The sequence below is a fragment of the Zoogloea dura genome (genome assembly GCF_012927165.1).
GTDB classification, from domain to species: Bacteria; Pseudomonadota; Gammaproteobacteria; order Burkholderiales; family Rhodocyclaceae; genus Zoogloea; species Zoogloea dura.
Map to the genome: position 1 here is coordinate 115,343 of NZ_JABBGA010000004.1, position 57,671 is coordinate 173,013.

The 57,671-nt window shown below is 64.5% G+C and carries 47 protein-coding genes and 1 tRNA gene (2 of these 48 running past the window's edge); 11 read left to right on the forward strand and 37 right to left on the reverse strand.

The genetic code is table 11. From position 1 onward, the window contains the following. Positions 1 to 2,349 carry the 3' portion of an EAL domain-containing protein gene (locus HHL15_RS06725; protein ID WP_169145068.1) on the forward strand. It extends 972 nt beyond the left edge of the window, so only the last 2,349 of its 3,321 coding nucleotides appear in the window; the start codon falls outside the window, past its left edge; it ends in the stop codon at positions 2,347 to 2,349. A gap of 15 nt (positions 2,350 to 2,364) precedes the next feature. On the opposite strand, the gene HHL15_RS06730 is transcribed toward HHL15_RS06725, so the two are convergent. From HHL15_RS06730 to HHL15_RS06755, 6 genes are read right to left on the reverse strand one after another with little or no spacing between them, the layout of a single operon-like run. Further along, positions 2,365 to 3,309 (reverse strand): response regulator transcription factor, encoded by a 945-nt coding sequence (locus HHL15_RS06730; RefSeq protein WP_169145069.1) that lies wholly within the window; start codon positions 3,307 to 3,309, stop codon positions 2,365 to 2,367. After that, positions 3,302 to 6,709 carry an ATP-binding protein gene (locus HHL15_RS26890; RefSeq protein WP_169145070.1) on the reverse strand — a complete coding sequence of 1,136 codons (3,408 nt, stop codon included), beginning with the start codon at positions 6,707 to 6,709 and terminating at the stop codon, positions 3,302 to 3,304. Before HHL15_RS26890 ends, HHL15_RS06730 begins: the two co-directional genes overlap by 8 nt. Continuing rightward, positions 6,706 to 8,079, reverse strand: a complete 1,374-nt coding sequence (locus HHL15_RS06740) for a sigma-54-dependent transcriptional regulator (protein ID WP_169145071.1) — start codon at positions 8,077 to 8,079, stop codon at positions 6,706 to 6,708. Before HHL15_RS06740 ends, HHL15_RS26890 begins: the two co-directional genes overlap by 4 nt. Beyond that, entirely contained in the window at positions 8,076 to 9,650 is a 1,575-nt protein-coding gene (locus HHL15_RS06745; protein ID WP_235943270.1) for a sensor histidine kinase, read from the reverse strand. Before HHL15_RS06745 ends, HHL15_RS06740 begins: the two co-directional genes overlap by 4 nt. Further along, entirely contained in the window at positions 9,647 to 9,916 is a 270-nt protein-coding gene (locus HHL15_RS06750; protein WP_169145072.1) for a PP0621 family protein, read from the reverse strand. The genes HHL15_RS06745 and HHL15_RS06750 overlap by 4 nt, the downstream gene beginning before the upstream one ends. Positions 9,917 to 9,945: 29 nt before the next feature. Next, complete coding sequence (locus tag HHL15_RS06755) at positions 9,946 to 11,106, reverse strand: pyridoxal phosphate-dependent aminotransferase (RefSeq protein WP_169145073.1); 1,161 nt, start codon at positions 11,104 to 11,106, stop codon at positions 9,946 to 9,948. Between the two features lie 126 nt (positions 11,107 to 11,232). On the opposite strand from HHL15_RS06755, the gene mtnA reads away from it, so the two are divergent. The 5 genes from mtnA to HHL15_RS06780 all read left to right on the forward strand — a co-directional run bounded on the left by mtnA (position 11,233) and on the right by HHL15_RS06780 (position 21,763). Next, positions 11,233 to 12,288, forward strand: a complete 1,056-nt coding sequence (gene mtnA, locus HHL15_RS06760) for an S-methyl-5-thioribose-1-phosphate isomerase (RefSeq protein WP_169145074.1) — start codon at positions 11,233 to 11,235, stop codon at positions 12,286 to 12,288. A 21-nt stretch (positions 12,289 to 12,309) separates the two neighbouring features. Continuing rightward, positions 12,310 to 12,999 carry a class II aldolase/adducin family protein gene (locus HHL15_RS06765; RefSeq protein WP_169145075.1) on the forward strand — a complete coding sequence of 230 codons (690 nt, stop codon included), beginning with the start codon at positions 12,310 to 12,312 and terminating at the stop codon, positions 12,997 to 12,999. 9 nt (positions 13,000 to 13,008) lie between these two features. After that, positions 13,009 to 17,649: a response regulator gene (locus tag HHL15_RS06770; RefSeq protein ID WP_169145076.1), complete on the forward strand. Its 4,641-nt coding sequence runs from the start codon at positions 13,009 to 13,011 to the stop codon at positions 17,647 to 17,649. Positions 17,650 to 17,703: 54 nt separating this feature from the next. After that, positions 17,704 to 18,834, forward strand: a complete 1,131-nt coding sequence (locus HHL15_RS06775; protein ID WP_169145077.1) for an HD-GYP domain-containing protein — start codon at positions 17,704 to 17,706, stop codon at positions 18,832 to 18,834. A gap of 118 nt (positions 18,835 to 18,952) precedes the next feature. Beyond that, a complete protein-coding gene (locus tag HHL15_RS06780) occupies positions 18,953 to 21,763 on the forward strand; it encodes a putative bifunctional diguanylate cyclase/phosphodiesterase (RefSeq protein ID WP_169145078.1) in 2,811 nt (936 codons plus the stop codon). A gap of 1 nt (position 21,764) precedes the next feature. Here the strand turns inward: HHL15_RS06780 and HHL15_RS06785 are convergent, their stop codons facing one another. The 4 genes from HHL15_RS06785 to HHL15_RS06800 form a co-directional block, all read right to left on the reverse strand. Continuing rightward, complete coding sequence (locus tag HHL15_RS06785) at positions 21,765 to 22,316, reverse strand: LEA type 2 family protein (RefSeq protein WP_169145079.1); 552 nt, start codon at positions 22,314 to 22,316, stop codon at positions 21,765 to 21,767. Between the two features lie 4 nt (positions 22,317 to 22,320). After that, positions 22,321 to 23,196, reverse strand: coding sequence for an NAD(P)-dependent oxidoreductase (locus HHL15_RS06790; RefSeq protein ID WP_169145080.1), 876 nt, complete (start codon positions 23,194 to 23,196; stop codon positions 22,321 to 22,323). A gap of 1 nt (position 23,197) precedes the next feature. After that, on the reverse strand, positions 23,198 to 24,070 hold the full coding sequence (locus HHL15_RS06795) for an NAD(P)-dependent oxidoreductase (RefSeq protein ID WP_169145081.1): 873 nt from the start codon (positions 24,068 to 24,070) through the stop codon (positions 23,198 to 23,200). An 88-nt stretch (positions 24,071 to 24,158) separates the two neighbouring features. Next, positions 24,159 to 25,313, reverse strand: a complete 1,155-nt coding sequence (locus tag HHL15_RS06800; protein WP_206198639.1) for a PQQ-dependent sugar dehydrogenase — start codon at positions 25,311 to 25,313, stop codon at positions 24,159 to 24,161. A gap of 135 nt (positions 25,314 to 25,448) precedes the next feature. Between HHL15_RS06800 and ybiB the strand changes: the two genes are divergently transcribed. Together ybiB and HHL15_RS06810 are read left to right on the forward strand one after the other, a co-directional pair. Continuing rightward, positions 25,449 to 26,390 carry a DNA-binding protein YbiB gene (ybiB, locus tag HHL15_RS06805; RefSeq protein ID WP_169145082.1) on the forward strand — a complete coding sequence of 314 codons (942 nt, stop codon included), beginning with the start codon at positions 25,449 to 25,451 and terminating at the stop codon, positions 26,388 to 26,390. 190 nt (positions 26,391 to 26,580) lie between these two features. Continuing rightward, positions 26,581 to 29,313 (forward strand): nitrate reductase, encoded by a 2,733-nt coding sequence (locus tag HHL15_RS06810; protein ID WP_169145083.1) that lies wholly within the window; start codon positions 26,581 to 26,583, stop codon positions 29,311 to 29,313. 198 nt (positions 29,314 to 29,511) lie between these two features. On the opposite strand, the gene HHL15_RS06815 is transcribed toward HHL15_RS06810, so the two are convergent. Next, positions 29,512 to 29,760 (reverse strand): acyl carrier protein, encoded by a 249-nt coding sequence (locus HHL15_RS06815; RefSeq protein ID WP_169145084.1) that lies wholly within the window; start codon positions 29,758 to 29,760, stop codon positions 29,512 to 29,514. A gap of 370 nt (positions 29,761 to 30,130) precedes the next feature. On the opposite strand from HHL15_RS06815, the gene HHL15_RS06820 reads away from it, so the two are divergent. Together HHL15_RS06820 and HHL15_RS06825 are read left to right on the forward strand one after the other, a co-directional pair. Continuing rightward, the gene (locus HHL15_RS06820) at positions 30,131 to 31,735 is read left to right on the forward strand and encodes an acyl-CoA ligase (AMP-forming), exosortase A system-associated (RefSeq protein ID WP_169145085.1); all 1,605 of its coding nucleotides are present in this window, start codon (positions 30,131 to 30,133) and stop codon (positions 31,733 to 31,735) included. Continuing rightward, entirely contained in the window at positions 31,732 to 32,976 is a 1,245-nt protein-coding gene (locus HHL15_RS06825; protein ID WP_206198640.1) for a pyridoxal-dependent decarboxylase, exosortase A system-associated, read from the forward strand. The genes HHL15_RS06820 and HHL15_RS06825 overlap by 4 nt, the downstream gene beginning before the upstream one ends. 103 nt (positions 32,977 to 33,079) lie before the next feature. Here HHL15_RS06825 and HHL15_RS06830 read toward each other — a convergent pair whose 3' ends face one another. The 23 genes from HHL15_RS06830 to rlmE all read right to left on the reverse strand — a co-directional run bounded on the left by HHL15_RS06830 (position 33,080) and on the right by rlmE (position 54,841). After that, positions 33,080 to 33,373: a DUF3579 domain-containing protein gene (locus HHL15_RS06830; RefSeq protein ID WP_169145086.1), complete on the reverse strand. Its 294-nt coding sequence runs from the start codon at positions 33,371 to 33,373 to the stop codon at positions 33,080 to 33,082. A 91-nt stretch (positions 33,374 to 33,464) separates the two neighbouring features. Beyond that, positions 33,465 to 33,773, reverse strand: coding sequence for a DUF2818 family protein (locus HHL15_RS06835; RefSeq protein ID WP_169145087.1), 309 nt, complete (start codon positions 33,771 to 33,773; stop codon positions 33,465 to 33,467). Between the two features lie 17 nt (positions 33,774 to 33,790). Beyond that, positions 33,791 to 35,257, reverse strand: a complete 1,467-nt coding sequence (gene nuoN / locus HHL15_RS06840) for an NADH-quinone oxidoreductase subunit NuoN (protein ID WP_169145088.1) — start codon at positions 35,255 to 35,257, stop codon at positions 33,791 to 33,793. Between the two features lie 42 nt (positions 35,258 to 35,299). Continuing rightward, entirely contained in the window at positions 35,300 to 36,781 is a 1,482-nt protein-coding gene (locus HHL15_RS06845) for an NADH-quinone oxidoreductase subunit M (RefSeq protein WP_169145089.1), read from the reverse strand. Between the two features lie 76 nt (positions 36,782 to 36,857). Continuing rightward, on the reverse strand, positions 36,858 to 38,912 hold the full coding sequence (gene nuoL / locus HHL15_RS06850) for an NADH-quinone oxidoreductase subunit L (RefSeq protein ID WP_169145090.1): 2,055 nt from the start codon (positions 38,910 to 38,912) through the stop codon (positions 36,858 to 36,860). A gap of 11 nt (positions 38,913 to 38,923) precedes the next feature. Then, on the reverse strand, positions 38,924 to 39,229 hold the full coding sequence (gene nuoK / locus HHL15_RS06855) for an NADH-quinone oxidoreductase subunit NuoK (protein ID WP_169145091.1): 306 nt from the start codon (positions 39,227 to 39,229) through the stop codon (positions 38,924 to 38,926). Between the two features lie 33 nt (positions 39,230 to 39,262). Then, positions 39,263 to 39,865 carry an NADH-quinone oxidoreductase subunit J gene (locus tag HHL15_RS06860; protein WP_169145092.1) on the reverse strand — a complete coding sequence of 201 codons (603 nt, stop codon included), beginning with the start codon at positions 39,863 to 39,865 and terminating at the stop codon, positions 39,263 to 39,265. 42 nt (positions 39,866 to 39,907) lie between these two features. Beyond that, the gene (gene nuoI / locus HHL15_RS06865; protein WP_169145093.1) at positions 39,908 to 40,396 is read right to left on the reverse strand and encodes an NADH-quinone oxidoreductase subunit NuoI; all 489 of its coding nucleotides are present in this window, start codon (positions 40,394 to 40,396) and stop codon (positions 39,908 to 39,910) included. 10 nt (positions 40,397 to 40,406) lie between these two features. Next, the gene (gene nuoH, locus HHL15_RS06870; protein ID WP_169145094.1) at positions 40,407 to 41,456 is read right to left on the reverse strand and encodes an NADH-quinone oxidoreductase subunit NuoH; all 1,050 of its coding nucleotides are present in this window, start codon (positions 41,454 to 41,456) and stop codon (positions 40,407 to 40,409) included. Further along, on the reverse strand, positions 41,456 to 43,807 hold the full coding sequence (nuoG, locus tag HHL15_RS06875; protein ID WP_169145095.1) for an NADH-quinone oxidoreductase subunit NuoG: 2,352 nt from the start codon (positions 43,805 to 43,807) through the stop codon (positions 41,456 to 41,458). Before nuoG ends, nuoH begins: the two co-directional genes overlap by 1 nt. A gap of 7 nt (positions 43,808 to 43,814) precedes the next feature. After that, entirely contained in the window at positions 43,815 to 45,125 is a 1,311-nt protein-coding gene (gene nuoF, locus HHL15_RS06880) for an NADH-quinone oxidoreductase subunit NuoF (RefSeq protein WP_206198642.1), read from the reverse strand. Then, entirely contained in the window at positions 45,122 to 45,598 is a 477-nt protein-coding gene (gene nuoE / locus HHL15_RS06885; RefSeq protein ID WP_169145096.1) for an NADH-quinone oxidoreductase subunit NuoE, read from the reverse strand. The genes nuoF and nuoE overlap by 4 nt, the downstream gene beginning before the upstream one ends. A 55-nt stretch (positions 45,599 to 45,653) precedes the next feature. Next, on the reverse strand, positions 45,654 to 46,907 hold the full coding sequence (locus tag HHL15_RS06890; protein ID WP_169145097.1) for an NADH-quinone oxidoreductase subunit D: 1,254 nt from the start codon (positions 46,905 to 46,907) through the stop codon (positions 45,654 to 45,656). Further along, a complete protein-coding gene (locus HHL15_RS06895; RefSeq protein WP_169145098.1) occupies positions 46,900 to 47,502 on the reverse strand; it encodes an NADH-quinone oxidoreductase subunit C in 603 nt (200 codons plus the stop codon). The genes HHL15_RS06890 and HHL15_RS06895 overlap by 8 nt, the downstream gene beginning before the upstream one ends. A 19-nt stretch (positions 47,503 to 47,521) precedes the next feature. After that, positions 47,522 to 47,998, reverse strand: coding sequence for a NuoB/complex I 20 kDa subunit family protein (locus HHL15_RS06900; RefSeq protein ID WP_169145099.1), 477 nt, complete (start codon positions 47,996 to 47,998; stop codon positions 47,522 to 47,524). A gap of 46 nt (positions 47,999 to 48,044) precedes the next feature. After that, complete coding sequence (gene ndhC, locus HHL15_RS06905; RefSeq protein ID WP_169145100.1) at positions 48,045 to 48,419, reverse strand: NADH-quinone oxidoreductase subunit A; 375 nt, start codon at positions 48,417 to 48,419, stop codon at positions 48,045 to 48,047. Between the two features lie 88 nt (positions 48,420 to 48,507). Beyond that, a tRNA-Leu gene (locus HHL15_RS06910) sits at positions 48,508 to 48,592 on the reverse strand. A 62-nt stretch (positions 48,593 to 48,654) separates the two neighbouring features. Further along, positions 48,655 to 49,020: a preprotein translocase subunit SecG gene (gene secG / locus HHL15_RS06915; protein WP_169145101.1), complete on the reverse strand. Its 366-nt coding sequence runs from the start codon at positions 49,018 to 49,020 to the stop codon at positions 48,655 to 48,657. Positions 49,021 to 49,031: 11 nt separating this feature from the next. Next, positions 49,032 to 49,796 (reverse strand): triose-phosphate isomerase, encoded by a 765-nt coding sequence (tpiA, locus tag HHL15_RS06920; protein WP_169145274.1) that lies wholly within the window; start codon positions 49,794 to 49,796, stop codon positions 49,032 to 49,034. A gap of 94 nt (positions 49,797 to 49,890) precedes the next feature. Further along, positions 49,891 to 51,246 carry a phosphoglucosamine mutase gene (glmM, locus tag HHL15_RS06925; RefSeq protein ID WP_169145275.1) on the reverse strand — a complete coding sequence of 452 codons (1,356 nt, stop codon included), beginning with the start codon at positions 51,244 to 51,246 and terminating at the stop codon, positions 49,891 to 49,893. A gap of 57 nt (positions 51,247 to 51,303) precedes the next feature. Then, positions 51,304 to 52,134 carry a dihydropteroate synthase gene (gene folP / locus HHL15_RS06930; protein WP_169145102.1) on the reverse strand — a complete coding sequence of 277 codons (831 nt, stop codon included), beginning with the start codon at positions 52,132 to 52,134 and terminating at the stop codon, positions 51,304 to 51,306. A gap of 62 nt (positions 52,135 to 52,196) precedes the next feature. After that, on the reverse strand, positions 52,197 to 54,089 hold the full coding sequence (gene ftsH, locus HHL15_RS06935) for an ATP-dependent zinc metalloprotease FtsH (RefSeq protein ID WP_169145103.1): 1,893 nt from the start codon (positions 54,087 to 54,089) through the stop codon (positions 52,197 to 52,199). A gap of 134 nt (positions 54,090 to 54,223) precedes the next feature. Continuing rightward, on the reverse strand, positions 54,224 to 54,841 hold the full coding sequence (rlmE, locus tag HHL15_RS06940) for a 23S rRNA (uridine(2552)-2'-O)-methyltransferase RlmE (protein WP_169145104.1): 618 nt from the start codon (positions 54,839 to 54,841) through the stop codon (positions 54,224 to 54,226). A gap of 38 nt (positions 54,842 to 54,879) precedes the next feature. Between rlmE and yhbY the strand changes: the two genes are divergently transcribed. Beyond that, positions 54,880 to 55,341 carry a ribosome assembly RNA-binding protein YhbY gene (yhbY, locus tag HHL15_RS06945; protein WP_169145105.1) on the forward strand — a complete coding sequence of 154 codons (462 nt, stop codon included), beginning with the start codon at positions 54,880 to 54,882 and terminating at the stop codon, positions 55,339 to 55,341. 65 nt (positions 55,342 to 55,406) lie between these two features. On the opposite strand, the gene HHL15_RS06950 is transcribed toward yhbY, so the two are convergent. The 3 genes in view from HHL15_RS06950 to carB are tightly spaced (at most 16 nt apart) and all read right to left on the reverse strand, a layout consistent with a single transcriptional unit that may run on beyond the window. Continuing rightward, positions 55,407 to 55,871, reverse strand: a complete 465-nt coding sequence (locus tag HHL15_RS06950; protein WP_235943271.1) for a DUF4149 domain-containing protein — start codon at positions 55,869 to 55,871, stop codon at positions 55,407 to 55,409. 16 nt (positions 55,872 to 55,887) lie between these two features. Beyond that, positions 55,888 to 56,364 carry a transcription elongation factor GreA gene (greA, locus tag HHL15_RS06955; protein ID WP_169145106.1) on the reverse strand — a complete coding sequence of 159 codons (477 nt, stop codon included), beginning with the start codon at positions 56,362 to 56,364 and terminating at the stop codon, positions 55,888 to 55,890. After that, positions 56,361 to 57,671, reverse strand: partial view of a carbamoyl-phosphate synthase large subunit gene (carB, locus tag HHL15_RS06960; protein WP_169145107.1) — the final stretch only. Its footprint extends 1,914 nt past the window's final position; the window shows 1,311 of its 3,225 coding nt (coding positions 1,915-3,225); its start codon lies off the right edge, out of view — the gene reads right to left on this strand; its stop codon occupies positions 56,361 to 56,363. The genes greA and carB overlap by 4 nt, the downstream gene beginning before the upstream one ends.

A 57,671-nucleotide genomic window follows, 5' to 3' on the forward strand; every position in this document is an offset into this window, starting at 1 on the left:
TACTATCCGATCCGTTTCATCGCGCCACTGGAGAGCAACCGGCGGGCCCTGGGCGTCAACGTCCTGTCGGTCCCGAATGCCGTGGAGGCGGTCCATCGCAGCCTGGGAAGCGGCAAGGCTGCCAGCACCCGGGCCTTTGAGCTGACCCAGGAAACCGAGGGGAAGCTGGGCGTGGTGGTCTATCAGCGCACCACAGGCCCCATCACGGGCTCCACCTCCCAGACCGGCCCGTCAGGCCCACCTCAGGGCATCGCCTTCGTGGCACTGCGCATCGAGGATGCGGTGCAAAGCGTATTGCGACACTACCCCATGCCCGGCATGGTCTATTGCCTGACCGAGCGCGCCCCCGATGCCCCCCTGGGACACCGGCTGGCCGGCCACGAAAACTGCCCTGCAACAGACGAGACAGCCCCGGGCGGCATCGAACCCTGGGTGGACAGCTTTGACTTCGCCGGACGCCGCTGGAGCATCAGCTTCTCGGTCACCCCCGGCTACAGCACCTTGTACCGCGGCTGGGAGGCCTGGATCCTGCTGGCCATCGGCCTGCTCAGCACCGGCATGCTCGGGGCCTTCCTGCTCTCCTCCACCGGGCGCGCCCGACGCATCGAGGAGATGGTTCAGCAACGCACCCAGGAGCTGGCCGATGCCACCCGCCGGCTGCGCACCCAGCAGGCCATGCTGACTCACGCCGAGCGCATCGCCCGCCTGGGAAGCTGGGAAGTGGACCCAGTCAGCGAACGGGGCCACGGCTCCGCCGAATTGTTCACCATCCTCGGCCTGCCCTACCGCGAGAGCCTCTCCCTCACCGATCTCAAGAACGCCGCCCACCCCGACGACAGGATCACGCTTGAAGAGGCCTTCGAGCAGATGAAGCACGGCCAGGCCGCCGCCAGCCTCGACATCCGCGTGCCCCTGGGCGACGGGGCACTCCCGGAACGGATGGTTCACTTCACGATAGAAGCCGGCGACCGCAGCGACGGCGACAAGCCCCTGCGCGGCACCGCCCAGGACGTCACCGCCAGCCGGGCAGCAGAGGCTCATATCCACTACCTGGCCCACTACGACATGCTCACCGGGCTGCCCAACCGCAGCCTGTGGGCCAGCCGGGCCGAGCAGGCCCTGGCCATCGCCCGGCGCAATCACCTGCGCATGGGCGTGCTCTTCCTTGATCTGGACAACTTCAAGAAGATCAACGACACCCTCGGCCACCCGGTCGGCGACCGCCTTCTCGCCGCCGCGGCCCAGCGCCTCGCCCTGTGCCTGCGCGAGGAAGATGTGCTGGCGCGACTTGGCGGTGACGAGTTCGTGGTGCTGCTGCCGCAGATCCATACGGGCGATGACGCGGCCATCGTCGCCCGCAAACTCATCGGTAGCCTGACCCGCCCCTTCGACATCGACGGGCAGGAGCTGAGCACCTCCACCAGCATCGGCATCGCCCTGTATCCGGCCAACGGCGCCGACGTGGATATTCTGCTCAAGCACGCCGACACCGCCATGTACGACGCCAAGAGCGCCGGGCGCAACGACTTCCGCTTCTTCACGCCGGACATGAACAACCGGGCCTACGCTCGCCTGATGCTCGAGAACGCCCTCCGCCACGCCCTCGAACGCGAGGAGCTGGAGCTCGACTACCAACCCCAGTGGGCCATGCCGGGGCAGCGCCTGATCGGCGTCGAGGCCCTGGTGCGCTGGAACCACCCGGAACGCGGGCGCATCTCGCCGGCCGAGTTCATTCCCCTGGCCGAAGAGACCGGCCTCATCCAGAGCATCGGTGACTGGGTCCTCCACGAAGCCTGTCGCCAGCAGGCCGCCTGGCAGGCCGCCGGGCTTCCACCCCTGACCATTGCCGTGAACATCTCGGCGCTGCAGTTCCGCCGTGCGGACTTTGCCGGGCACGTCCGCCAGGTCTTTGCCGATTCCGGCGTGTCGCCCAGCCACTTCGAGCTGGAGATCACCGAAAGCGCGCTGATGCAGCCGAGTGTCGAGACCGAGGCTCAGTTCGCGAGCCTGCGCAAGCTGGGACTCGGGCTGGCGCTCGACGACTTCGGCACCGGCTACTCCAGCCTGTCCTATCTCAAGCGCCTGCCCCTCACCCGGCTGAAGATCGACCGCTCCTTCGTCCGCGACCTGCCGGGCGACCCGGAAGATGCAGCGATCGCCACGGCGACCCTGTCGATCGCCCGGGACCTGGGCCTCGAAGTGGTTGCCGAGGGTGTCGAGACCGAGGCCCAGCGGGATTTCCTGCTCGAACGCCAGTGCGCGGTGATGCAGGGCTACCTGTTCTCCCGCCCCCTGCCGGCCACCGCCATCACCGAACTGCTGGCCAGCCAGGCGCACGCACCGGCCTGAGCGCCGGACGCGGGTTCAGGCCGGTGCCTCGCCCCCGCCCACCCGCAGGCGCGCCAGCGCCACCGCGGCGGCGGCGGTGCGGTTCTCAACCCCCAACTTGGCGAACACATGCTCGAGGTGCTTGTTAACAGTGCGCGGGCTGGACCCGAGGATCTCGCCGATGTCGGGGCTGGTCTTGCCCTTGATCACCCAGTAGAGCACCTCGGCCTCCCGGGCCGTCAGGCGGAAGGCCGCCATCAGCCCATCCACCATGGCGGCGTCCGACTCCTCGCGCAGCAACAGCAGCCACTCGTCGTCGCCGGTACGCTCATGCAGGTTGAAGATGAGCCGCCGGGCGGCCTGGTTGAGATGCAGGGGCGGAAACTCCCGCCCCTCGCGGCGGGCCCGCGCCGACTCATGCGCCCACGCCATCACCGCCGCCGGCGCGCTGTCCTCATGGCCGGGGAAGAAATCCTGCATCAGCTTGCGGGCCAGGGGCGTCTGCCACACCACCCGCCCGCTGTCGGGCCGCATCGCCAGGGTCGCCTGGCCCACCGCGTCGAGGGCCGTGCGCGCCTGCTTCATCAGGCGGGCGCTCTGCATGTGGGCGGCAATGCGGGCCAGGACCTCCTGAGGCCGGATCGGCTTGGTCACGTAGTCGGCACCGCCGGCATCGAAGGCGGCCACCACGTGCTCGGTCTCGGTCAAGCCGGTCATGAAGACGATCGGGATGTGCCGGGTGGCGAAGTCGGCCTTCATCCGCCGCGCCACCTCGAAGCCGTCCATGCCCGGCATCATCGCGTCGAGCAGGATCACGTCCGGCAGGCTGTGGCGGGCGCGCTGCAGCGCGCTCTCGCCGTTGGTCGCCACCAGCACCGTATAGCCCGCCTCGTCCAGCGCGTCGTGGAGCACCGAGAGGTTCTCGGGAATGTCGTCCACGATCAGCACCAGATCGGAGTTGAGCCGGTCGAATTCAGGCATGGGCCGCTTTCTCCAGCAAAGGGGGGATCGCCTCAAGGCGGAAATTGCGGGTCAGGCCGCGCACCTCGGCCACGAAGCGTGCATGGGCCGGATCTGCCGCCTCAATCTCGTCAAGGCAGGCCAGAATGCCCTTCACGTAGCCCAGATCGACCTGCCGGCCAAGCGCCGCAAGGTGTTCGGCCGGTGGGTAGACCAGCCCCTCCGGCAGCACCGCGGGCGGCGGCGGCTGATCGGCCTCCAGCCAGTCGAGGGCCAGGCGGCGGCCGGTCCAGTCGAGCAGTTCGGCCACCTGCACCGGCTTGAGGAAGAAGTCCCCGGCGCCGATGCCGAGCTCGTTGTCATCGGAATGGATGCCCCGCTCGTAGGCATTGGCCGAGATGATGGCCACCGGCAGGTCCGGGCGCCCTCCCACGCGGATCCGCCGCACCGTCTCCCAGCCATCCATGCCCGGCATGGCCAGATCCATGAAGACCAGATCCGGATCGAAATCCGGCAGCAGCGCCAGGCACTCGGGCCCCGAGGCCGCCTGGGCCAGCACGAAGCCGAGCGGCTCGAGCAGGGTGATCAGGAGCTCCCGGTCCACCCGCTCGTTGTCCACGATCAGGATGCGCCGCCGCTCGCCGCGGTAGCCCGCCGGATGGCGCCGCGGCAGCTCCCGCGCGGCCGCCGCCCCCTGCACCTGAGGCAGGAACAGGCGCACCCGGAAGGTGCTGCCGGCTCCCGGCTCGCTGCGCAGGGTCAACTCGCCGCCCATCACGTCGGCGAACATGCGGCTGATGGTCAGGCCGAGGCCCGCCCCGCCCGCCCCCTGGGCCGAGCTGCCGCGGGAGAAGGGCTCGAAGATGCGCTCGACTTCCTCCCTGGAAATCCCCGGCCCGCTGTCCTCGACCTCGAAGGTGGCCATCTCCATGCGGTAGGCGACCCGCAGGGCGATATGGCCGCGGGCGGTGAACTTGACCGCATTGCCCAGCAGATTGATCAGGATCTGGCGCATGCGCTTTTCGTCGGCCCGCACGAAGGCCGGCAGCTCGCCGCAGGGTTCGTAGCGGAAGGCCAGCCCCTTGTTGCGGGCCTGCAGTTCGAACATGCCGACGATCTGCTGCAGGAAATCGCGGAAATCCAGCGCCTTCACGTCGAGCGCCAGCTTGCCTCCCTCGATGCGGGCGATATCCAGGGTGCCCTCGATCACCGACAGCAGATGATCGCCGCTGCGCCGGATCACGTTGATGGCCTGGCGCCGGTGGGGCGGAATCGAGTCGTCGCCATCCAGGATCTGGGCATAGCCGAGGATGCTGTTGAGGGGCGTGCGCAGCTCGTGGCTGATCGCCGTGATGTAGCGGCTCTTGGCCTGGTTGGCCAGCTCCGCCGCCTGCTTGGCCCGCTGCAGTTGCTCGTCGGTGCGCCGGTGGGACTCGATCTCGCGCATCAGCAGATGAGTCTGGCGATTGGACTCCTCCTGGGCCACCAGGCGGCTCTTGTGGGTCAGCACCAGCCACCACACCACCAGTCCGGCCAGCAACAGCAAGGCCGCATAGCCCTTCAGGAAGGCCAGTTGCAGGGCCTGGGCGAAAGCCTCGGCGCTGTCGCCCAGCAGGTTGAGGCCGAGGTGGTAGAGCAGCCACACCAGCAGGGCCAGCCCAGGCGCGATGAAGCCCATCAACAACAGATAGTGGCCCAGCCCGCTCTCCAGGAAGGGCGTCGCCGACGCCGGCAGGACCCGGCGCAGGGCCGCCGACCACTGGGCCGACAGGCGGGCCTGGGGCTTGCATACATCGTTGCAGCGGGCGTCCAGCGAACAGCACAGGGAGCAGATGTCTCCCTGGTAGGCCGGGCAGCGGGCCAGGTCGTCGGATTCATAGTCGCGCTCGCAGATCACGCAGCGGCGCGTTCCCGCCACCGCCGGCCCGGGCTGGCGGGCCAGGTAGTAGCGCCCGCCGGTGGCCCAGGCGATCAGCGGTGAGGCGACGAAGGCGGTGACCAGGGCAATCAGCGCCGAGAAGGCCTGTGCCTCCGCCCCGAACAGGCCCAGCCAGGCCAGCACCGACAGCACCGAGGCAATCCCCATCGCCCCCACCCCCACCGGATTCACATCGTAGAGGTGGGCGCGCTTGAACTCGATGCCCGGCGGCGACAGTCCCAGGGGCTTGTTGATCACCAGGTCGGCCACCACCGCCATCATCCAGGCGATGGCCACGTTGGCATACAGGCCGAGCACCTGGCCGAGGGCCTGGAACACGTCCAGCTCCATCAGGACCAGGGCGATCACGGTGTTGAAGACCACCCACACCACCCGCCCAGGGTGGCTATGGGTCAGCCGGGCAAAGAAGTTCGACCACGCCAGGGATCCGGCATAGGCGTTGGTGACGTTGATCTTGAGCTGGGACACCACCACGAACAGGGCCGTTGCCGCCACCGCCCAGTGCAGGTCGGGAAAGACGTATTCGTAGGCGGCCAGGTACATCTGGTTGGGGTCCACCGCCCGCTCGGCCGGCACCGAATTGCTGATCGCCAGATAGGCCAGCAGCGCGCCGCCAAGCATCTTGACCACCCCCAGCACCACCCAGCCCGGCCCCCCCAGGAGCACCCCGGCCCACCAGCGGCGGGCGTTGGCCGGGGTCTTCTCGGGCATGAAGCGCAGGTAGTCGGCCTGCTCCCCCATCTGGGTGATCAGGGCGATGCCCACGGTCAGCGCGGCCCCGAAGGCCGGCAGATGGAAGCCGCCGCCCCCTCCGCTCTCGCCCGGATAGCCGGTGATGCCGGTGAGCACATCGGGCCGCTCCATGTACACGAACACATAGGGCACCACCAGCATCATCAGCCAGAGAGGCTGGGTCAGGGTCTGCAGGCGGCTGATCGCGGTGACCCCGTGGGTGACCAGCGGAATCACCACCACCGCGCAGATCAGGTAGCCCCAGGCCGGCGGAATGTCGAAGGCGAGATCCAGCGCATAAGCCATGATCGCCGCCTCGAGGGCAAAAAAGATGAAGGTGAAGGACGCGTAGATCAGCGAGGTCAGGGTGGAGCCGATGTAGCCGAAGCCCGCGCCGCGGGTCAGCAAGTCCATGTCCACCCCGTAGCGGGCGGCATAGATGCTCACCGGCAGGCCGGCCAGGAAGATGATCAGACCCGTGGCGAGGATTGCCCAGAACGCGTTGGCGAAACCGTAGCCGACCAGCAGGGTCGCCCCCACCGCCTCCAGCACCAGGAAGGACGCCACCCCGAAGGCGGTGTTGGCCACCCGCAGTTCGGACCAACGCCGGAAGCTTCGCGGGGTGAAGCGCAGGGCGTAGTCTTCGATGGTCTCGCGGGCGACCCAGGTGTTGTAGTCGCGACGGACCTTGACCACCCGCTGGACGGCATCCTGCGGGTCTTCGGCCGAAGCTGGCGCCGGGTCCGTCACTCCTTCATGCCCAGGCGCTCGAGGCGGTAGCGCAGGGAGCGGAAGGTCACCCCCAGGGACCGGGCCGCGGCGGTGCGGTTGCCGCCGGATTTTTCGAGGGCGTCCTCGATGGCATGCCGCTCCACCTTGTCCAGGTAATCCTGCAGCGCGGCCCCGCCGGGCTCTGCCGGCGCCGCCGGGTGGGCTTCACCCACGTCCGACGGATCGAGCAGGAGATCCTCCGCGTGGATCAGCTCGCCGCTGGACAAGGCCAGTGCACGCTCGAGGACGTTCTCCAGCTCGCGTACGTTGCCCGGAAAGGAATAGGCCTTGAGTGCATCCACGGCATCCTGGCTGAGCTTCGCCACCGGCTGCCCCGACGACTCGGCGAGCCGGTCGAGCAGGATCTCCGCGAGACCGGGAATATCCTCGATGCGCTCGCGCAGGGTGGGCATGCGCAGCTCGATGACGTTGAGCCGGTAGAACAAGTCCTGCCGGAAGCGCGAGGCCTCGACCATGGCCTTCAGGTTCTGGTGGGTGGCGCTGAGGATGCGCACATCGACAGCCGTTTCCGCCGTGTCGCCGAGGCGCCGGAACTTCTTCTCCTGGATCGCGCGCAGCAGCTTGACCTGCATGGGCAGCGGCAGGTCGCCCACCTCGTCGAGGAACAGGGTGCCGCCGTGGGCGGCCTGGAAAAAACCCTCCCGGTCGCTGTCGGCTCCGGTGAACGCGCCCTTGCGGGCCCCGAAGAACTCGCTCTCCATGAGGTTCTCGGGAATCGCACCGCAGTTGACCGCCACGAAGGGCGCCGCCGCACGCGGCCCCAGCTCGTGGATCATGCGCGCCGCCCGCTCCTTGCCGCTGCCCGACTCACCCGAGATGAACACCGGCGCCTGGCTGCGCGCCAGCTTCTCGATCAGCGAGCGCACCTGCACCATCGCCGGCGAATCGCCGATCAGGCTGGAGCTGTCCTTGCGCCCGGCGTCCTCCTCCTTGGGGCGCACCGAGAACACGGACTTCACCAGCGCGCGGAGCTGGTCGATCGACACCGGCTTGGCCAGGTAATCGAAGGCTCCGGCCTTGAGGGCCGTCACCGCGTTGTCCATGCTGCCAAAGGCAGTGATGACCGCCACCGGCAGGTCGCGGATGTTCTCGGAGATGTAGCGCACCAGCTCCAGGCCGTCCCCGTCGGGCAGGCGCATGTCGGTCAGGCACAGGCGATAGCGCCGCCCACCCAGCAACTGGCGGGCCTCGGCCAGGGTCGCCGCCCCGTCACTGGCCAGGCCGAGGCGCAGCAGGGTGAGTTCGAGCAACTCCCGGATATCGTCTTCGTCGTCGACGATCAGCACATCGGGGCCGCCGGAGCGGGCCCTTCTTTCGGTCTGGGTCATGGCTTGGCTCGTCCGGTAATGCGAAAACGGGCGCCACCTCCATCGGCCGGGCACAGTTCGAGGCTGGCGCCATTGGCCTCCGCGAGTTCGCGGGCGATATACAGCCCGAGGCCCGTTCCCTTGGAATGGGTGGTGAAGAAAGGTTCGAATATCTGGCCCCGCAAGGCCTCGGCAATCCCCGGACCATCGTCGGCCACTTCCAGGATCACCCGGCCGTCATCCAGGGCGCTGGCCTGGATGCGCACGGCGCCCTGCCCACCGCTGCTGTGGCGGCGCGCATTGCCGACCAGGTTCCAGAGGATCTGGCGCAGGTGGGTGCGATCCATGGCAAAGCTCAGAGTGGGTGGAACCTGGCTGACCACCACCCCCTCCACGGCCGCGCCCCCGGCCAGCTGGAACTCGTCCAGGAACTCGTCGATGAAAGCCTCCAGCGGCAGGGCCTCCGGCAGCGCCTCGTCGCGTCGCCCCAGCGCCAGTACGTCACCGACCAGCCGGTCGATGCGCTGGGCGTTGTTGCCGATGATGCGGATCAGACGGGCCTGCATCTCGCTGCGCTTCTCATCGGCCAGCAGCTCGGCGGCCTGGGACACGGAGGCCAGCGGATTGCGGATCTCGTGAGCGATGCTGGCGGTCAGGCGCCCCAGGGCAGCCAGCTTGACCTGCTGGATCTGGCGGTGGATGCGGTCAAAATCCTCGAGGTAGATCAGGGTGTCATCGGCCTCGCCAGCGGGCAGGAAACGGACCAGCAGCATCTTGCCGCTGCCTTCCGCACGCATGCTGTGGGCCGACACACCCAGCGCATCCTTGCGGGCCAGCTCGCGGGCCAGAGCCGGCGCGCAGTCGTGCAGCCGCTCGCCCTCCCGCAGGGGCGTGCCGAGCAGCGCGATGGCCTGCGGATTGAACTGATGCACCTCGGCGCCCTCGCCCACCACCAGCACACCGTCCTGCATGTCCTGGATGATCTGCCGGTTGAGCCGCAGCTGGTTGGCCAGGTCGGCACCCCGCCTGCGCGCCAGGTCTTCATTGGCGAGCGCCCGCTGGGCCAGCAGGCGGGCCACCTGGGCGATCGCAAAAAAGCCGATGCAGGTGATCCCGACGGTGACGAAGTCGGCCGCATCCCGCCCGGCCAGCCAGCGATAGGCGTTCTCCAGCAGCACCGCGACGGTGGCATAGGCCGCATAGAAGAGCACCATGCGCCCTTGTCCCACCAGCCCGGCGCCGGCCAGCGCCACCAGCAGCAGGATGGGGATTCCGCTGCGATAGCCGCCGCTGGCCCACATGATGATCGTCAGCAGGGTGATGTCCACCACCACCTGCAGGCTGACCAGGCGATCCAGGCCGAGCAGGCGCTCGGCATCGCGGAAACCGAGGATCAGGATGGCCGCCATGTAGGCGAAGGAGGCGGCGACGAAGACCACCGGGGAATCCGCCCCCAGCTGCAGCAGGCGGCCGGCCACCAGGAACACGCCGGCCAGGATCAGCCGGAACAGGTTGAGGTAGCGCAGGGGTTCCGCACGTTGCTCACCGCCGGACAACTGCATGTCCAGGGCGGCGGCGAGCTCGGATCTCATGTCCGGGGCCCCAACCGGCGGTGTTCGTCGGAACAGTAAAACTGGCCCCCGCTCTTCAAGCCCTCGCTCTCGGGCACATGCAGGCCACAGTGGGCACAGGCCACCATCTGTTCGATGGCAGGCCCGGCGCGCTCCGGCGTGTCGGCCGGGGCTCCGCCCGAGGCGGGGCGGCCGCCCTGCCCCTCTCCTCCAGCCCCTCGCTGCAGCGCACGCCGCACGTAGAAGACACCGATCAGGAAAAGGACGAAGAGGAGAAGATTGCGCACGGGAAAGGGCTCCGGAGGGACGGCCGAGTTTAGCAGAAGCGGTGGAGACGCTCGAAGGCCGCCTCCAGGGTCTCTTCCCGCTTGGCGAAGCAGAAGCGGATCACCCGCTCGTCCCGCCCCTCGCCAAAGAAGGCCGACAGGGGGATGGCCGCCACCCCGACCTCGCGGGTCAGCCAATCCACAAAGGCCGTGTCGGCCAGGTCGGCGATGGCCCCATAGCGGGCGGTCTGGAAGTAGGTGCCGGCGCAGGGCAGCAGTTCAAAGCGGGTCCCCGCCAGCCCGGCCCGGAAAAAGTCGCGCTTGGCCTGGTAGAAGGCGGCCAGCCCGAGATGACGGGAGGCATCCTGCATGTAGTCGGCCAGGGCCAGCTGCACCGGGGTGTTCACGGTGAACACATTGAACTGGTGCACCTTGCGGAACTCGGCCATCAGCTCGCCTGGCGCCAGCACGTAGCCCACCTTCCAGCCCGTCACGTGGTAGGTCTTGCCGAAGCTGGAGACGATCACGCTGCGTGCCGCCAGCTCGGGGTGCAGGGCCACGCTCTCGTGGCGCACCCCGTCGAAGGCAATGTGTTCATACACCTCGTCCGACACCACGACGATGCCCGTGCCGCGGGTCAGCGCCGCCAGCTCGGCCATGTCGGCCGGCCCCCATACCGTGCCGGTGGGGTTGTGGGGCGTGTTGATCATGATCATGCGCGTGCGGGGGCTCACCAGGGCCCGCACCGCCGCCCAGTCGGGGCGATAGTCGGGCGCCCGCAGGGCCACCCGGCGCACCACGCCGCCCTGCAGCTGGATGGCCGGCACGTAGGAGTCATACACCGGCTCGAAGACGATCACCTCGTCACCCGCATGCACCAGCGCAGCGATCGCCGTGAACAAGGCCTGGGTGGCCCCCGCGGTCACGGTGATCTCCTGTTCGGGGTCGTAGGCGGCGCCGTACAGTGCAGCCACCTTGGCCGCAATCGCTTCGCGCAGCGGCATCACCCCGGCCATCGGTGCATATTGGTTGAGGCCCGCCCGCATCCAGTGGGCTACCCGTTCAAACAGCGCATCCTCCGCGGTGAAATCCGGAAAGCCCTGGGACAGGTTGATGGCGCCACACTCCTGGGCCAGCCGTGACATGGTGGTGAAGATGGTGGTGCCGACATCGGGCAGGCGCGACACCAGGGGTGCGGGAAAACGGGGCATGGGCATACTCTCCTGAACAGGCGCGGAATTCTGGCAGAACCATGAGGCCCGGGCCAGCCGGGCAATTACCTGCACCGGGCGAAGGCGGCCCGATACAATCGGCGCGAAATCCACCGAGGAAAACCCGTGTCCGAACCCTGTCCGACCTTGCGCCGGGATGGCGATGAAGTCGTCATTCTCGACCAGACCCGCCTCCCCCACGAAGAAAGCTACGTCCGCCTCCACGATCTGGCCAGCGCCGCCGCCGCCATCCGCGACATGCAGGTGCGCGGCGCGCCCCTGATCGGCGCCACCGCAGCCTATGGCGTGGCCCTCGCCCTGCGCCACACAGCGACCGACGAAGCGCTGCAGCAGGCCCTCGATGTGCTGCGCGCCACCCGCCCCACCGCCGTCAACCTGCACTGGGCCCTCGACCGCATGCGGGCGGCCCTCCAGCCCCTGCCCCCCTCGTCGCGCGGTGCCGCGGCGTGGGCCGAGGCCGAGGCCATCCGGCGTGACGATGCGGCAACCAATGCACGCATCGGCAGCCACGGCCTGGCCGCCTTCCGGACCCTGGCCACACCCAACGGGCGTCCGCTCCAATTCATGACCCACTGCAACGCCGGCTGGCTGGCCACCTGCGGGCATGGCACCGCCCTCGCCCCCATCTACGCCGCCCACGCCGCCGGCCTGAAGGTTCACGTCTGGGTCAGCGAGACCCGCCCGCGCAACCAGGGCCTGCTCACCGCCTGGGAACTGACCCGCGCCGGCGTCCCCCATACCCTCATCGCCGACAACGCCGCCGGCTGGCTGATGGCAGCGGGCCGGGTGGATGCGGTCATCGTCGGGGCCGACCGCATCGCCGCCAATGGCGACACCGCGAACAAGGTGGGCACCTACCTCAAGGCCCTCGCCGCGCGTGCCCACGGGCTGCCCTTCTACGTGGCCGCACCACGCTCCACCATCGACTTCGCCTGCCCCGACGGCGCCGGCATCCCCATCGAAGAACGCTCCGGCGACGAGTTCCGCCTCATCCACGGGGTCGGCGAAGACGGCCGCGCGCAGCGTACCCGCATCGCCGGCGAAGGTGCCGCAATATGCAATCCGGCCTTCGACGTCACGCCGGCGGAACTGGTCACTGGCATAATCTGTGAATTCGGCATCCTGCCCCCCGACGCCCTGGCGTCCCTCCAGAATCACTGAAATCCCGAACGGAGGCCTCCGATGAACGAGAACGTGCTTCGTGCCGGCTTGCTGGCCACGGCTCAGGCCATGGCCAGCAACGGTCTCAATGCCGGAACGGCCGGCAATGCCAGCGTCCGCAGCAACTCGGGCTTCCTGATCACACCGAGCGGCCGCAGCTACGAAGACTGTGGCCCCGAGGACATGAGCCTGATGGCCATGGACGGCAGCTGGCAGGGGCCCTTCGCCCCGTCCAGCGAATGGCGGATCCACCGGGACATCCTGGCCGCCCGCCCCGAAGCCGGCGCCGTGCTGCATGCCCACTCGCCCTTCGCCACGGCCCTGGCCTGCCTGCGCCGCAACATCCCGGCCTTCCATTACATGATCGCCCGCTTCGGCGGCAGGGACATCCGCTGTGCGCCGTATGCCACCTTCGGCACCCAGGCCCTGTCGGACGGCGCACTGGAAGCCCTCGAGGGGCGCAGTGCCTGCCTGCTGGCCAACCACGGCATGCTGGTGTTCGGCACCGATCTGCGCCGTACCCTGGCCCTCGCCATCGAGTTCGAGACCCTCTGCGAACAATACTGGCGTGCCTGCCAACTCGGCACGCCGACCATCCTGTCCACCTCCGAGATGGACGAGGTCATCGAGCGCTTCAAATCCTACGGACGCCCGCAGCCAGCGGCTGCCCCCGGGGCCTCCGACACCGCAGCACCGACCGGCCAGGACTGACCCCGCCCCATGACACCTACGGCCGCTGCCCGCCGCCCCCCCCTGGCCCGCAGCCTCCTCCGCAGCCTGTCAGCCACCTTCATTCTCTGCCTGCTGGCCTTCGGCAGCGCCGTTCATTTCCTCATTGTTGCCCCCGCCACCCAGGCCCTGGCGCGGGTCCAGCTCGATCTGGCCACCGCCCAGATCCGCGCCGAGGCCGAGCAGGATCTGCGCCGCATCGAAACCCAGTTGCGCAGCGCCCGTGCCCTGGGTGAATCCGGCCGCCTGCGCTTCGACGATGCCGCCGGCTTCAACGCCCTGATTACGCCGCTGCTGGCCGGCGACGACAAGATCACGGCCATCCACCTGATGGATCCGGAAGGGCGGGAGCTGTCGCTCCAGCGCGACCCCGAAGGCTGGCGCAACCGGGTCTTCGCCACCCTGCCGCGCGACAGGAGCGGCCGCAGCCTGCGCTGGAACGGCAGCCTGACCCTGCTCGACGAACAGCCCCTCGACAACGCGGACGACCTGACCCGGCGCCCCTGGTTCGCCCCCTCCCGCAGCCCCCGGAGCGGGGACGACCTCAGCTGGACAGCTCCCTATCGCCCCCCCGGCAGCGGCGACGGCACCCTCACCGTGAGCACCCGCTGGACCTTGCCGGACGGCCGCCTGCGCGTCCTGGCCTTCGACATCCTCCTCTTCGACCTGTCACGCCTCACCGTCGACACGCCGGTCGGCGAGCGGGGCGGCAGCGCCATCCTGACCGATGGCGGAGACGTTATCGGCGTCCCCCGCTACCCCCGCTTCGCCAACCGCAACGAGCTCAGGGAGGCCGTGCTGCAGCCGGTCGCCGCCCTCGAAGTGGACTTCCTGAGCCGCGGCTACACGCGCTGGACGGACACCGGGCGCAAGGACTCCACCCCCTTGTCCTACAGCAACGAGGGCGAAACCTGGCTCGCCCAGTTCGCCCCCCTCCAGGTGGGCGGCCAGCGTTGGTGGGTGGCCGCCTTCGCCCGCGAGGCAGACTTCATCCCGGCCCGCCTGCGCGAGATTGGCCCGGTGCTGGCATTGATGATCCTGCTCAGCGGCGCGATCGCCTTCCTGCTGGTCCGGCGCATCGCCAGGCGCATCGAGCACGCGCTCGCCACCCTGGTGGCACGCAGCGAACGGATCGGCCAGCTGGATCTCAGTCCGCCGCCGCCCTTCGCGCCGCCGTGGCAGGAATTCGCAGAGCTCGCAGACACCCAGGAGCACATGCGCCACCACCTCCGGCAGGCAGGCGACGCCCTCCTCCGCAGCAAGGCCGAGCTGGAAGAAAAGGTCGCCGAACGCACCCACCAGCTGGACGAAAAGGGCCAGGCCCTGTCCGATCAGCTGCTGTTCATCGAGGTGCTCATCGACGCCCTGCCCAACCCGGTCTTCTATAAAGACCCGGAAGCACGCTTCCTGGGCTGCAACACCGCTTACGAACAGGCCTTCGGCACGACCCGCGGCTTCCTGCGCGGCAAGACGGTGCTCGACCTGCCCTACCTGCCCTCCGCCGACCGCATCGCCTACCACGACGAGGACCGGCGCCTGATCGCCGCGGCCGGCACCTCGCACAAGGAAGTGCCTCTCCCCTACGCCGACGGCCAGGTCCACGACACCCTCTACTGGGTGCGCGGATTCCGGCTGGCCAACGGCGCGCCTGGCGGCCTCCTCGGCGCGATCGTGGACATCTCCGACCAGAAGCGCGCCGAACGGAGCGCCCGGGCCGCCGAGGAGCGCAGCCGGCAGATGCTCGAATCCAGCCCCATCGCGGTGGTCATCAACCGCATCGACGGCGCCCCCCTGTTCGCCAACACCCGGGCCCTCGTGCTGGCCGGCATCGACATGGACGGCTTCATGAAGCGGCCGGTGACCGCCTGGTTCCGCGACCCCTGCACCGCCGAGAAGGCCTTGTCGCGACTGAAGAACGGGCAGCCGGTGCGCGACATGGAGGTGGAGTTCCAGAACGCCGCCGGGCAACCGTTCTGGACCCTGATGACGATGGAGCAGATCGAGGTTGGCGGGCTGCCCGCCCTGATCAGCTGGAGCTACGACATCACCGCCCGCAAGCTGGCCGAGCGCGAACTGCGCAAGCTGTCGCTGGCCGTCGAGCAAAGCCCCTCGATGCTGGTCATCACCACCCCGAGCGGCGCCATCCAGTACGCCAACCCCCGCTACTGCCAGGTGTCGGGCTACACCGCCCGAGACCTCAACGGCATCCTGCCCGAGCTGGTGGACCAGGATGGCCGCCCCCTCGAGTTCCTCGCCGAGCAGTGGCAGGCCCTGCGCCAGGACGGCGTGTGGCGGCGTGAATGCCAACTCCGCAAGGCCAGCGGCGAGCGCCTGTGGGTCGGCATCTCGGTCAGCGGGCTGGTGGAGGATAACGGCGAGATCACTCACTGCGTCTGGGTCATCGAAGACCTGGCCCTGTACCGCCAGGCAGTGGAAACCCTGAGGGAGGCCAAGCGCCTGGCCGAAGAGGCCGCCGAGTCCAAGGCCCGCTTCCTGGCCAACATGAGCCACGAGATCCGCACCCCGATGAACGCCATCATCGGCCTGGCCAGCCTGTGCCTCGACACCAACCTGCAGGCCCAGCAGCGCGACTACCTGACCAAGATCCACGGAGCCGGCACCTCCTTGCTGGGGGTGATCAACGATGTGCTCGACTTTTCCAAGATCGAAGCCGGCAAGCTGCGCCTGGAACGCACCGCCTTCATCCTCGACCAGGTCCTCGACAACGTCCTCACCTACGTCGCCCAGCGGGCCCAGGAAAAAGGCCTGGAGCTGATCCTGCAGGTTGCGCCGGACGTCCCCCAGAACCTGCTCGGTGACCCCCTGCGGCTGGGCCAGGTGCTCACCAACCTGCTCGGCAACGCCGTCAAGTTCACCGAAAGGGGCGAAGTCCAGCTGCAGGTCCGCCTGGTGCATGGCAACAGCCAGCACGCCGACCTGCGCTTCGAAGTCATCGACACCGGGATCGGGATCGATGGCGAACAGATCAGCCGCCTGTTCGAGGCCTTCTCCCAGGCCGACAGCTCCATGACCCGCCGCTTCGGCGGCACCGGCCTGGGCCTCTCCATCTCCCGCCACCTGGTGGAACTGATGGGCGGCCGGCTCGAGGTGCGGAGTGTTCCCGGCGAAGGCAGCTGCTTCGGCTTCGAGGCCGGCTTCGAAGTGGCCCAGCACGCCGTCCCCCGCGCCATGCCCGGCCTGCTCGAGGGGCTGCGGGTGCTGGTGGTGGACGACCACCCGGTGGCACGCGAAGTCCTGCTGCGGCAACTGCGCAACTTCCCCTTCCGCTCCGAAACCGTGGCCTCCGCCGCCGAGGCCCTGGCCGCCGTACGCCGCGCCGACAGCGGCGACCGCTTCGGGCTGGTCCTGATGGACCTGCGGATGCCCGAGCAGGACGGCATCGAGGCCACCCGCCGGATCAAGCAGGACCGCAGCCTGGCATCGCCCCCCTCGGTGATCCTGCTCACCGCCTATGGCGACGAGCGCAGCGCCGGCGAGGCCGCCGACGCCGGCGCCGATGGCTTCCTGCACAAGCCGGCCACCGCCTCCACCCTGCTGGACGCCATCATCGGCACCTTCGGCCTGGACGCCGCCCCCCAGCCCCACCGGCTGCAAGCCAGCGACGCCCTGGCCGGGCTCAATATCCTGGTGGTCGAGGACAACGACATCAACCAGCAGATCGCCCGCGGCCTGCTCGAGCGCCTGGGCGCCCGGGTCAGCGTGGCCGGCAACGGCCGGCTCGCCCTCGAGGCCCTGCAGGAGGCCGAAACGGGCACTTTCGACGTCGTGCTGATGGACCTGCAGATGCCGGAAATGGACGGTTTCGAAGCCACCCAGCGGATCCGTGCCGATGTGCGCCTCAACGACATGCCCATCATCGCCATGACCGCCCACGCCATGGCCGAGGAGCGCAAGCGCTGCCTCGACGCCGGCATGGACGACCACGTGGCCAAACCCATCGTGATCGAAAGGCTGGTGGAGGCCATCCTCAAGCAGATCCGCCCGGCCAGGCCCCAGGCCGTGCCTGCACCCCGACCGCCCGCCCCGTCGGCGGCCCGCCACGGCCTGCCCGAGCTGCCCGGGCTCAAGGTGGACGCGGCGCTGCGCCGGGTGGGCGACGACCCGGCCCTCTACCTGGGCATGCTCCGCCACTTCATCGCCACCCAGGGCGACTGCGCCGAACGCATCGGCGTCGCCCTCGAGCACGGCTTCACCGAGGATGCCGAGCGCCTCGCCCACACAGTGCGCGGCTCGGCCGCCAACCTGGGGGCCAGCGCCATCCAGGAGGCCGCCGGAGAACTGGAGGACGCCCTGCGCCACGGCACCGATCCCGGCCGGGCACGCGGCGCGCTGGCCATCGAGCTGGCCGCCCTGCGCGCCCTGCTGAACAAGTCCGCCCCCGCGGAAGCCCCGGCCGCCGACGGCCCGGAGGTTGATGCAAGCGCTCTGGATGCCTCCATCAAAGCCCTGATCCAGCTTCTCGAGAGCGCCGACGGCGACGCCCCCGGGCATTTCCGGCAGATCCGGAACGCCCTCGGCCGTCGCATCGGCACCGAGCGCACTGGCGAGATGGCCGAAGCCCTGCAACACTACGACTATGACCGAGCCTTGGCCTGCCTGCGGGCACTCTGAACCCTCCCGGGCTGCGTACCGGGCCGGGCTCCCACGCCGTCCAGGAGATCCCGCATGAACCTGCCGGGCACCCCGCAGCCTCCCCTGATCCTGGTCGTTGACGATGCCCCGGATTCCATCGAGCCGATCGTGCAGTGCCTGCAGCGCGCCGGCTTCCGAACCCGCATCGCCACCAACGGGGAGCGTGCCCTGGCCCTCGCCGCCAGCCCGCCCCTGCCCGACCTGATCCTGCTCGACATCACCATGCCGGACCGCAACGGTTATGAAGTGTGCCGGGAGCTGATGAACGACCCGCTCACCGCCAGCATCCCGGTGATCTTCCTGACCATCCGCAACGAGGAGGTCGACGAGCAGCTGGGCTTCGACGCCGGTGCGGTGGATTACATCACCAAGCCGATCAGCCCGCCCCTCGTGCTGACCCGCATCCGCAATCACCTGACCCTGAAAGCTGCCAGCGATTTCCTGCGCGACCGCAACGCCTACCTGGAGCAGGAGGTGCTTCGCCGCGTGCGCGAACTGGCCCTGATCCAGGACGCCACCATCGTGGCCATGGCCTCGCTGGCCGAGACCCGCGACAACGAAACCGGCAACCACATCCGGCGGACCCAGATGTACGTCCGCAGCCTGGCCCGCCACCTGCAGTCGCATCCGCGCTTCGCGGGCCAGCTGAGCGACGCCGACATCGAGCTGATCTACAAGTCGGCCCCCCTCCACGACATCGGCAAGGTCGGCATTCCCGACCGTATCCTGCTCAAGCCCGGGCGCCTCACCCCCGAGGAGTTCGAGATCATGAAGACGCACACCACCCTCGGCCGGGACGCCATCAGCAAGGCCGAATCCCTGTTCGGCATGGGTGGCAGCTTCCTGCGCTTTGCCAAGGAAATCGCCTACTCCCACCAGGAAAAATGGAACGGCTCAGGCTACCCCCTGGGCCTGTCCGGTGACCGCATCCCCCTGTCGGCGCGCCTGATGGCGGTGGCGGATGTGTACGACGCCCTGATCAGCCCGCGGGTCTACAAGCCGGCTTTCTCCCACGAGCAGGCGGTCGACGAACTGCGGGCCGGGCGTGGCAGCCATTTCGATCCCGACATCCTCGATGCCTTCCTGGCCCTGCAGGACGAGTTCCGCAGCATCGCCCAGCGTTTCGCCGACAGCCCCGACGGGCTTGCCCCCTCCGCAGCCTGAGGCTGCTGCAGTTCAATGTCCTGGGCCCGCCCCGGCCGCTCAAGAATCCTGCCTCCCGACCGTTAAAAGTCGGCCGAACGAGGTCCGCCACGGCGAACCTCTCCCAGCAGGAGACACGATGCCCCACAGCCCGTCACCATCCCGGGTGATCGATTTATTCCGCCGCTTCGGGCTGGCGGCGCTGGTGTTCGTGCTCGCCAGCTTTCTCACGCTGGACAACTACCGCTCCTCGGTCGAAGAAGAGCGGGAGCTCACCCATAGCCGCTTCCAGTCTGCGGCCCGCCTGCATGTGGCACAGGTGCGCGAGCAGGTGCGCAATCTGCTGAGCCACGCCGAGACCGTGCAGCGCCATGTCTCCTCGTCGCCGTCCAGCACGGACAGCAGCTTCCCCCACGTGACCGCCCCCTTTCTCGCCCGTCACCCGGAGATCCTGCAGGCGGGGGTGGTCCGCCTGGAGAGCGGCGGCAGTGGCAGCGCGCCGGTGGTACTGGCCCGCAGCCGCCCCGCCGCGATCCCGTCCGGGCAGCCGGCGCAGGCCGGCGAGCCCTCCGACAGCGCCTGGCTGGGCCGCCTGCAGGCTCACGCCACACAGGCAGGGCCGGACCGCCTGCTGGCCACCCCGCCCTACGCCCTCGACGCCCCAGCCGGCAGCAAGCGCAACGCCGTGCTGCTGATCGGCGAAGTCGGACGGCAGGACAGGCACGGAGAGGCCCGGCGCGAGTTCATCTTCCTGGAGATTTCGATCGATCGCATGCTGCGGGAAGCCCTGCAGCCGGTAGAGGAAGGCGACGCCGCCGGGCAGCGCCTTGAGCTCGAACTCCTGGATGCCACCGATGAGCCCCAGATCCTGTACTTGGGAGCCGACTTCCGCCTCGGCGAGGTGTCCTACGCCGACTCGCTCGATGTGGCCAACCGGCGCTGGCTCATCATCGCCACCCCGGAGGCCTTCCGCTTTTCCCTGATGCCCAGCCAGGATGCGGGCGCCCGCCTGTTCTCCGGCCTCTCGATGGGCATCCTGGCGGCCTTCGTGCTGTATGTCCTGCAGACCCGGGCCGACTCGATCCGCCACCAGGTGAAGGAGAAGACCCTGGCCCTGGCCGACGCTAACGAAGCGCTCGGTCAGTACGTCAAGGCCCTCGGCGAAACCAACCGGCTGCTTGAGACGGAGGTCGAGAAGCACGCCCGCGCCGAAGCCCTGCTGAGGGAGACCACCTCCTTGCAGCGCGCCATCCTCGACTGCGCCGAATACGCCATTGTGTATACCGACGCCGCCGGCATTATCCGGGTCCTCAACCCGGCGGCCGAGAGGCTCTTCGGCCACCGCGCCGGCGACCTGATCGGGGTCGAGACCCCGCTGGTCTTCCACACCGCCGAGGACATCGCCCGGTGGACCCTGGCCCACAAGTCGAACGGCTTCGCTGCGCTGGCGGAAGAATCCGCCAGCGGCCACCTCGAGCCCCGCGAGATCACCCTGCGCCGCCAGGATGGCAGCACCTTCCCGGCCAATATCGCGATTTCCGTGGTACGCGACGGCCAGCGCCAGATCCGCGGCTACCTGGGCATCATCGCCGACGTGACCCAGCGCCACGCGGCGGAGAGCCAGATCCGCCACCTGGCCCACTACGACAACCTCACCTCCCTGCCCAACCGCACCCTGCTCAACAAGCACCTCACCGAGAGCATCGCGGAGGCGCGCAGCCGCCACCGCGGCGTGGCGGTGCTATTCACCGACCTCGACCGCTTCAAGTTCGTCAATGACACCCTCGGCCACCAGGCCGGCGACCAGCTGCTGCTGTCGGTCGCCCAGCGCCTGCGCGGCTGTGTGCGGGATGGCGATATGGTGGCGCGCACCGGCGGCGACGAATTCGTGGTGGTGCTGGGCAGCCTGGAGGAAGGCTATATGCCCGAGGACGTGGCGGAGCGCATCCTCGGCAGCCTGGCCCGCCCCTTCGAGCTGTGCAGCCAGCAGATCACCGTCACCCCCAGCATCGGCATCGCCCTCTACCCCACCGACGGCAACGATGGCGAAGCCCTCATCAAGAATGCCGACGCGGCCATGTACCTGGCCAAGGAGCGCGGGCGCAACAACTTCCAGTTCTTCGACCACGGCCTGTCGGCCCGCTACTCGGAACGCCTGGAGCTCGAGAACCGCCTGCGCCACGCCCTCGATGAGAAGCAGCTGGAGCTGTTCTACCAGCCCCAGGTGGACACCCTGTCCGGTGAGCTGATCGGCATGGAGGCGCTGATCCGCTGGCGCCAGCCGGATGGCAGCATGGTGCCGCCCGACAAGTTCATCCCGATCGCCGAGGAAAGCGGCCTGATCGTGCCCATCGGCGCGTGGGTCCTGCAGGAAGCCTGCCGGCAGGTCCAGTCCTGGCTGCGCGAGGGGATCTGCCGCGTCCCGGTCGGTGTCAATCTGTCCGCCCGCCAGTTCGACGACGCCGGCCTGCTGGACACCATCAAGTCGGCCCTCAGCAGCGTCAATCTGCCGCCCGCCTACCTGGACCTGGAGCTCACCGAGAGCCTGGTGATGCGCAACCCCGAGCACACCCGCAGCATCCTCGCCGAATGCAAGAAGATCGGCCTGCAGCTGTCGGTGGACGATTTCGGCACCGGCTATTCCAGCCTCGCCAACCTCAAGCGCTTCCCGATCGACCGGCTCAAGATCGACCGTTCCTTCATCAAGGACATCGTCACCGAGGCCGACGATGCGGCCATCGCCCAGACCATCGTTGCGATGGCCCACACCCTGCGCCTGGAAGTGATCGCCGAAGGGGTGGAGACCGAGGCCCAGCTGGCCCTGCTGCGCCGCTGGCGCTGCGATGCCTACCAGGGTTACCTGTGCAGCCGCCCCCTCTGCGCCGCCGACATGACCCAGATGCTGCGCAGCCTGCGCGCCTCGCGCATGGTGTCGCTGGCGCCGATCTAGGCTAGAAGCGCTCCGACGGCGGCCGCGCTTCGCCGTCCTTGCCGGCGCCCCCCTTGCCCAGGCCCTCGCCAAGACGACCGAGGAGACGGGCCAGGTCCACCTGACCATGCCGGTCAAAGTCGAAACCACCGAGCTTGCCGGTCACCAGGCGGCCGCGGATGCGGTAATCGGCCTTGTCGCGCCCCTTGCCCACCTCGCCGAGCAGTCGCAGCCAGCCGTTCAGGCCGGTCGCCACCGTCACGTCCATGGTCGCCTCACCCAGGCGCGGGACCACCAGGGGCCGGTTGCTGACCCCCTTGGCAAAGGGCTTGCCGTTGAGGTCCAGGTCGAAATTCAGCCCCTCGAGCGGAATGTCCACATTGTTGGGGTTGGTGATGCGCAGAGTCAGCACGAAGCGCTGCTCGATCAGATTGCCATCCAGCAGGCGGATGCCGGCAATCGAGACATCCGGCTTCTCGAGCCCGAAAGGCAGGCCGGCGCAGCCCGCCAGAAGGAGCACCCCGCCACCGGCAACAAGACGGCGGATAAAGGAACGACGAACAGGCAGGGTCATGACATCACCTGGGCGTTGAAACAGGCTCAAGCACCCGGAGCAGGCTGGCCGTATCGTCGCGGCCGCCCCCCAGGGCCATCAGGGCATTGAGTTGCTGCCAGGTCTGGGCCACCACCGGCAGGGGCGCGCCAAGCTGGCGGGCCTCTTCCATCAGGATGGCAAAGTCCTTGTGATGCAGACGCGCCTGGATGCCCGCCACGAAATCCCGCGCAGCCATGCGCCCTCCCATCACATCGAGCACACGCGACGCCGCAGAGCCGCCCATCAGGGCCTCCCGCAGCTTGTGCAGGTCAACACCATGCGCACCGGCCAGACGCATCGCCTCGGCGCAGGCCTGGATGGCATTGACCATGATCATCTGGTTGCACGCCTTGGCCACCTGCCCCGCGCCCGCCGGGCCGATATGCACGATGGTCTTGCCGAGGCAGGCCAGCAGCGGGCGCACCCGCTCCAGCACCTCGGACGCCCCGCCGGCCATGATGGCCAGGGTGGCGTCACGGGCGCCGATCTCGCCGCCCGACACCGGCGCATCCAGCCAGCCGATACCCTTTTCGGCATAGCGGGCTGCCACCCGGCGGGCGGTGCCCGGGGCGATGGTGCTCATGTCCACATGGATGGCGCCCGGCGCAAACCCAGCGAGCAGGCCGTCCGGCGCGAGGGCCAGTTGCTCCACATCGGCGCTGGCTGTCACCACCGAGATGACCACCTCACAGCAGGCTGCCAGCTCGGCCGGCGTGGCGCAGGCCCGGGCCCCGGCCTCGATCAGCGGCACCATGCTGTCCGCACGGCGCGCCCAGACCGCCAGCTCGTGGCCGGCCACCAGCAAGTGGCCCGCCATCGGGCGTCCCATGACGCCCAACCCCACGAAACCGACCTTCACTTCATTCTCCCGACAGGCTTTCCAGCAGCTTCAGCGCAGCCACCGAATCATCCTCACCCATCCCGCTGCCCACCATGGCGTTGAACAACTGGGCCGTGGCGGCGCTGCTAGGCAACATCAGGCCCAGGCGATGGGCTTCCTGCATGACGATGTTCATGTCCTTCTGGTGCATCCAGGCCTTGAAGCCGGGCTTGAAATTGCGGTCCAGCATGCGCTGGCCGTGGTTCTCGAGGATGCGGCTGTAGGCGAAGCCGCCCAGCAGCGCCTCGCGCACCTTGCCTGCGTCCACCCCGCTCTTGCGGGCAAAGTTGAAGGCTTCCGCCACCGCCAGCACCCCCACCCCGGTGAGGATCTGGTTGCAGGCCTTGGCCACCTGGCCGGCCCCGGAGGCACCGATCAGGGTCGCGGCCTTGCCCATGCAGGCAAACAGCGGACGCGCCGTTTCGAACGCCGCCCCGTCACCGCCGACCATGATGGTCAGGCCACCGTTGATCGCCCCCACCTCGCCGCCGGATACCGGTGCATCGAGCATCACCACGCTCCACTCCGCCAGGCGCGCCGCGATGGACTGGGCCGCAGAAGGCGCAATGGTGCTCATGTCCACGTAGATGAGGCCCGGTCGCGCGCCCTCGGCCACGCCGCCGGCGCCCAGGGCGACCTGCTCCACGTCGGCTGCATCGGCCACCATGGAGAACACCACGTCACAGGCCGCAGCCACCTCGGCAGCGCTCGCCGCGCCCTTGGCGCCCGCCTCGAGCAGCGGCGCCATGGATTCGGCGCGGCGCGCCCACACGGTGAGATCGAAACCACCCTTGAGAAGATTGAGGGCCATGGGGCGCCCCATGATGCCGAGACCGATGAAACCGACTTTCATGTCCTGTCCTTGTTGCCGGGAAAAACCCCGAGCCTAGCCGCCGCCGGACGCCAGCGCAATCCGCGCAGCCCCCCGGCCCCTTCGACCCTCAGCCTCCATGGCTGACCCGGTAGATCACGCCGGCCAGATCGTCACTGATCAGCAGGGCTCCATCGGGCATCACCAGCACATCGGCGGGCCGGCCGAGGACCCGTTCCCGTCCCAGCGCATCGACCTGCAGCCAGCCGTCCACAAAGACCGTCTGTTGCGCCTGCCTGCCGGCGGCGTCGACCTCGACCCGCACCACCCGGTAGCCGGACTTGCGGCTGCGGTTCCAGGAACCATGCTCGGCAATGAAGATGTTGTTGCGGTAGGCCGCCGGAAACATGCTGCCGGTGTAGAAACGCATCCCCAGCGCCGCCACGTGGGCTCCCAGGCGGGCCACCGGCGGCACAAAGGCCTCACAGCGCTGCTTGCGTCCAAAGTCCGGATCCGGCAGGTCGCCCTGGTGGCAATAGGGATAGCCGAAATGCTCGCCCGGCCGGGCGACGCGGTTGAGCTCGTCGGAGGGCAGGTCGTCCCCCAGCATGTCGCGGCCGTTGTCGGTGAACCACAGCCGGCCATCCGCCGGATGCCAGTCGAAGCCCACCGTATTGCGCACGCCACGCGCCACCACCTCGACCGCCGAGCCGTCCGGCCGCATGCGCTGGATGTTGGCGTAGCGCTCCGGGTCCGGCTCGCAGATGTTGCAGGGTGCGCCCACAGGAACATACAGCCAGCCATCCGGCCCGAAGGCGATGAACTTCCAGCCGTGGTGGCGCTCCGTGGGGAAGCTCCCGCTCACCACCCGCGGTGGCGGCGGATCGGCGAGGCGGCGGGCGACGTCGTCCAGCGCGACGATCCGCGACACTGCCGACACGAACAGCGAGCCGTTGCGGTAGGCCACGCCGACGGGCTGCTCAAGGCCGCTTGCCAGCACATGCACACGCGGAGCCCGGACCCCGTCAACCTCGACCCCATACACCTTCCCTTCACTCCGGCTACCCACATAGACCACGCCCTTGCCACCGGCGAAGTCGCCCAGGGCCAGCCCACGGGCGCCGGGCACCTGGTCGGTCAGGACCTCGATGCGAAAGCCCGGCGGCAGCTTGAGGCGCTCCATCGGCGGCGCTCCGGCCGCTGCCGTCCAGGCCGCCACCATCAGGCACAGCCCGGCCCACCAGCGGCCCCGTCCTGCTGTACGACCCCCGATCCGCTCTGCCATTGGAACCTCCGTGCATCATCAACTTGAGGAATGGACACCGATACCCAAAGGCCGTTCGTCCCTGCCGCAATTTGCCTGATGCAGTGCCGCATCCGCTACACTCGAACGTCCGATTACCCGCCATAGCCGTCAACCATGTCCAACGCCTCCCTCTCCTACGCGCCCCTCATCAAGGAGATCGGACGCGGGCCGAAAGGCTCCCGCCCGCTGACCACCGACCAGGCTGAATCCCTGTTTGCCGACATGATGGACGGCGTGGTGCCCGACCTGGAGCTGGGCGCCATCATCCTGTCCATGCGCATCAAGGCCGAATCCCTCGACGAGCTGATCGGCTTCCAGCGCGCCCTCGACGCCCGCACGGCCCACGTCAAGGTCCCGCCCGGCCCCCGCGTGGTGGTGCTGCCCACCTACAATGGCGCCCGCCGCCAGGCCAACCTGATGCCGCTGCTGGCCATGCTGCTGGCCCGTGAAGGGATTCCGGTGCTGATCCAGGGGCGCCATGACTTCGATAGCCGGGTCAGCCCCTTCGAGCTGCTCGCCGCGCTGGACATCCAGCCGGCGGCCGACATCGCGGCGGCCGAAACAGCCCTGGCCGACTCCCGCCTGGCCTGCCTAAACCTCGACAGCCTCGCTCCGGGCCTCGTCCGCCTGCTGGCCCTGCGCCCGCGCCTGGGGGTTCGCAACAGCGCCCACACCCTGGCCAAGCTGCTCGACCCAGCCCCCGGCCACAGCGTGCGGGTGGTCTCGATGACCCATCCGGAGTACCTCGAGCGCATCCACGCCCACCTGGTCGCGCTGGGCGCCGTCGCCATGCTGCTGCGCGGCACCGAAGGCGAGGCCTTTGCCAACCCCCGCCGGCGTCCTCTGCTGGAAGTCTTCTCGGGCAGCCAGGCGCATATTGCCTTTCCTGCCGAGGAAGGCGGCGCACCGCCCATCGAAGGCCTGCCAGACGACCCGGCCATCGCTGCCAACGCAGACCTGATCCGCACCATGCTGGCCGGCGGGCGGCCCATCCCCCAGCCCATCCTCGATCAGGTCGCGGCGCTGCGCGAGCTGAGCCTGATCCCGCGAGACTGATCCGCCCCCGCCGCGCCGCGCCCAATCGTGGTGCGGCGCTTCAAGCACCACGCACCACGAGGAAGCCGCCGGGCCCCGTACTGGTGCATCCCTCCGCTGACATCGCGCCCGATACGGGCGGAAAGTGCCGCCCAGCCTGCATTCAACGCTTGGCACAAACCCTGCTTATCAGTCTCCAAGAGGAGTCGTGATGGCAGAAACCAAATCCACCTGTTGTTACTGCGGCGTAGGCTGCGGTGTCGTAATCGAACATGAGGCCGGCCGCATTACCGGCGTGCGTGGAGACCCGGACCACCCGGCCAACTTTGGCCGCTTGTGTACCAAGGGCTCCACCCTGCACCTGTCGGCCGCACCCGACACCCTGATTGCCCGGGCCCTGTACCCGGCGCTACGTACCGACCGCAATGCCGGCCGCGAACGGGTCAGCTGGGACACCGCGCTGGATACCGCCGCGGAGCGCTTTGCCGCGATCATCGCCGAGCACGGCCCGGACGCCGTGGCGGTGTATGGCGCAGGCCAACTCCTGACCGAGGACTACTACGTCTTCAATAAGCTGGTGAAGGGCCTGATCGGCACCAACAACCTGGATACCAACTCGCGCCTGTGCATGTCCAGCGCAGTGGCCGGCTACAAGCTCAGCCTGGGCGCCGACGCCCCGCCCTGCAGCTACGAGGACATTGCCCACAGCCACGCCCTTTTCATTACCGGCAGCAATACCGCCTTTGCCCACCCGATCGCCTTCCGGCGCATCGAGGATGCCCGCAAGGCCAGGCCCGGCATGAAGCTGGTGGTCGTCGACCCCCGCCGCACCGACACCGCCGAAGCGGCCGACCTGCATCTGCCCCTGCTGCCCGGCACCGACATCGCGCTGTACAACGCGATGCTCCACGTGATGCTGTGGGAAGGCTGGGTGAACCGGGACTACATCGAGGCCCACACGGAAGGCTTCGATGCCGTCAAGAAGGCCGTGCGGGAGTACACCCCGGCCATGGCAGCCACCCTCTGCGGGCTGGAGAAAAAAGCCATCGAGCAGGCCGCGGAGATCTTCGCCACTGCGCCGGCCACGATGTCCATGTATTGCCAGGGGCTCAACCAGTATTCGTTCGGCACCCACAACAACTCGGCGCTGATCAACCTGCACCTGGCCACCGGCCAGATCGGCCGCCCCGGCGCCGGCCCCTTCTCGCTGACCGGCCAGCCCAATGCGATGGGTGGCCGTGAGGTCGGTGGCCTGGCCAACCTGCTGTCCGCCCACCGGGACATGGCCAACCCTGAGCACCGGGCTGAAGTTGCCGCCCTGTGGGGCGTGGACGACGTACCCGCCCAGCCCGGCAAGAGCGCGGTGGAAATGTTCAACGGCCTGCGCAGCGGGGAGATCAAGGCGATCTGGATCGCCTGTACCAACCCGGCCCAGTCCATGCCCGACCAGGCGCTCATCCACGAAGCCCTGGCCAAGGCCGAATTCGTTGTCGTGCAGGAAGCCTTCGGCCATACCGAAACCTGCGCCTACGCCGACCTCCTCCTGCCCGCCACCACCTGGGGAGAAAAGGATGGCACTGTCACCAACTCGGAACGCGCCATCAGTCGCGTCCGGGCCGCCGTGTCCGCGCCGGGCGAAGCCCGCCACGATTGGGCGATCGTGGTGGATTTCGCCCGGCGTCTGGGCATCCACATGGGCAAGGCAGACCTTGCCGCGCGGATGTTCCCCTACACCACGCCGGAGTCCATCTGGAACGAGCACCGGGAATCCACCCGCAGTCGTGACCTCGACATCACCGGCCTGAGCTACAGCCTTCTCGAGAACGCCGGACCCCAGCAATGGCCCTTCCCGGAAGGAGCCGACGCAGGCAAGGTGCGCCTCTACGAGGACGGAGTCTTCCCGACCCCCAGCGGCAAGGCCCGCTTCGTCCTCACCGAGCACCGCATCACCGCCGAATCGCCCAGCGCCCGTTACCCGCTGCACCTCAATACCGGACGCCTGCGCGACCAGTGGCACGGGATGAGCCGCACCGGCCTGGTGGCCCGCCTGTACAGCCACGAACCGGAACCGATGCTGCACATGCACAAGGACGACATGGAACGCCGCGGCCTGGCCAGCGGTGACCTGGTGCAGGTCAAGAGCAAGCGTGGCGACGTGGTCCTGAAGGTACTCGAGTCCGCCACCCTGCGGCCCGGCCAGACCTTCGTGCCAATGCACTGGGGTGGCAATACCATGGGCGGCCAGGGCGTCAACGTGCTGCTGCCATCAGCCTTCGATCCGTACTCCAAGCAGCCCGAACTCAAGCATGCCGCCGTGCAGGTGGAGAAGTACAAGGCCGGCAAAGCCCTCGTGGCCATGCGCCGCTCGGAGCCCGATGCCAACGGGGAGTTGCATCCCAACCCGCTGGAGCTGATGGACCGCCTGCGTCGCTGGCTGCCGCATTTCCCCTATGCCAGCCTGACCCTGGCCGGCCGCAACGCCCCGGTGGTGGTGCTGAAGGCCCAGGGCGACGAACTGGCACCCCAGTTGATGGAAGCCCTGGACCGGGATCTGGCCCTGGATGACCCGACCAAGGTGCTGTCCTACCAGGACACGCGCCGGGACGTGGCGAAGCGGGCCCTGGTGGAGGGCGACTCACTGGCCGCCGTACGCCTGGCCGGGGAAACCCGGGCGGCCGACTGGCTGGCCGACATGATGGTGCAGGGCCATTCCGCCGCGGCGGTACGCCCCTGGCTTCTCGCCCCGCTGACCCAGCCACCGGCAGGGCAATCCGCACGCGGCAAGGTCATCTGCAACTGCTTTGACGTTGCGGAGGAGGATATCGCCACGGCCTTCCGCAACGGTGAGACGCTTGACGCACTTCAGGCGCGCACCCGCTGCGGGACCAATTGCGGCTCCTGCGTGCCCGAGCTGAAACGGCTGGCCCAGGCCAGCAAGCACTGACAGACCCGGGGGCATACCAGCGAAGGGACGGACACCCACAAAGACAAGGGCTCGGCCTGCGACGAAAGTCGCGAGCCGAGCCCTTGGTCGTCCGGACATACCTGGACGCGACTATTCCCGTGGCACCCGAAAGGAAAATTCCGGGTGCACACGAAAACCTGACATTTCAAATAAGAACGGGCGGACCGCCCGTTGGGATCAGGCCAGCTTGGCGTTGACGAATTCCACCAGTGAACCTACAGAAGCAAACGTCGATCCGTCGATTTCGTCATCACCGACGATGAAACCGAAATGCTCCTCGAGCATGTTGATCAGACCCACCACCGCCATCGAGTCCAGATCCGGCAGGGCTCCCAGCAAAGGGGTATCCAGATCAAACCGGGCGGCGGCGCCACCCAGGCTCAGAACTTCGTCGAGAAGCGACAGCACTTCCTTCTTCGTATCCAAAAGTACACTCCAGCATAACTAGATCAGACGTCGGTCATGGACCGTGCCACTTCAGAAGAAAGGGGCAACGGTGATTATATGCGACATTGGGGAACCGGCTGGGCGACAAATTACCTTGCTTCGATAATACCCGGCAACAACTTTCCCGGCTCCACTCCGAACGCAACCTTTGTTTGCACTCGAGGTTTCAATCAAGGGTAACGCCCCCGGCATCACCCCACCAACAATGACACATACCCAGACTGCAAACTTGACTACAATTTCGGCTTCCGCTCGTTTCAGCCGGGGCACTGCATTCGGCTCATGAGCCCTGCCCCTGGTTCGCCGGCGATTACGCCCCATCCAACGATCAGCCTCGTCGAATAGCGCAATGGACAACAGTTACGCTCTCCACCACCTCATCATCCATTCAGCTGAAAGGCGCCCCGACGCCATTGCCCTCGGTGACGGCAAGGCCGAACTCAGCTACGCCGTGCTCGCCGAACGCTGCCAGGCCTTTGCCAACGGCCTGCTGGCCCTGGGCGTGGAACGCGGCGACCGCATCGGGATCTATCTCGACAAGCGCTTCGAGACTGTCATCGGATCATTCGGAAGCGCCGCCGCCGGTGCGGCCTTCGTACCGATCAACCCGATTCTCAAGGCCCAGCAGGTCGCCTACATCCTGCAGGACTGCAATGTGCGTGTGCTGGTCACATCGCCGGAGCGCCTGCCCCAGATGAGCGAGGCACTGGCCCATTGCCCGGACCTCCGGCATGTGGTGCTGACCGGCAACCCCGCCGAGCTGCCTGCCATGGAAGGCCTTGGCGTACACCGCTGGGACGATTTCATGTCGGCGCCACCCAGGCAGGCTCATCGCATCACCGAGTCGGACATGCTGGCCATCCTCTACACCTCCGGCAGTACCGGCCGGCCCAAAGGCGTGGTGCTGTCACATCGCAACATGGTGACCGGCGCCAAGAGCGTCGCCAGCTATCTCGGCAACAATCCCGACGATACCTTGCTGGCGGCCCTGCCCCTGTCCTTCGATGCAGGCTTCTCCCAGCTGACCACTGCGTTCTTCAGCGGTGCCCGGGTCGTCCTGCTGAATTACCTTTTCCCTCAGGATGTCCTCAAGGCCGTCGTCCGCGAGCGGGTCACCGGCCTGACCGCGGTGCCCCCCCTCTACATCCAGCTGGCCCAGCTGAAATGGCCCGAAACAGTGACGGAGCATCTCCGCTACTTCGCCAACACAGGTGGCCGCATGCCCCTGGACACCCTCACCACCCTGCGTGCCCACCTGCCCCGCACCCAGCCTTTCCTGATGTACGGCCTGACCGAGGCTTTCCGCGCCACCTACCTGCCTCCCGGAGAAGTCGACCGGCGCCCCGACTCCATCGGCAAGGCCATTCCCAACGCCGAGGTGCTGGTGCTGCGGGAGGACGGCAGCGAATGCAGCCCTAACGAGCCTGGTGAACTCGTGCAGCGGGGGGCTCATGTCGCGATGGGCTACTGGAACGACCCGCTCAAGACCGAGGAGCGCTTCAAGCCCCTGCCCAACGGTGCCCCTGCCCGCCACAGCGGCCTGGTGCTGCCGGAGATTGCGGTTTTCTCCGGAGACACGGTTCGACGTGACGAGGACGGCTACCTGTACTTCATCGGGCGCCGGGACGAGATGATGAAGACCTCCGGATACCGGGTCAGCCCCACCGAGGTCGAGGAAGTCCTCTACGGCACACAACTGGTGGGAGAGTGCGCAGCCTTCGGGGTCCCCCATCCAACGCTGGGACAAGCCATCTGCGTGATTGCCAGCGGACGTGACGGCGCTCCCCTGGACACCCAGGCCCTGCTTGTCGAGTGCAAGCAGCGCATGCCGGCCTACATGGTTCCGGCGGTCATCGAGGCAAGAGACGGCCCCCTTCCCCGCAATCCCAATGGCAAGATCGACCGCAAGGCGCTTTCCACTGAATTCGAAAATCGCAGCAAGGTACAAGCATGACTGAAAGCAGCCGGGAAAAGCCGGTCCACGCCCCGATGGACCAATTCACGAGCGAGGCAGGCGAACTGCTGGTGGGCGGCATCCCCCTCGGACGTCTGCTTGCCCGGGTTGGCCAGACGCCTTTCTATGCCTACGACCGTGAGCTCCTGACCCGCCGCAGCAAGGAACTCCGCGACGCCCTCCCCAAGGGCATCAAGATTCACTACGCCATGAAGGCCAATCCCATGCCTGCCGTGGTCGGTCACATGGCACGCCTGGTGGACGGCATCGACGTCGCCTCCGCCCAGGAACTCCAGGTCGCCCTGGACTGCGGTGCCGATCCACGCGAGATCAGCTTTGCAGGCCCCGGCAAGCGTCACGAAGAGCTTCGACAAGCGGTTGCGGCGGGCATCTTGATCAATATCGAGTCCTTCCGCGAAGTGAATGAACTGGGCGCCATCCGCCAGGCCAGTGGATGGCCGGTTCGCGTCGCAGTCCGGGTCAATCCCGACTTCGAGCTGAAGAGTTCGGGTATGAAGATGGGCGGTGGCCCCAAGCAGTTTGGAGTGGATGCGGAGCAGGTCCCCGAACTGCTTGCCGCCATCGGCCAGGCCGGGCTGGCCTTCGAGGGTTTCCACCTGTTCGCCGGCTCGCAGAACCTGCGCCCGGAAGCCATCGTGGAAGCCCAGCGCAAGAGCTTTGAACTGGCCCTGCGCCTCGCCGAGCATGCCCCCTCCCCGGTTCGCTTCCTCAATCTCGGCGGTGGCTTTGGCATTCCCTATTTTCCGGGCGAACAACGCATTGATCTGTCGGCCATCGCGGACAATCTGGCAGCCATCCAGCGGGAGGCCGCCGAGAAGATGCCGGACGCCGAGATCGTCATCGAACTTGGGCGCTACCTGGTCGGCGAAGCAGGCATCTACGTGTCCCGGATCATCGACCGCAAGGTCTCCCGCGGGCACACCTACCTGGTGACGGATGGCGGTCTTCACCACCACCTGTCGGCTTCCGGCAACTTTGGCCAGGTCATCCGCAAGAACTATCCGGTCAGCATCGGCAACAGGATGAACGACGCAAACGCAGGCCCTGTCTCCGTCGTCGGCCCCTTGTGCACGCCCCTGGATATTCTGGCCGACCGAATGAACCTGCCTGACGCACAGCCGGGCGATCTGGTGGTGGTTTACCAGTCGGGTGCCTACGGTGCGACAGCCAGCCCCCGGGGCTTTCTCAGCCACCCGGACCTGGTCGAAGTGCTGGTCTGACAATCAGCCGGTCATAATGCAAACGGCCCGACTTCTTCGTGAAGTCGGGCCGTTTCAACATTCGCGTCAATGGCCGGAAGCGGATTCGAGACCGATAAGACTGTCAGAGGAAACAATCGTCGGGGAGAAGCTCAACCTGCAGATCATTGTCCTTGGCAAAATTCTTCAGGAAATTGTAGGCAAGCGGCTCTATATCGTGAATGCGCGCATCCACAAGCACAGTCTTGTCCCCGCGCAGATTGCAGGCTGGGCGGACATAGGGAGAATAGGTCATGCGGTGGTCAGCACCGAAGGCTGACATGATCCCGCACAAACGATCGGCCCAGTCGCTCGGACGGAAAGTCCTCCCGTCACTGGTGCGCCCCACAATCACGAAGTTATCGACCTTAGGAATCATGCCAAATCAACAAGATTAATCACTACGACAAAAGGCAACATCCGACTCAAGCCGACCCGACTTCGGGCCTCGTCAAGCCCGTATCAACCCCTCAAACAGCAACCGACTCCTTCCACAGGTAGCGCCTGACAAAACCCGGGAATCCCGCCACGGCGAAAAGGCAGGCCGCGACCACATAGAACTCCCAGCCCTGTCCATAGGCTGCACCGTAGGATCCCATCTCCAGGCCACGGAACACCAGCAGTGCCGAGGTAAAGAGGATCAGGACCTCAAGGGCAACCACCGCCCCGGACTTCCCGTTTCGCCGGGGGATAAGCCCCAGGAAACGTCGTTCAGTGAAAAACGGCAGATTGGCCAGAACGCACAGAAGCGCAATAACTCCCAGGGTTCCGGCCATCATCGTCTCTCAGCCGGCTCTTACAGCGAACCGAGCAGGGAATACGCACACAGTGACATCAGGGTCTGCGGCATCAATCCGAGCGCAGCAATCGCCACACCGTTCATCGACAGCAGAACACGCATGTCAGCAGAGGCGGTCAGCGGCGTCGAATCAACCGGCTCGTCAAAGAACATCACCTTGACGACACGCAGATAGTAGAAGGCGCCGATCAGCGACATCACCACCGCCAGGACTGCGATCCAGATGTAGCCGGCAGCAACCACCGCCTGCAGCACCGAGAACTTGGCAAAGAAGCCGATGAAGAACGGGATGCCTGCCATCGAGAACATCACCATCGCCATCACACCAGCAAACCACGAGCTGCGCTTGTTGAGGCCCTTGAAATCGTCGAGGGTCTCGGCTTCGAAGCCGGCACGCGACAACAGCAGGACCACGCCGAAGGACGCCATGCTCATCAGCACGTACGACACCACGTAGAACATCGAGGAGCTGTAGGCGTTGAGGGCAAAGTGACGATCCCCGCCCACCACGCCGGACATCAGGCCCAGCAACATGAAGCCCATGTGCGAGATACCGGAATAACCCAGCATGCGCTTGATGTTGCTTTGCGCGATGGCGGCGAGGTTGCCCAGGATGATGGAGAGCACCGCCAGGAACATCAGCATCGACTGCCACTGATCCGCCAGTTCGAACAGCCCGTTGACCAGCAGGCGCATGGCCATCGCAAACGCAGCCAGCTTGGGCGCCGATGCAATGAACAGGGTGATGGCCGCCGGGGCGCCGTGATAGACGTCCGGAATCCACATGTGGAAGGGCACGACACCGAGCTTGAAAGCCAGACCCGCGACAACGAACACCAGACCGAACATCAGGATGGTGCGATTACCGGCCTGGTGATAGATGGCCTGCGCCACGCCCGAGATCTCAAGGGTGCCGGTGGCACCGTAGATCATGGAAATGCCATAGAGCAGCAGACCGGAGGCCAGCGCGCCGAGAACGAAGTACTTCATTGCCGCTTCGGTCGCCCGGGCGCTGTCGCGCTGCAGCGCAACCATCGCATACAGGGACAGGGACAGCAGTTCCAGGCCGAGGTAGATGGTCAGGAAGTGGTTCGCCGAGATCATCACCATCATGCCGAGCGTGGCGTAGATGGCGAGCATGTAGTACTCGGTGGACTCGATCTTCCTGTCCTGCATGTAGCCGCGGGAATACACCAGCACGATGGCCACGGAGAAGTACAGCATCAGCTTCAGGAAGTCGCCCATCAGGTCGTCCACGTACATGTTGCTGAACGTGAAATTGACCTGCCCATCCATGGTCATGATGGTGACGGCCGCAGCCCCCACCAGCGTGAACTGGGTCAGGAAATAGACGATGTTCCGGGAGTCCCTGACGAAGGTGCCGATCAGGAGAATCGCGAAGGACATGGCGACGACGAATAGTTCAGCCGCCGCTGGATAAAAATCAGGGATAACAAAGTTCATCTTCAGCCCACAATCCGAAGGGTTTTTCTCATTGACTCGGTGTCAGAGCTTGCTGGCAGCAACATGCTTGAGCAGGTCATTGACAGACGCATGCATGACTTCCGTGACCGGGAAGGGGTAGATACCCATCACCAGGACGCAGACGGCAAGGATCGCGAGGAACACAAACTCCCGGTTATTGATGTCTGTCAGCTCGGAAACATGGTGATTCGTGATGGCACCGAACACGACGCGCTTGTACATCCAGAGGGTGTAGGCGGCGCCGACGATCAGCGTCGTCGCAGCAGCAAAACCCACCCAGAAATTGAACTGGACAGCCCCCAGGGCAACCATGAACTCTCCGACGAAGCCGGAGGTGGCGGGCAGACCGGAGTTCGCCATGCAGAACAGCATGAAGAGCGCCGCGAACTTCGGCATCACATTGACCACACCACCGTAGTCGGCGATCTGGCGCGAGTGCATGCGGTCGTACAGCACGCCGATACACGCAAACATGGCACCCGACACGAAGCCGTGGGAGATCATCTGAACCAGCGCACCTTCCATACCCAGCGGGTTGAAGATGAAGAAGCCCAGGGTGACGAAGCCCATATGGGAGATCGATGAATAGGCCACCAGCTTCTTCATGTCAGTCTGGACCAGGGCCACGAAACCGATGTAGATGACGGCTATCAGGGACAGCGTGATGATCAGCGGCGCGAAGGCCTGGCTTGCATCCGGAGCGATCGGCAGGGAGAACCGCAGAAAGCCGTAAGCACCCAGCTTCAGACCGATGGCAGCCAGCACGATGGAACCACCAGTCGGCGCTTCCACGTGAGCATCAGGCAGCCAGGTGTGCACCGGAAACATCGGAATCTTGACCGCAAACGAAGCAAGGAAGGCCCAGAAGATCAAGGACTGAACATCCATGCCCAGCTTCAGTTGGTGCCAATCGAGGATGTTGAAGCTGCCACCCGACTCCATGAACAGATAGAGCAGCGCGATCAGCATCAGCAGGGAGCCGGCCAGGGTGTAGAGGAAGAACTTGATCGCCGCATAGACCCGGTTCGGCCCGCCCCACACACCGATGATGATGAACAGCGGGATCAGCGAAGCCTCGAAGAAGACGTAGAACAACACGCCATCAAGGGCAGAGAAGATGCCGTTGATCAGGCCCGACATGATCAGGAAGCCTGCCATGTACTGCCCCACCTTGACCTGGATGACTTCCCAGCCCGCAATCACCACGATGAGGGTGATGAAGCTGTTGAGGAGCACGAAGAGCACCGAAATGCCATCCACACCCAGCGAGTAGTAGATGTTGAAGCGCGGAATCCAGGCGTAGGACTCGACGAACTGCATCGCACTCGTGGTGACATCGAAGCCGGTGTAGAGCGGAATGCTGACAGCAAGACCCGCGAGCGCGAAGAACAGCGCCACGAATCTGGCGGCCGACGCATTGCGGTCCGAACCCGTGGCGAGTGCCAGCAGGCCACCAACGATCGGAACCCAAATCGCAAGGCTGAGGAATGGAATACCCGTCATCTCTACTTTCCGTTCTATGCACCGCGAGCGGCGCTCAAGTCCTAAATCTCTATAACCCTTGATCGATGGGTCGGGCTTATCCGCGGTTGAACCAGAAGGTCAGCAGGATGAAGACACCGATGATCATCGAAAACGCATACTGGTAGATATGCCCGCTCTGGAACAGCTTGGAGAGCTGGGCAACAAACCCGACGAACTTGGCGGAGCCGTTGACCACCATGCCGTCGATCAGCGCCTGGTCACCGAACTTCCACAACCCGCGGCCCAGCAGGCGGGCGCCACCGGCGAAAACCAGCTCGTTGAAACGGTCGAAGTAGTACTTGTTCTCCAGCAGGGTGTGGAGGGGCTTGAAGGTCCGCATGATGGCGGCCGGAATCGCCGGGGCAACCATGTAGAAGACGTAGGCCAGCACGACACCCGCCATCGCCAGGGCAAAGGGCAGCGAGGTCAGGCCGTGGATCGCCATGGCGGCAGCGCCGTGGAACTCCTCGCCCAGCTCATGCATCACCCCGTGGGCTTCGCTCATGTGGATGACCTTGTCGAAGAAGCCTCCGAACAGCATGGGCTCGACGGTGAGGTAACCGACGATCACGGACGGAATGGCAAGCAGCGCAAGCGGCACGGTCACGACCCACGGAGACTCATGCGGCTTCTGACCCGGAGCGAGACCATGGTGATGCTCGTCCGCGTGGTCATCATGATGGTCGTCATGACCATCAGCATGAGCATCGGCATGGCCATCATCGTGAGCGTGATGGTCGTCATGAGCCTTGCCGAAGCGCTCCTCGCCGTGGAAGACCAGGAAGTACATCCGGAAGGAATAGAAGGCAGTGACGAAGACACCTGCGATCACGCAGAAGTACGCGTAGCCGGAACCCGGGAGGTGCGACAGCTTCACCGCTTCGATGATCATGTCCTTGGAATAGAAGCCGGACAGGAAGGGGAAACCGATCAGGGCCAGGGAACCCAGCAGCGAGGTGATCCAGGTGACCGGCATGTATTTCCACAGACCGCCCATGTTGCGCATGTCCTGATCGTGGTGCATGCCAATGATCACTGAACCCGCTCCGAGGAACAGCAGCGCCTTGAAGAACGCGTGGGTCATCAGGTGGAACACGGCCGCGGAATATGCAGACACACCCAGGGCCACAGTCATGTAACCAAGCTGCGACAAGGTCGAGTAAGCCACAACCCGCTTGATGTCGTTCTGGACGATGCCGAGGAAACCCATGAACAGCGCGGTCGTGGCGCCGATCACCAGCACGAAGGACAGTGCGGTCTCGGACAACTCGAACAGCGGCGACATGCGGGCAACCATGAAGATGCCTGCGGTCACCATCGTCGCGGCGTGGATCAGCGCGGAGATCGGGGTCGGGCCTTCCATGGAGTCGGGCAGCCAGACGTGCAGCGGAACCTGAGCGGATTTACCCATGGCGCCGATGAACAGGCCGATACAGATGGCGGTCATGAGCGGCCAGCCGGTAGCCGGCACGGTCATGGCGACGAGCGAGTCGGCCTTGGCGAACACTTCGGCGTAATTGAGGGTGCCGGCATAAGCTGCCACCAGACCGATCCCGAGCAGGAAACCGAAGTCGCCCACGCGGTTCACCAGGAAGGCCTTCATGTTCGCAAAGATGGCCGTCGGACGGGTATACCAGAAACCGATCAGCAGATAGGAGACAAGGCCTACCGCTTCCCAGCCGAAGAACAGCTGCAGGAAGTTGTTCGACATCACCAGCATCAGCATGGAGAAGGTGAACAGTGAGATGTAGCTGAAGAAACGCTGGTAACCAGGATCCTCGGACATGTAGCCGATGGTGTAGATGTGCACCATCAGGGACACGAAGGTCACGACCAGCATCATCATGACCGTCAGGGTGTCGATCAGGAAGCCGACCTCGAAGGTCAGCCCACCGCTGGTCGCCCAAGTGTAGAGAGTGCCATTGAAGGCGTTACCTGCCTGCACGTCCTGGAAGACGAACAGGGAGGAGACGAAAGAAACGGCAACACCCAGAATGGTGACCGTATGGGCACCTGCACGTCCGACCACCTTACCGAACAGACCGGCAACGATAGCGCCGAACAAGGGTGCCAGGGGTACCAACAGATAGAGCTTCTGCATCCCAGTCATCGAACGCTTCCTTATCCCTTGAGGCTATCCAGGTCATCAACGTGAATCGTCCGCAGATTGCGGAACAACGCAACGAGAATGGCCAGACCGATTGCGGCTTCGGCCGCAGCGACGGTCAAAATGAAGAAAACAAAGATCTGACCCGCAGCGTCCCCGAGATAATGGGAGAAGGCGATGAAGTTCATATTGACAGCGAGCAGGATCAGCTCGATGGCCATCAGCAGAACGATCAAATTCTTGCGATTAAGGAAGATCCCGACAATACCGATCGAAAACAGTATCGCCCCGAGAATCAGATAATGAGACAAAGAAAGCATTAATACCCCCCCTGACGATCGTCAGCAGAATTTTCAGTCTTTTTCTGCACGCATCGAAACGATGCGTACGCGATCGTCACGCTTGACTGCCACCTGGGCAGCAGGATCGACCACCTTCACGTTGGTGCGCTTGCGCAGCGTCAGAGCAACCGCCGCGATCATCGCAACCAGCAGGACGATAGATGCGAGTTCGAACGGATACACATACTCGGTATAGAGAAGACGCCCCAGCTCCTTGGTGTTGCTGTAGCCCTCACCCGGATCCGCCGGTGCCGGCATGCCCTCAAGACCGAAGTACTTGCCGCCGAGCACGATCGCCATCTCGATCACCATCAGCAGGCCGATCACTGCCCCCACAGGCAGGTAGCTCCAGAACCCCTCACGGATACGATCAAGGTTGATGTCCAGCATCATCACGACGAACAGGAACAACACCATGACCGCGCCCACGTAAACCATCACCAGGGCAATGGCCAGGAACTCAGCACGCAGCAGCATCCAGATGCCACCGGCAGTAAAGAACGTGAGGACGAGGAACAGGGCGGCGTGCACCGGGTTGCGCGCGGTGATCACGCGCAGCGCCGATAGCACCAGGACCGTCGAAAAGAAGTAGAAGACTGCTGTCTGGAAATCCATATACGTGACCCGCAAAGAAGATTTGGCTCGTGTGCTGTCGCCTTAGCGATACTTGGAATCGGCTTCCCGATCCTTGGCGATCTGCGACTCGTAGCGGTCTCCGACTGCCAGCAGCATCTGCTTGGTGTAGTAGAGATCGCCGCGCTTCTCTCCGTGATATTCGAACACCCGGGTTTCGACAATCGCATCCACCGGGCAGGCTTCCTCACAGAAACCACAGAAAATGCACTTGGTCAGATCGATGTCGTAACGGCTCGTCCGACGGGAACCGTCATCGCGCTGCTCGGACTCGATGGTGATCGCCAGTGCAGGGCAAATTGCTTCGCAAAGCTTGCACGCAATGCACCGCTCCTCGCCGTTGGGATACCGGCGCAGGGCATGGAGCCCCCGGAAGCGGGAACTCTGCGGGGTCTTCTCCTCGGGGAACTGGACCGTGATCTTCCGTGCGAAGAAGTGACGCCCGGTCAGCGCCATGCCCTTCAACAGTTCCTTGAGGAAAAGACTGCCAACGTAATCTTTCATAGAACCCATCTTCTTCTCCTCACTTCCAGATCGACAACGGCGACATCACCCAGATCGCCACCACCACGACCCAGAACAAGGTCAGGGGAATGAACACCTTCCAGCCCAGACGCATGATGTGGTCGTAGCGGAACCGGGGGAAGGTTGCCCGGAACCAGAGGAACAGGAACAGGATGAACGAGGTCTTGACTACCAGCCACAGGAAGCTGTCAGGCAGGAATCCCACCGGCGACAGCCAGCCACCCAGGAACAAAATGGACGTGAGTGCCGAGATCAGGATCATGTTGGCGTACTCACCCAGGAAGAACAGCGCAAACGCCATCCCGGAGTACTCCACCATGTGACCGGCCACGATTTCCGATTCGCCTTCCACCACGTCGAAAGGCGCGCGGTTGGTTTCAGCGATGCCGGAGATCAGATAAACGATGAACATCGGGAACAACGGCAGCCAGTTCCAGCTCAGGAAACCGAAACCCCATTCCGCCCACTGGCCCCTGCCCTGCCCTGCAACGATCTCGGTCAGATTCAGGCTGGAGGAGATCATCAACACGCAGACCAGCGCAAAACCCATCGCAATCTCGTAGGACACCATCTGGGCCGCAGCACGCATGCCGCCGAGGAAGGCGTATTTGGAGTTCGATGCCCAGGCCGCGATGATCACGCCATAGACTTCGATCGAGGTGACCGCCAGCAGGAACAGCAGACCAGCATCAACGTTGCCGACGACCCAGCCATCCGAGAACGGCACCACCGCCCAGGCAGCCAGGGCGGGCGCCAGCGCCAGCACCGGACCGATGATGAAGAGGCCCTTGTTGGCGCCGGATGGAACGATGATCTCCTTCAGCAGCAGCTTCACGCCGTCGGCGATCGGCTGCAACAAGCCACGCGGGCCCACGCGGTTGGGGCCGATGCGGACCTGCATGTAGCCGATGACCTTGCGCTCGGCCAGAGTCAGGTAGGCAACGCACAGGAACAGCGGCGCAATGATGCCGATGATCTTCAGCAGGGACCAGACGAGGGGCCAGACCGGCCCGAACAATGCCGCTACCGGCTCGATGATGGCTTCCATTACACCCGCTCCACGCTGACTTCACCATTGAGCGCCCCGAGAGGCGCCGTAAGGACGTGGGCAGCCGCCAGCCTGACGCAACCGCCGGCAACGCCTTCGTCCTCGATCAGGGTGACCACGACCGATCCCTCGGAAGAAACAAGCTTCACGCGGGCGCCCGAGTCGATACCGATCTGTGCCAGCGTAGCCTTCGACACGCGGGCCTTCGGCTCTGCCGCGTCGGTGGTTTGCTGCAGTGCTGCGGAACGACGGGCAATGGGGTCGGCAAAGTAGATGGGCACATCTGCCACGCGCTCCAGCCTGACCGATGCCGGAGCGATCTTCAGCTCGACACCATGAACTGCATTGCCCAGCTTGGCCGGTTCGACGAAACCATCCGCCCCGAGAACACGCTTGCGCACATCCTCGATGCTATCGACGGAGCAGCTTTCAAGACCCAGCATGTCGCCGATGACCTTGAGGACCTTCCAGCCCGGCCGCGCTTCGCCACGTGGCTTGACGACGGGGTAGAAGGACTGGGCCCGGCCTTCGCAGTTGACGTAGGTGCCGGCAGTCTCGGTGAATGGGGCGACCGGCAGAATCACGTCGGCGTACTCGAGCGCGGCAGCAGACTTGAATGCCGAGAACACCGCCACCATCTCCGCCTTGCCAAGAGTGCGCAGCGCACTGCTGCCGGCTGCCGTATCGAGCTCAGGCTCGAGGTTCAGAAGCAGGTAGGCCTTGAGCGGGCTGGCCAGCATCTGAGCAGCGTTGAGGCCCTTGCCAGCCACAGGCACGGCGTTGGCGATGTAGCCACCGACGCTGTTGGCGGCCTCGCCGACGACGCCGAAGGTTGCCTTGGCGACGCGGGCGATCTCCTGTGCCAGGGCATGCAGCGTTGCCGCATCCTGATGTTGCACGGCCAGGTTGCCCAGCCAGACGGCACTGCGCCGACCGGAGGCAATACTCTCGGCAATGGCGCGAGCGGCTGGCTCGGAGGATGCACCGGCGAGCGCGGCTGCATATTCGCCGTCGTAAGCCTCGCCGGAAATCTCGACCAAGCCCTTCAGCACGGCCAGCAGGCTCGATGCCATGGCGCTCGGCCGAACGTTCAAGGCATTGACAACCGGCAGTTGCCAGTCGTCGAAGGCCGGATTCAGCGCGCTCACCTTCAAGCCACGCTTGGCAGCCTGACGGATGCGCTGGGCGATGAGCGGATGATCCTTGCGGAAGAAGCTGCCGATCACGAACAGGCGATCAAGACTGCCGATCTTGCTGACCGGCATGCCGAGCCACGGAGCACCCTCGCGCTTGCCATCTGCAGAGAAATCGGACTGGCGCAGGCGGAAATCAACGTTCCCGGAACCCAGGCCGCGAACCACCGCCTGGGTCAGGTACAGCTCCTCAAGCGTGCTGTGCGGTGACGCGAGCGCACCGATAGACGCCGCACCGTGCTCGGCGGTGACAGACTTCAGGCCGTTTGCAACGTACTCGAGTGCGGTGGCCCAATCGGCCTCGGTCCACTGACCACCCTGCTTTATCATCGGCCTGGTCAGACGCTCCTCCGAAGCCAGCGCTTCATAAGAGAAACGATCCTTGTCGGACAGCCAGCACTCGTTGAGTTCCTCGTTTTCGAGGGGCAGCACACGCTTGACCTGATCATTCTTGATCTGGACAACGAGATTGCTGCCAAGGGAGTCATGGGGGCTCACCGACTTGCGCCGGGACATTTCCCAGGCACGGGCACCAAAGCGGAAAGGCTTGGAAGTGAGGGCACCAACCGGGCACAGGTCGATGATGTTGCCCGACAGCTCGGTCTCGATGGTTTTCTCAACGAAGGGCATGATCTCCGCATGCTCACCGCGGAAGGCCTGGCCAAGCTCCATCAGGCCGGCGATCTCGGTGGTGAAGCGCACGCAGCGGGTGCAATTGATGCACCGGGTCATGTCGGTCGAGACGAGGGGGCCGAGGTCCTTGTTGGAGACCACGCGCTTCTCTTCCTCGTAGCGGGACTGCACGCCGCCGTAACCCACGGACAGATCCTGCAGCTGGCATTCACCACCCTGGTCACAGATCGGGCAGTCCAGAGGGTGGTTGATCAGGAGAAACTCCATCACACCCTTCTGCGCCTTCACGGCTTGTTCGGAGTGGGTCCACACCTTCATGCCGTTGGTGACCGGGGTCGCACAAGCCGGCAAGGGCTTCGGGGCCTTCTCGACCTGGACGAGACACATCCGGCAGTTGGCCGCAATGGACAGCTTCTTGTGATAGCAGAAATGCGGCACATAGGCGCCGACCTGGGTGGCCGCTTCCATGACGGTGCTACCGTCAGGAACCTGCAACTGCTTTCCGTCAATTTCGATTTCTAGCATGTCGAGCCTACGCTACGTAAATCTTGCTGCCTTCGTGCTGAACATCCTTCGGCACGAGGCACTTCTTGTGTTCAATGTGGAACGCGAACTCGTCGCCGAAGTGCTTAACGAAGCTCTGCACCGGCATGGAGGCCGCGTCGCCCAGGGCACAGATGGTGCGGCCCATGATGTTGGCGGTCACGCTGTTGAGCAGGTCGAGGTCATCCGGACGGCCGAGGCCGTTCTCGATGCGATGCACGACCCGGTACAGCCAGCCGGTGCCTTCTCGGCACGGCGTGCATTGACCGCAGGACTCTTCAAAGTAGAAGTACGAGAGTCGCTCGAGCGCCTTGACCATGCAGGTCGTCTCGTCCATAACGATGACGGCGCCGGAACCCAGCATCGACCCGCCCTTGGAGATCGAGTCGTAGTCCATGGTGCAGTCCATCATCACCGAAGCAGGCAGGACCGGCGCCGAGGAACCGCCCGGGATCACTGCCTTCAGCTTGCGCCCGCCGCGCACACCACCGGCCATCTCAAGCAGGGTGGAAAACGGCGTGCCCAGCGGAATCTCGTAGTTGCCGGGCTTGTTGACATGGCCCGACACCGAGAAGAGCTTGGTGCCGCCATTATTGGGCTTGCCCAGCGCCAGGAAGGCATCCCCACCCTCACGGATGATGTAGGGAATGGATGCGAAGGTCTCGGTGTTGTTGATGGTCGTCGGCTTGCCGTACAGACCGAAACTGGCCGGGAACGGCGGCTTGAAGCGGGGCTGCCCCTTCTTGCCCTCGATCGACTCCAGCAATGCGGTTTCCTCACCACAGATATACGCACCGTAGCCGTGGTGGGCAAACAGGTCGAAGCTGAAATCCGACCCCAGGATGTTGTTGCCGAGCAGGCCGGCTTCACGCGCCTCCTGCAACGCCTCTTCGAAACGCTCATAGGTTTCGAAGATCTCACCATGGATATAGTTGTAACCCCGCTCGCAACCCATCGCATAGCCGGCAATGACCATGCCCTCGATCACGGAGTGTGGGTTGTAACGGAGGATGTCCCGATCCTTGAAGGTGCCAGGCTCGCCCTCGTCCGAGTTGCAGGCGATGTACTTCGCGCCCGGGAAAGCACGGGGCATGAAGCTCCACTTCAGGCCGGTGGGAAAGCCTGCGCCACCGCGGCCGCGCAGCGCAGACTTCTTGACCTCGCTGATGATCTGATCCGCGGGGATCTTCTCCGCGATGATCTTCCTGAGCGCATCGTAGCCGCCGCGCTTCACATAGTCAGCCAGCCGCCAGGTTCGGTCTCCATCGAGGCCGGAGAGGATAATGCCTTGTGAAGTCATTTTTTCAGATCAGCCAGGAGTTGGTCGATTTTCTCTTCGGTCATCCAGCTGCACATCCGGTGATTATTCACAAGAAGTACAGGTGCGTCGCCGCAGGCGCCCATGCATTCACCCTCCTTCAGGGTGAACTGGCCGTCCGCCGTGGTTTCGTTGAAGTCGATACCCAGCTTCTTCTTGATGTAATCGGCGGCATGCACACCACCCGACAGCGCGCAGGGAAGGTTGGTGCAGACGGAGATCTTCTTCGCACCGACGGGCGCGAGGTCGTACATGTTGTAGAAACTCGCCACCTCATAGACGGCGATCGCCGGCATACCCAAGTACTCGGCCACGAACTCGATGGTTTCGCTCGCGAGCCAGCCCTTCTCCTCCTGCGCGATGCGCAAGGCGCCCATGGACGCCGACTGCTTTTGGTCGGGAGGGTATTTGGCGATCTCGCGATCGATCTTCTTCAGGGATTCCGGACTAAGCATTTTCGTATCTACTGTCTGCAGAATGTCGTTAAGGTCGCAGGCCGACTCGACCGCATCAACGGTCGACGTCGCCGAACACGATGTCCATCGTGCCGATGATCGCCACCACGTCGGCGATCATGTGCCCCCGGGACATTTCATCCATGGCGGAGAGGTGCGCAAAGCCCGGCGAGCGGAGCTTCAGACGGTACGGCTTGTTGGCGCCGTCCGACACCGCATAGACGCCGAATTCGCCCTTCGGGTGCTCTACCGCTGCGTAGACCTCACCCGGCGGAACGTGCATGCCTTCGGTGAACAGCTTGAAATGGTGGATCAGCTCTTCCATATTGCCCTTCATCCGCTCGCGGGACGGGGGTGCAACCTTGTGGTTGGAAGAAATGACCGGACCGGGATTCTTGCGCAGCCAGTCGATGCACTGCTTCATGATGCGGTTGGACTGACGCATCTCCTCGATGCGGCACAGATAGCGGTCGTAGCAATCGCCTTCAACGCCAACCGGCACATCGAAATCGACCTGGTCGTAAACTTCGTAGGGCTGCTTCTTGCGCAGATCCCACTCAATGCCGGAGCCACGCAGCATCACTCCGGAGAAACCGAGAGCAAGCGCCTTCTCGGGCGTCACCACACCGATACCGACGGTACGCTGCTTCCAGATCCGGTTGTCGGTCAGCAGGGTCTCGTATTCGTCGACGTACTTGGGGAAGCGCTGGGTAAAGTCCTCAAGGAAGTCCAGCAGGGAACCCTGCCGATTCTCATTGAGTTCCTTGACGGTCTTGGCGGACTTCCACTTGGACACTTCGTACTGCGGCATCCGGTCGGGCAGATCGCGATACACGCCACCCGGGCGGTAATAGGCCGCGTGCATCCGGGCACCGGAAACCGCCTCATAGGCGTCCATCAGATCTTCCCGCTCGCGGAAGGTGTAAAGCACCATCGTCATTGCGCCAATATCAAGCGCGTGAGTGCCGACCGCCAGCAGGTGATTGAGGACGCGGGTGATCTCGTCGAACAGGACGCGGATGTACTGGGCACGCAACGGCACTTCCAGCCCGAGCAGACGCTCGATGGACATGCAATACGCGTGCTCGTTGCACATCATGGAGACGTAGTCGAGGCGATCCATGTAAGGAACCGACTGCACCCAGGTCCGGGTTTCAGCCAGCTTCTCGGTGCCGCGGTGCAATAGTCCGATATGCGGATCCGCACGTTCGACCACTTCGCCGTCAAGCTCAAGCACCAAGCGCAACACCCCGTGCGCAGACGGGTGCTGGGGGCCAAAATTGATGGTGTAGTTGCGGATCTCAGCCATTGCCTACATTTCCATAATTTTCGTCGCGCACGATGCGCGGGGTATTCTCACGCGGCTCAATGCTGACCGGCTGATAGACCACGCGGCCCAGCTCCTGGTCGTAGCGCATTTCCACATAGCCAGACACCGGAAAATCCTTGCGGAACGGATAGCCGACAAAGCCGTAATCCGTGAGAATCCGGCGAAGGTCCGGGTGATTCGGGAACACGATGCCAAACAGGTCAAAAGCCTCACGCTCGAACCAGTTTGCGCTCGGCCAGACATCGCAGACGGAATCCAGCATGGGAAAGGACTCGTCGTCCGCGAAGACCCGGAGACGCAGACGGACATTCTTGCTGACGGACAGCAGATGCACCGCAACCGCAAAACGGCCCGGCTGCTCCTGTCCTGCATAGGAAGAATAATCCAGCCCGGTCAGGTCGACGAGTTGCTCAAACCTCAGATCGGGATCGTCGCGCAGCAGCAGCGCCACGGAGGAATAGTCCCGGGCAGACACAAGCAGGGTCAGTTCGCCGCTCGCCAGAACGAGACTTTTAGCCCGCTCGCCCAGCTTTTCTGCCAGGACTTGGCTCAGACGCTCAAGTTTTTCACTCATGATGGTCAATGCTCAGCAATCAGCGGGCGATGGTGCATTCGCGCTTGATCTTGTTCTGAAGTTGAACGATGCCGTAAAGCAGCGCTTCCGCGGTCGGGGGGCAACCAGGCACATAGACATCAACCGGCACGATCCGGTCACAGCCACGCACAACGGAATAGGAGTAGTGGTAGTAGCCACCCCCATTTGCGCAGGACCCCATCGAGATCACCCAGCGCGGCTCGGACATCTGGTCGTAGACCTTGCGAAGTGCGGGCGCCATCTTGTTGCACAGGGTACCGGCAACAATCATGAGGTCCGACTGCCGGGGACTGGGCCGGAACACCACGCCAAACCGGTCGAGGTCATAACGCGAGCAGCCCGCATGAATCATCTCGACGGCGCAACAGGCGAGCCCGAAAGTCATTGGCCACAGAGAACCCGTACGAGTCCAGTTGATTACCGTATCAAGCGAAGTGGTGACAAACCCTTCCTTGAAAACACCTTCGATGCTCATAGAAACCCTCTATGCAACAATTTGTCCGCCGATGCAGTTCGACGAATCATTCCCAGTCCAGCGCACCCTTCTTCCAGACATAGACATAGCCGAGCAGGAGAATGCCGAGAAAGACGATCATCTCGAAGAAACCGAAAAGACGGATGGATTCATTCGCCGCTATTTCCCGCAGAATGGTTGCCCACGGAAAAAGGAATGCAATTTCGAGATCGAAAAGAATGAACAGAATGGCGAGAAGATAATAGCGAACATCGAACTTGATGCGCGCATCTTCAAACGGCTCGAAGCCGCATTCGAACGGGGAGAGTTTTTCTGTGTCGGGCTTATTCGGTCCGAGGACCCAGCCAGCCAAAATTGGAATGAAACCGAAAGCGGCCGCGAACAGGATAAAAACAAGAACTGGAAAATAGGTTTCCAACATAGCTTGAGCTCCCGCAACCGACAGCACTATTTCGTAGCTGCCTTCAAGCAAACGCCCGCGGAATGCGGGCGAACTGCGTATTTTCTTATGGTGCCGACGATGAGACTCGAACTCATACGGCTTTCGCCACTACCCCCTCAAGATAGCGTGTCTACCAATTTCACCACGTCGGCTTTACGTTTTGACGCTGCGCATTATAAGCCAATCACCCGGCAGCGCCAAGCATTACATATTTTTATCGGGGAATATCCTTGGCCTTCGAGGCGTCACCAGCCGGCGCCACAGGAGCCGCCGAATTCGCAGCAGGAGCCGGCACCTGAACAGCCGCACCCTCCATCACGCTGGTCGTCGCAGGGGACTTGGCGCCAGAGAGATAGCTCAGACTGAGGCTGGTCACAAAGAAGACGGCCGCCAGCACACCAGTAGTGCGGCTGAGAAAATTGGCCGAGCCAGACGACCCGAAAAGGCTGCCCGAGGCACCGCTACCAAACGCTGCACCCATGTCCGCCCCCTTGCCATGCTGCATCAGCACCAGGCCGATGACACCAAGACCTGCCAGAACGTGCACGGTCAGAACAATAGAAAAAAACAGACCACCCATCACCATCTCCGTTAAATGCCGCTCGACACACGCGCAGCGGCCGCGCAAATAGCCAGAAAACTCCCGGCAACCAGGGAAGCCCCACCAACGAGCGCCCCATCGATATCCGGCTTGCCAAACAGGAGCGACGCGTTATCCGCCGTCACGCTCCCACCATAGAGCACTCGAACACCCTCACCAACCCAACCACCAGCTGACAGCCGCTGACGGATGAACACATGCATCTCCTGCGCCTGCTCCGGCGTCGCCGTACGGCCGGTCCCGATCGCCCAGACGGGCTCATAGGCCACCACCAGCGACACCGCCTCGGCCGCAGACAAGGCTTGGGTCAGCGCATCCAGCTGGGCACCCACGACCTGAGTCGCCAAACCGGATTCACGCTGCTCAAGGGTCTCTCCGACACAGACGATCGGGCGCAAGCCCGCCGCCAGCGCCATTCTCAACTTTTCGATCACAAGCGCATCGGATTCACCAAAATAGGCGCGACGCTCCGAGTGCCCGACGATGACCCACTCACACGCCAGATCCTGGAGCATGGACGCAGACACCTCCCCGGTATAGGCACCACCCGCGAAGGCACTCAGATTCTGAGCACCCAGCATGACGCCACAACCCTCAAGTGCGGACGCAGCCTGCCCCAGGTAAATGAAAGGCGGGCATACCGCCACCTCCACCGCATCGACCGGAGGATTCTCGACAAGCCCTTGCAGCAACAGAGCATTGCTGGCGAGAGACCCGTTCATTTTCCAGTTCCCAACTACAAGCTTTTTCCGCACGTCCGACACCAAAAGCCAAATCCTTTAATTCTAGCGCCGGCGGTCGCTCAGGTCAAAATCCTCGCATGCCTGCACAACCCGGCCGGCACAGGATTCAGCGCTCAGCCTCACGCCTGACAACCTCTGCGATCCCATGGGCAATCCTGTCCACACGCACCGCATCCTCCCCCTCGACCATCACGCGAAGCAAAGGCTCGGTCCCCGACGGGCGCAGCAACACGCGCCCACTTCCATCCAGCTCCGTTGTCGCCGCATCGACCGCCTCCTGAATCGGCCTGTTGCCTACCCAGGAAAACCCCGGCTTGATACGCACATTGACGAGCTTCTGGGGATAGAAGACCAGATCAGCACACATCTCCTTGAGGGTCGCCTTTTCCTGCAACAACGCAGCAAGAACCTGCAGCGCGGCAATGATGCCATCCCCCGTGGTGTGACGATCCAGGCAGATGATATGCCCCGAGTTCTCACCGCCGAGGGTCCAGCCCTTCTCGTGCATCATCTCAAGGACGTAACGATCTCCAACCTTGGCCCGGGCAAAGGGCAATCCGAGCCGGCTGATCGCATGCTCAAAACCCAGGTTACTCATCAAGGTCCCCACAACCCCATTGGCTTTCCCTCGCCGGGCAGCAGCCTTGGCGATCACATACAGGAGCTTGTCTCCATCGTAAATCTCGCCCTCGGCGTCCGCCATGATCAGCCGGTCGCCATCTCCATCCAGAGAGATACCAAGATCGGCACCACTTTCGAGCACGGCCTTACGCACACTCTCAGGCGAGGTCGCACCAACACTCTCGTTGATGTTCAGACCATTGGGATCCACCCCCACCAGGTGCAACTCGGCCCCAAGTTCATGGAAAACCTTGGGCGCAACCATGTAGGCGGCACCGTGAGCACAATCCAAGGCAATCTTCATGCCGCGCAGATCAAGCTCATTAGGAAAGGTGCTCTTGCAGAACTCGACGTAACGACCGCGCGCATCATCAATCCGCTTAGCCTTACCCAGCCTCGACGAGGGCTCGCAACCCATGGGCTCGTCCAGGCGCTCCTCGATCTCCAGTTCGACCGCATCAGGCAATTTGGTACCTGCCGCAGAGAAGAACTTGATCCCGTTATCCTCAAACGGATTATGCGAGGCCGAGATCACGACCCCAGCCTGCAGGCGCAAGGCACGAGTAAGGTAGGCGATGGCCGGGGTTGGCAAGGGCCCCGCCAGGTACACATCGACACCCGCAGCCGAAAAACCGGCCTCCAGTGTGGACTCGAGCATGTAACCCGAGATGCGCGTGTCTTTTCCTATGATCACGGCAGGATGCTCCGAGGGCCGGAGACGTTCATGGGCGACTAGGGTCTTGCCCGCCGCATAGCCGAGACGCAGGCAAAAATCAGGAGTAATGGGCGCCTCACCCACACAGCCACGCACACCATCCGTTCCAAAATACCGTCGAGACATCTCTTCCTCACTTACATGCATTGCAGATGCAAAACCGGATTATCCCGGACTCCTGCCTCAAGAGGCAGCCTCCAGCGCCCCCCAGACCCTAAGTGCATCACGAGTCTGCGCAACATCATGGGTGCGAACGATCCGCGCTCCACGCCCGACAGCCGCAAATGCCGCCACGGCGCCCGCCACTGTCCGGCCGGTGACATCCCTGTCGGTAATCTGTCCCAGCATGGACTTCCTGGACATACCGACGAGCAAAGGGAAGCCCAGATCCACAAAACCCTCCAGCCCCCGCAGCAGCGTAAGGTTATGCTCCAGGGTCTTGCCAAATCCGAACCCCGGGTCAAGCACAATCCTTTGCCGGACGACCCCAGCGGCCTCAAGAGCAGACACCCGCTCAACCAGGAACCCGGACACCTCACCGCAGACATCGGCATACTCGGGCGCCACCTGCATCGTACCGGGCCGCCCCTTCATGTGCATCACACAGAGCGCGACAGCGCTATCCGCAACCGCCTCGAGAGCTCCCTCCACGCGAAATCCCGCGATATCGTTGATCATGTCTGCGCCTGCAGAGATGACTGCCTTCATCACCCCCGGCTTGACGGTGTCAACCGACAGGGGAGCGCCCAATGAGACCAAGGCCTCGACAACCGGCAGCACACGATCCAACTCTTCCTGCTCGGACACCGACACCGCGCCCGGCCTGGAGGACTCACCGCCGATGTCCAGCATGTCCGCCCCTTCTTCCAAGGCCAGTTCGGCTGCCCTCAGCGCTGCATCCAGCGTCGTATATCCGGGAGCCGAAAACGAGTCGGGAGTTACGTTGATGATGGCCATGATGCGCGGCTCACTCAAGTCCAGCTTGAAGCGCCCACAATCGAGTACGGTAAGCATGATTAGAATCCAGAAATGAATAAGGCCGGTCAAAGACCGGCCCTTGAAATCAACCCAGACGCTCAGGCTACAGGCGCCGCAGCAGTCGGCTCTGCACCCGGCGTGTCATCCCCCGAGCGTCGCGGAGGCACGGACGACGGCTTGGGAGGACGCGGAGCACGACCCGCCATGATGTCGTTGATCTGATCAGCATCAATCGTCTCCAGCTCGAGCAGCGCGGCGGTCATTGCCTCCACCTTGTCGCGGCTCTCCTCAAGGATCCGGCGAGCAAGAGCATATTGCTGGTCAAGTATGCGACGGATCTCCGCATCAACCTTTTGCAGCGTAGCCTCGGACATGTTCTTGTGGGTGGTTACAGATCGGCCAAGGAAGACCTCGCCTTCCTCCTCCCCGTACACCATGGGACCGAGATTGTCTGACATCCCCCACTGCGTCACCATACGCCGGGCCAGGTCGGTGGCGCGCTGGAAGTCATTGGAAGCGCCCGTGGTCATCTGGTTCATGAACAGTTCTTCAGCAATCCGGCCACCGAACAGCACGGCAATGGTCTGCAGGAGTCGCTCACGATCCTGACTGTAGCGATCCTGCTCGGGCAACTGCATGGTCACCCCGAGGGCACGACCACGCGGAATGATCGTCACCTTGTGAACCGGATCCGTCTTGGTCAGGCACTTCGCCACAACCGCGTGGCCAGATTCGTGATAAGCAGTATTACGCCGCTCTTCCTCAGGCATCACCATGGAACGACGCTCAGCGCCCATCATGATCTTGTCCTTGGCACGCTCGAAGTCATCCATATCGACAAGACGCTTGTTGCCACGGGCGGCAAACAGCGCGGCCTCATTGACCAGATTCGCCAGATCTGCACCCGCAAAGCCGGGGCAACCACGGGCCAGAATCATCGCGTCTACATCCGGCGCAATCGGCACCTTGCGCATGTGCACACGCAGAATCTGCTCACGCCCGCGAATATCCGGAAGCGGCACCACCACCTGACGGTCGAAGCGCCCCGGACGCAACAGCGCGGGATCAAGCACATCGGGACGGTTGGTGGCCGCGATCACGATCACGCCGGAAACACCTTCGAAGCCGTCCATCTCGACCAGAAGCTGGTTCAGGGTCTGTTCGCGTTCGTCGTTACCGCCCCCAAGGCCGGCGCCACGTTGACGGCCCACGGCGTCGATTTCATCGATGAAGATGATGCAGGGTGCCTGTTTCTTTGCTTGCTCGAACATGTCGCGAACGCGGGCAGCACCAACACCCACGAACATTTCGACAAAGTCAGAACCGGAGATCGAGAAGAAAGGCACCTTCGCCTCCCCTGCGATCGCCTTGGCGAGCAAGGTCTTGCCAGTACCCGGCGAGCCGACCATCAGCACCCCCTTGGGGATGTGACCGCCCAGCTTCTGGAACTTGGTGGGGTCGCGCAGGAACTCAACCAGTTCGCTGACCTCCTCCTTCGCTTCGTCGCAACCCGCGACATCCGCAAAGGTGACCGTATTGGCACTTTCATCAAGCATCTTCGCCTTCGACTTGCCGAAGGAGAACGCTCCCCCGCGCCCACCGCCCTGCATCTGGCGCATGAAGAAGACCCATACGCCGATCAGCAGGATCATCGGGAACCAGGAGACGAAGATGTTCATCAGGAAGGACTGCTCTTCCTCGGGCTTGGCTGCAGTGACCTTCACGCCGTACTTCATCAGGTCACCCACCATCCAGATATCCTGGACGCCGGGCGTATACACCGTGACCTGGCGGCCGTCCTGGGTCGTCGCACGCACGGTGCGGCCGTCAACGACAGCCTTGGCGATCTTGCCCTGCTTGGCGTCCTCCATGAACTGGGAGTACTCGACCGAGTTCTGGGCGGTCTGCCGGGTGTTGAACTGATTGAAGACGGTCATCAGCACCACGCCGATAACCAACCAGATCGCAAGATTCTTGAAGAGATTGTTCAAAACGATTCCTTGAATGCCCGTCAGGGGCCACAGCTTAATGGACCGATTCTATGTCCGATCGTTCGCTGGATCAAATGATGATGACCATAAACAAGCCCTATTGGCCACAAATTCGATCATGCAGCGCAACATACTCAACGACGCCCCGCCCCCAGCAGATACACCTCCGAACTTCGATCACGCGAAGCCTGGGGTTTCCGGACGATGACGGACTTGAACTCCGCCTCCATGGCCTTGCGAAATGCGTCAAAACCCTCCCCCTGGAACACCTTGACCAGAAAGCGGCCAGCCGGGGCCAGATGCTGACATGCGAAGTCCAGCGCCAGTTCCGCCAGATAGACCGAGCGCGCCTGATCCACCGAGGGAATCCCCGAAATGTTGGGCGCAATGTCGGACATGACCAGGTCGACCCTCCGACCGTCCAGCAGGCTCTCGAAGCGGGTCACGAATTCCTCGTCATGGAAATCCCCCTGCATGAACTCCACACCATTAATAGGCTCCATCGGGAGCAGATCGAGCGCAAACACACGCCCGCCGCTTCCGACCCGCGAAACCGCCACCTGACTCCAGGAGCCAGGTGCAGCCCCCAGGTCGACAACCACCATTCCCGGGCGGATCAGCTTGTCCTTGTCGTCGATCTCCATCAGCTTATAGGCCGCCCTGGCCCTCAGGCCATCGGTTTTCGCACGCTGGACGAACGGATCATTGACATGCTCCGCCATCCACGATTTACTGGTCTTTGAACGCTTCATCGCGGTACAATTACGCCCTTTTTTCAATGGGTTGTAAAATGATCGAACTTACGCCAGCACAACTTACGCCAGCCCAGCGGCGGGCGTTCCGCGCGCAAGCCCACCATCTCCACCCCGTGGTGAGCGTGGCAAGCAATGGCCTGACCCCGGCCGTCCTCAAGGAAATCGACTTGGCTCTGCAAGCCCATGAACTGATCAAGGTTCGTGTGTATGGAGAAGACCGGGCCCAGCGCGACACCATCATGGCCACGATCTGCAGCGAATTGGGCGCTGCATCGGTGCAGCACATCGGCAAGACGCTGATCTTCTGGCGTGAGAAGCGTGAAGTGGAAGCCACTGCACGGACTCCTGCCGACAAGCCCAAGCGCTCCACCGCCACCGCGAAGTCGGCCAAGGCCCTCTCTGCGCGCCGCGGCCTGTCTTCACTGAACAGGGTGGCCCCAAAGAAAGACCGCTGGTTCCCCGCGCCATCCAAGACGCCCCGCCGCTCCGACGATTGATCCTCCGGCCTTGCCGCCCCTCGGGAACGGCAGAGCCGCAGCTGCGCAGCCCGCAGACGACAAGCCTAGCGCAGACCGCGGGACTGAACAGCCACAAGCACCAGACCCAGCAGGCTTTGCACCAGGTAGATCACGCTGGAGACGCCATGCCATGCCGCAAAGCGGTCTCTCAAAGCACTTTCCATCACCTCCCGCGGCAAGGAGTCGACCTTCAGCTGGGCCATGATCGGCTGAACCCCGAAATAGCCTGCCACGGTCAGCAGCAGCATCAGGAGCACCAGCCAGAAAACCAGGCTCCTGAAGGCTCCTGCGTTCTTCCTCAGGGCAACGAAGACCAGCAGATAGGCCGCCGCCGCCATGCCGATCCAGGCGACGTAGCCGAACATCTCTCCCGCCACCCGGCCAGCCAGCGCCCGATCACCCAGCACATGAAACAGCGTGGGTGCCGCGAGGTACCCAATGGCCCACAGGGCACCCACCCACAGGGTGATGGAGATGGCGTAGAGATGCTCTGCCAGCCTCTGCATCATCGGACCGCCTGTCGCACTAGACGTAACGGACGTCGATCAGCTCAAGCTCCCGGACACCGCCCGGGGCCTGCAGCTCGGCAACATCGCCGGCAAACTTGCCGATCAGGGCCCGCGCGATCGGCGAACTGATGGCGATCTTGCCGTCCTTCACGTCTGCCTCGTCGTCACCCACGATCTGGTAGGTCACGGTATCACCCGTATCCAGATCCTCGAGCTCAACGGTCGCGCCAAACACGCAACGACCATCGGCATCAAGCAACTTGGGATCGATGATCTGCGCATTGGAGAGCTTGGCTTCCACCTCGCGGATCCGCCCCTCGATGAAGCCCTGCCGCTCCTTGGCAGCGTCGTACTCGGCGTTTTCGGAGAGGTCTCCATGGGAGCGGGCTTCGGCAATTGCCGCAATCACGTTGGGTCGATCCACGGCTTTCAGGCGCTGGAGTTCCTGCCGCAGTTTTTCAGCGCCGGCAACAGTAACGGGAACCTTATTCATGCCTTGACCAGCTCCGCATGCAGACTCTGGAGAGAATAGGCCTCCAGTCCGGACAGGTGACGCATGCCCATGCAGGCAGCACGAGCCCCTTCGATGGTGGTGTAGACCGTCACCTTGGCCGCGAGGGCGCTGGTACGGATGGAGCGCGAATCGGTAACCGCCTGTCGCTTCTCTTCAACCGTATTGATGACGAGGCTGATCTCGTTGTTCTTGATCATGTCCACAATGTGCGGACGACCTTCGTTCACCTTGTTCACCGCGGACACGGGCAGACCGGCGGCCGAGATGGCCGCCGCAGTACCGCGCGTCGCCACAACGGAGAAACCGAGCTCGACGAGTTCACGCGCCACCTCCACCGCCTTCGGCCGGTCGGTGTGCTTGACGCTGATGAAGGCCTTGCCTGACGTCGGCAGGCGCACACCGGCACCCAGCTGGCTCTTCACGAAAGCTTCGGCAAAAGTGCGGCCAACGCCCATCACTTCGCCGGTGGACTTCATCTCCGGCCCAAGGATCGTATCGACACCCGGGAACTTGACAAAGGGGAACACGGCTTCCTTGACCGAGTAGTAAGGCGGCACGACCTCGCCTACGACCCCCTGATCATCGAGGCTGCGCCCCGCCATGCAGCGCGCTGCAATCTTGGCCAGCGGCAGGCTGCAGGCCTTGGAAACGAAAGGCACGGTACGGGAAGCGCGGGGATTCACCTCAAGCACGTACACCACTGCGTCGTCGCCCTCGCCTTGGATCGCAAACTGCACGTTCATCAGACCGCAGACATTCAGCGCACGCGCCATGGCTTCGGTCTGACGACGCAGCTCGTCCTGCAACTTCGGCGACAGGGTGTAAGGCGGCAGGGAACATGCGGAGTCGCCCGAATGCACGCCAGCCTGCTCGATGTGCTCCATGATGCCGCCGATCATGACGCGCTTGCCGTCAGAGAGGGCATCCACGTCTACCTCGGTGGCGTCATTGAGGAAACGGTCGAGCAGCACCGGGGAGTCGTTGGAGACCTTGACGGCCTCGCGCATGTAGCGCTCCAGATCCTTCTGCTCATGGACGATTTCCATCGCCCGGCCGCCCAGCACGTAGGATGGACGCACCACCAGTGGGTAGCCGATCTCGGCGGCCAGACGCACTGCGTCTTCGGGGGTACGGGCGGTCCGGTTGGGAGGCTGCTTGAGGCCCAGCTCGAACAGCAGCTTCTGGAAGCGCTCGCGGTCTTCGGCCGCATCGATCATGTCGGGACTGGTGCCGATGATGGGCACGCCGTTGGCTTCCAGGTCACGCGCGCGCTTCAGCGGGGTCTG

Bases quoted from the DNA above. Each gene is read 5' to 3' on its own strand.
- HHL15_RS06835 (WP_169145087.1), bottom strand. From the start codon at position 33,773: ATGATGGCCGGAACCCTGGGAGTTATTGCGCTTCTGTGCGTTCTGGCC.
- nuoH (WP_169145094.1), bottom strand. From the start codon at position 41,456: ATGGAAGCCATCATCGAGCCGGTAGCGGCATTGTTCGGGCCGGTCTGG.
- nuoI (WP_169145093.1), bottom strand. From the start codon at position 40,396: ATGGGTTCTATGAAAGATTACGTTGGCAGTCTTTTCCTCAAGGAACTG.
- HHL15_RS06775 (WP_169145077.1), top strand. From the start codon at position 17,704: ATGAACCTGCCGGGCACCCCGCAGCCTCCCCTGATCCTGGTCGTTGAC.
- HHL15_RS06845 (WP_169145089.1), bottom strand. From the start codon at position 36,781: ATGACGGGTATTCCATTCCTCAGCCTTGCGATTTGGGTTCCGATCGTT.
- HHL15_RS06830 (WP_169145086.1), bottom strand. From the start codon at position 33,373: ATGATTCCTAAGGTCGATAACTTCGTGATTGTGGGGCGCACCAGTGAC.
- HHL15_RS06745 (WP_235943270.1), bottom strand. From the start codon at position 9,650: ATGAGATCCGAGCTCGCCGCCGCCCTGGACATGCAGTTGTCCGGCGGT.
- folP (WP_169145102.1), bottom strand. From the start codon at position 52,134: ATGCTTACCGTACTCGATTGTGGGCGCTTCAAGCTGGACTTGAGTGAG.
- nuoN (WP_169145088.1), bottom strand. From the start codon at position 35,257: ATGAACTTTGTTATCCCTGATTTTTATCCAGCGGCGGCTGAACTATTC.
- yhbY (WP_169145105.1), top strand. From the start codon at position 54,880: ATGATCGAACTTACGCCAGCACAACTTACGCCAGCCCAGCGGCGGGCG.
- HHL15_RS06765 (WP_169145075.1), top strand. From the start codon at position 12,310: ATGAACGAGAACGTGCTTCGTGCCGGCTTGCTGGCCACGGCTCAGGCC.
- HHL15_RS06730 (WP_169145069.1), bottom strand. From the start codon at position 3,309: ATGCCTGAATTCGACCGGCTCAACTCCGATCTGGTGCTGATCGTGGAC.
- HHL15_RS06770 (WP_169145076.1), top strand. From the start codon at position 13,009: ATGACACCTACGGCCGCTGCCCGCCGCCCCCCCCTGGCCCGCAGCCTC.
- secG (WP_169145101.1), bottom strand. From the start codon at position 49,020: ATGGGTGGTCTGTTTTTTTCTATTGTTCTGACCGTGCACGTTCTGGCA.
- HHL15_RS06825 (WP_206198640.1), top strand. From the start codon at position 31,732: ATGACTGAAAGCAGCCGGGAAAAGCCGGTCCACGCCCCGATGGACCAA.
- HHL15_RS06755 (WP_169145073.1), bottom strand. From the start codon at position 11,106: ATGCCCCGTTTTCCCGCACCCCTGGTGTCGCGCCTGCCCGATGTCGGC.
- HHL15_RS06785 (WP_169145079.1), bottom strand. From the start codon at position 22,316: ATGACCCTGCCTGTTCGTCGTTCCTTTATCCGCCGTCTTGTTGCCGGT.
- HHL15_RS06860 (WP_169145092.1), bottom strand. From the start codon at position 39,865: ATGGATTTCCAGACAGCAGTCTTCTACTTCTTTTCGACGGTCCTGGTG.
- nuoF (WP_206198642.1), bottom strand. From the start codon at position 45,125: ATGACTTCACAAGGCATTATCCTCTCCGGCCTCGATGGAGACCGAACC.
- rlmE (WP_169145104.1), bottom strand. From the start codon at position 54,841: ATGAAGCGTTCAAAGACCAGTAAATCGTGGATGGCGGAGCATGTCAAT.
- HHL15_RS06895 (WP_169145098.1), bottom strand. From the start codon at position 47,502: ATGAGTGAAAAACTTGAGCGTCTGAGCCAAGTCCTGGCAGAAAAGCTG.
- HHL15_RS06890 (WP_169145097.1), bottom strand. From the start codon at position 46,907: ATGGCTGAGATCCGCAACTACACCATCAATTTTGGCCCCCAGCACCCG.
- nuoE (WP_169145096.1), bottom strand. From the start codon at position 45,598: ATGCTTAGTCCGGAATCCCTGAAGAAGATCGATCGCGAGATCGCCAAA.
- ndhC (WP_169145100.1), bottom strand. From the start codon at position 48,419: ATGTTGGAAACCTATTTTCCAGTTCTTGTTTTTATCCTGTTCGCGGCC.
- glmM (WP_169145275.1), bottom strand. From the start codon at position 51,246: ATGTCTCGACGGTATTTTGGAACGGATGGTGTGCGTGGCTGTGTGGGT.
- HHL15_RS06800 (WP_206198639.1), bottom strand. From the start codon at position 25,313: ATGGCAGAGCGGATCGGGGGTCGTACAGCAGGACGGGGCCGCTGGTGG.
- HHL15_RS06795 (WP_169145081.1), bottom strand. From the start codon at position 24,070: ATGAAAGTCGGTTTCATCGGTCTCGGCATCATGGGGCGCCCCATGGCC.
- HHL15_RS06950 (WP_235943271.1), bottom strand. From the start codon at position 55,871: ATGATGCAGAGGCTGGCAGAGCATCTCTACGCCATCTCCATCACCCTG.
- HHL15_RS06780 (WP_169145078.1), top strand. From the start codon at position 18,953: ATGCCCCACAGCCCGTCACCATCCCGGGTGATCGATTTATTCCGCCGC.
- greA (WP_169145106.1), bottom strand. From the start codon at position 56,364: ATGAATAAGGTTCCCGTTACTGTTGCCGGCGCTGAAAAACTGCGGCAG.
- nuoL (WP_169145090.1), bottom strand. From the start codon at position 38,912: ATGACTGGGATGCAGAAGCTCTATCTGTTGGTACCCCTGGCACCCTTG.
- nuoG (WP_169145095.1), bottom strand. From the start codon at position 43,807: ATGCTAGAAATCGAAATTGACGGAAAGCAGTTGCAGGTTCCTGACGGT.
- HHL15_RS06900 (WP_169145099.1), bottom strand. From the start codon at position 47,998: ATGAGCATCGAAGGTGTTTTCAAGGAAGGGTTTGTCACCACTTCGCTT.
- HHL15_RS06820 (WP_169145085.1), top strand. From the start codon at position 30,131: ATGGACAACAGTTACGCTCTCCACCACCTCATCATCCATTCAGCTGAA.
- nuoK (WP_169145091.1), bottom strand. From the start codon at position 39,229: ATGCTTTCTTTGTCTCATTATCTGATTCTCGGGGCGATACTGTTTTCG.
- HHL15_RS06740 (WP_169145071.1), bottom strand. From the start codon at position 8,079: ATGACCCAGACCGAAAGAAGGGCCCGCTCCGGCGGCCCCGATGTGCTG.
- ybiB (WP_169145082.1), top strand. From the start codon at position 25,449: ATGTCCAACGCCTCCCTCTCCTACGCGCCCCTCATCAAGGAGATCGGA.
- HHL15_RS06810 (WP_169145083.1), top strand. From the start codon at position 26,581: ATGGCAGAAACCAAATCCACCTGTTGTTACTGCGGCGTAGGCTGCGGT.